General features: G+C 70.7%; 41 protein-coding genes and 3 tRNA genes. 12 read left to right on the top strand and 32 right to left on the bottom strand.

Going from position 1 to position 44,526, the window contains the following annotated elements; translation table 11 throughout:
• Nucleotides 1-348, bottom strand: a 348-nt coding sequence (locus PKA16_RS09735; RefSeq protein WP_324402743.1) for a hypothetical protein, incomplete at its 3' end; no start/stop codon positions are given.
• 404 nt (nt 349-752) lie between these two features.
• Nucleotides 753-2,582, bottom strand: coding sequence for a glutamine--tRNA ligase/YqeY domain fusion protein (locus PKA16_RS09730; protein ID WP_324402741.1), 1,830 nt, complete (start codon nt 2,580-2,582; stop codon nt 753-755).
• Between the two features lie 197 nt (nt 2,583-2,779).
• Between PKA16_RS09730 and PKA16_RS09725 the strand changes: the two genes are divergently transcribed.
• The 3 genes from PKA16_RS09725 to PKA16_RS09715 all read left to right on the top strand — a co-directional run bounded on the left by PKA16_RS09725 (nt 2,780) and on the right by PKA16_RS09715 (nt 5,126).
• On the top strand, nt 2,780-3,115 hold the full coding sequence (locus PKA16_RS09725) for a hypothetical protein (protein ID WP_324402739.1): 336 nt from the start codon (nt 2,780-2,782) through the stop codon (nt 3,113-3,115).
• A 59-nt stretch (nt 3,116-3,174) separates the two neighbouring features.
• Entirely contained in the window at nt 3,175-4,263 is a 1,089-nt protein-coding gene (gene aroC, locus PKA16_RS09720) for a chorismate synthase (protein ID WP_324402737.1), read from the top strand.
• A 185-nt stretch (nt 4,264-4,448) separates the two neighbouring features.
• Complete coding sequence (locus tag PKA16_RS09715; RefSeq protein WP_324402735.1) at nt 4,449-5,126, top strand: HAMP domain-containing sensor histidine kinase; 678 nt, start codon at nt 4,449-4,451, stop codon at nt 5,124-5,126.
• Here PKA16_RS09715 and PKA16_RS09710 read toward each other — a convergent pair.
• From PKA16_RS09710 to PKA16_RS09610, 21 genes are all read right to left on the bottom strand, one after another.
• A complete protein-coding gene (locus PKA16_RS09710) occupies nt 5,065-5,655 on the bottom strand; it encodes a response regulator transcription factor (RefSeq protein WP_324402733.1) in 591 nt (196 codons plus the stop codon). The two genes, PKA16_RS09715 and PKA16_RS09710, sit on opposite strands and share 62 nt — an antisense overlap.
• Nucleotides 5,656-5,782: 127 nt before the next feature.
• Complete coding sequence (locus PKA16_RS09705; RefSeq protein ID WP_324402731.1) at nt 5,783-7,108, bottom strand: tryptophan--tRNA ligase; 1,326 nt, start codon at nt 7,106-7,108, stop codon at nt 5,783-5,785.
• Complete coding sequence (locus PKA16_RS09700) at nt 7,105-7,773, bottom strand: site-2 protease family protein (RefSeq protein ID WP_324402730.1); 669 nt, start codon at nt 7,771-7,773, stop codon at nt 7,105-7,107. Before PKA16_RS09700 ends, PKA16_RS09705 begins: the two co-directional genes overlap by 4 nt.
• Nucleotides 7,774-7,909: 136 nt before the next feature.
• A complete protein-coding gene (locus tag PKA16_RS09695; protein ID WP_324402728.1) occupies nt 7,910-8,533 on the bottom strand; it encodes an L-threonylcarbamoyladenylate synthase in 624 nt (207 codons plus the stop codon).
• A 48-nt stretch (nt 8,534-8,581) separates the two neighbouring features.
• Nucleotides 8,582-9,454, bottom strand: coding sequence for a 3',5'-nucleoside bisphosphate phosphatase (locus PKA16_RS09690; RefSeq protein ID WP_324402726.1), 873 nt, complete (start codon nt 9,452-9,454; stop codon nt 8,582-8,584).
• A 353-nt stretch (nt 9,455-9,807) separates the two neighbouring features.
• Nucleotides 9,808-10,101: an RNA-binding protein gene (locus tag PKA16_RS09685; protein WP_324402724.1), complete on the bottom strand. Its 294-nt coding sequence runs from the start codon at nt 10,099-10,101 to the stop codon at nt 9,808-9,810.
• A 32-nt stretch (nt 10,102-10,133) separates the two neighbouring features.
• Entirely contained in the window at nt 10,134-10,400 is a 267-nt protein-coding gene (gene infA, locus PKA16_RS09680) for a translation initiation factor IF-1 (protein WP_324402722.1), read from the bottom strand.
• Between the two features lie 354 nt (nt 10,401-10,754).
• On the bottom strand, nt 10,755-12,152 hold the full coding sequence (locus PKA16_RS09675) for an amidase (RefSeq protein WP_324402720.1): 1,398 nt from the start codon (nt 12,150-12,152) through the stop codon (nt 10,755-10,757).
• Between the two features lie 306 nt (nt 12,153-12,458).
• Complete coding sequence (locus tag PKA16_RS09670) at nt 12,459-13,946, bottom strand: ABC transporter substrate-binding protein (RefSeq protein WP_324402718.1); 1,488 nt, start codon at nt 13,944-13,946, stop codon at nt 12,459-12,461.
• Nucleotides 13,947-13,992: 46 nt separating this feature from the next.
• Complete coding sequence (locus tag PKA16_RS09665; RefSeq protein WP_324402716.1) at nt 13,993-14,790, bottom strand: ATP-binding cassette domain-containing protein; 798 nt, start codon at nt 14,788-14,790, stop codon at nt 13,993-13,995.
• Nucleotides 14,787-15,803: an ABC transporter ATP-binding protein gene (locus PKA16_RS09660; RefSeq protein WP_324402714.1), complete on the bottom strand. Its 1,017-nt coding sequence runs from the start codon at nt 15,801-15,803 to the stop codon at nt 14,787-14,789. The genes PKA16_RS09665 and PKA16_RS09660 overlap by 4 nt, the downstream gene beginning before the upstream one ends.
• A 4-nt stretch (nt 15,804-15,807) precedes the next feature.
• Nucleotides 15,808-16,683 carry an ABC transporter permease gene (locus PKA16_RS09655; protein WP_324402712.1) on the bottom strand — a complete coding sequence of 292 codons (876 nt, stop codon included), beginning with the start codon at nt 16,681-16,683 and terminating at the stop codon, nt 15,808-15,810.
• Nucleotides 16,684-16,811: 128 nt separating this feature from the next.
• Nucleotides 16,812-17,780, bottom strand: a complete 969-nt coding sequence (locus PKA16_RS09650) for an ABC transporter permease (RefSeq protein WP_324402710.1) — start codon at nt 17,778-17,780, stop codon at nt 16,812-16,814.
• Nucleotides 17,781-17,848: 68 nt separating this feature from the next.
• Nucleotides 17,849-18,502 carry an aminoacyl-tRNA hydrolase gene (pth, locus tag PKA16_RS09645; RefSeq protein WP_324402708.1) on the bottom strand — a complete coding sequence of 218 codons (654 nt, stop codon included), beginning with the start codon at nt 18,500-18,502 and terminating at the stop codon, nt 17,849-17,851.
• Nucleotides 18,499-18,741 (bottom strand): hypothetical protein, encoded by a 243-nt coding sequence (locus PKA16_RS09640; protein ID WP_324402706.1) that lies wholly within the window; start codon nt 18,739-18,741, stop codon nt 18,499-18,501. The genes pth and PKA16_RS09640 overlap by 4 nt, the downstream gene beginning before the upstream one ends.
• A 236-nt stretch (nt 18,742-18,977) precedes the next feature.
• A complete protein-coding gene (locus PKA16_RS09635; protein ID WP_324402704.1) occupies nt 18,978-19,631 on the bottom strand; it encodes a 50S ribosomal protein L25/general stress protein Ctc in 654 nt (217 codons plus the stop codon).
• Between the two features lie 97 nt (nt 19,632-19,728).
• Nucleotides 19,729-20,715, bottom strand: coding sequence for a ribose-phosphate pyrophosphokinase (locus PKA16_RS09630; protein WP_324402702.1), 987 nt, complete (start codon nt 20,713-20,715; stop codon nt 19,729-19,731).
• 66 nt (nt 20,716-20,781) lie between these two features.
• Nucleotides 20,782-20,858 (bottom strand) — tRNA-Gln (locus PKA16_RS09625).
• A 38-nt stretch (nt 20,859-20,896) separates the two neighbouring features.
• Complete coding sequence (gene ispE / locus PKA16_RS09620) at nt 20,897-21,757, bottom strand: 4-(cytidine 5'-diphospho)-2-C-methyl-D-erythritol kinase (protein WP_324402700.1); 861 nt, start codon at nt 21,755-21,757, stop codon at nt 20,897-20,899.
• 3 nt (nt 21,758-21,760) lie between these two features.
• Nucleotides 21,761-22,285 (bottom strand): lipoprotein insertase outer membrane protein LolB, encoded by a 525-nt coding sequence (locus PKA16_RS09615; protein ID WP_324402698.1) that lies wholly within the window; start codon nt 22,283-22,285, stop codon nt 21,761-21,763.
• A complete protein-coding gene (locus PKA16_RS09610; RefSeq protein ID WP_324402696.1) occupies nt 22,282-24,075 on the bottom strand; it encodes a tetratricopeptide repeat protein in 1,794 nt (597 codons plus the stop codon). Before PKA16_RS09610 ends, PKA16_RS09615 begins: the two co-directional genes overlap by 4 nt.
• Nucleotides 24,076-24,114: 39 nt before the next feature.
• Here PKA16_RS09610 and mutM point away from each other — a divergent pair, with 39 nt between their 5' ends.
• From mutM to mutY, 3 genes are read left to right on the top strand one after another with little or no spacing between them, the layout of a single operon-like run.
• Complete coding sequence (mutM, locus tag PKA16_RS09605; RefSeq protein WP_324402694.1) at nt 24,115-24,930, top strand: bifunctional DNA-formamidopyrimidine glycosylase/DNA-(apurinic or apyrimidinic site) lyase; 816 nt, start codon at nt 24,115-24,117, stop codon at nt 24,928-24,930.
• Nucleotides 24,931-24,983: 53 nt separating this feature from the next.
• Complete coding sequence (locus tag PKA16_RS09600; protein WP_324402692.1) at nt 24,984-26,963, top strand: dynamin family protein; 1,980 nt, start codon at nt 24,984-24,986, stop codon at nt 26,961-26,963.
• Nucleotides 26,960-28,015 carry an A/G-specific adenine glycosylase gene (mutY, locus tag PKA16_RS09595; protein ID WP_324402690.1) on the top strand — a complete coding sequence of 352 codons (1,056 nt, stop codon included), beginning with the start codon at nt 26,960-26,962 and terminating at the stop codon, nt 28,013-28,015. The genes PKA16_RS09600 and mutY overlap by 4 nt, the downstream gene beginning before the upstream one ends.
• Before the next feature lie 57 nt (nt 28,016-28,072).
• Here mutY and rapZ read toward each other — a convergent pair whose 3' ends face one another.
• From rapZ to PKA16_RS09580, 3 genes are all read right to left on the bottom strand, one after another.
• Nucleotides 28,073-28,942 (bottom strand): RNase adapter RapZ, encoded by an 870-nt coding sequence (gene rapZ / locus PKA16_RS09590; protein WP_324402688.1) that lies wholly within the window; start codon nt 28,940-28,942, stop codon nt 28,073-28,075.
• Entirely contained in the window at nt 28,939-30,642 is a 1,704-nt protein-coding gene (gene recN, locus PKA16_RS09585) for a DNA repair protein RecN (RefSeq protein WP_324402686.1), read from the bottom strand. Before recN ends, rapZ begins: the two co-directional genes overlap by 4 nt.
• A gap of 127 nt (nt 30,643-30,769) precedes the next feature.
• Entirely contained in the window at nt 30,770-31,666 is an 897-nt protein-coding gene (locus tag PKA16_RS09580) for an NAD kinase (RefSeq protein ID WP_324402684.1), read from the bottom strand.
• 65 nt (nt 31,667-31,731) lie between these two features.
• Here PKA16_RS09580 and hrcA point away from each other — a divergent pair, with 65 nt between their 5' ends.
• The 6 genes from hrcA (at nt 31,732) to PKA16_RS09550 (ending at nt 36,415) form a co-directional block, all read left to right on the top strand.
• On the top strand, nt 31,732-32,736 hold the full coding sequence (gene hrcA / locus PKA16_RS09575; protein WP_324402682.1) for a heat-inducible transcriptional repressor HrcA: 1,005 nt from the start codon (nt 31,732-31,734) through the stop codon (nt 32,734-32,736).
• A 31-nt stretch (nt 32,737-32,767) separates the two neighbouring features.
• A tRNA-Ile gene (locus tag PKA16_RS09570) sits at nt 32,768-32,843 on the top strand.
• 29 nt (nt 32,844-32,872) lie between these two features.
• A tRNA-Arg gene (locus tag PKA16_RS09565) sits at nt 32,873-32,949 on the top strand.
• A gap of 63 nt (nt 32,950-33,012) precedes the next feature.
• On the top strand, nt 33,013-33,642 hold the full coding sequence (locus PKA16_RS09560) for a riboflavin synthase (RefSeq protein ID WP_324402680.1): 630 nt from the start codon (nt 33,013-33,015) through the stop codon (nt 33,640-33,642).
• Between the two features lie 25 nt (nt 33,643-33,667).
• Entirely contained in the window at nt 33,668-35,056 is a 1,389-nt protein-coding gene (locus PKA16_RS09555; protein WP_324402678.1) for a phosphomannomutase/phosphoglucomutase, read from the top strand.
• A gap of 33 nt (nt 35,057-35,089) precedes the next feature.
• Nucleotides 35,090-36,415, top strand: a complete 1,326-nt coding sequence (locus tag PKA16_RS09550; RefSeq protein ID WP_324402676.1) for a 3-deoxy-D-manno-octulosonic acid transferase — start codon at nt 35,090-35,092, stop codon at nt 36,413-36,415.
• 13 nt (nt 36,416-36,428) lie between these two features.
• Here the strand turns inward: PKA16_RS09550 and PKA16_RS09545 are convergent, their stop codons facing one another.
• From PKA16_RS09545 to PKA16_RS09520, 6 genes are read right to left on the bottom strand one after another with little or no spacing between them, the layout of a single operon-like run.
• Entirely contained in the window at nt 36,429-37,775 is a 1,347-nt protein-coding gene (locus PKA16_RS09545) for a TolC family outer membrane protein (RefSeq protein ID WP_324402674.1), read from the bottom strand.
• Nucleotides 37,775-38,116, bottom strand: a complete 342-nt coding sequence (locus PKA16_RS09540) for a rhodanese-like domain-containing protein (protein ID WP_324402672.1) — start codon at nt 38,114-38,116, stop codon at nt 37,775-37,777. Before PKA16_RS09540 ends, PKA16_RS09545 begins: the two co-directional genes overlap by 1 nt.
• Nucleotides 38,117-38,155: 39 nt before the next feature.
• A complete protein-coding gene (locus tag PKA16_RS09535) occupies nt 38,156-38,830 on the bottom strand; it encodes a protein-L-isoaspartate O-methyltransferase (protein ID WP_324402670.1) in 675 nt (224 codons plus the stop codon).
• Between the two features lie 38 nt (nt 38,831-38,868).
• Nucleotides 38,869-42,234 carry an efflux RND transporter permease subunit gene (locus PKA16_RS09530; RefSeq protein WP_324402668.1) on the bottom strand — a complete coding sequence of 1,122 codons (3,366 nt, stop codon included), beginning with the start codon at nt 42,232-42,234 and terminating at the stop codon, nt 38,869-38,871.
• Nucleotides 42,235-42,275: 41 nt separating this feature from the next.
• Nucleotides 42,276-43,415 carry an efflux RND transporter periplasmic adaptor subunit gene (locus PKA16_RS09525; RefSeq protein WP_324402666.1) on the bottom strand — a complete coding sequence of 380 codons (1,140 nt, stop codon included), beginning with the start codon at nt 43,413-43,415 and terminating at the stop codon, nt 42,276-42,278.
• Nucleotides 43,416-43,473: 58 nt separating this feature from the next.
• Nucleotides 43,474-44,130, bottom strand: coding sequence for a TetR/AcrR family transcriptional regulator (locus PKA16_RS09520; protein ID WP_324402664.1), 657 nt, complete (start codon nt 44,128-44,130; stop codon nt 43,474-43,476).
• Between the last annotated feature and the right edge of the window lie 396 nt (nt 44,131-44,526).

Below are 44,526 nucleotides of genomic sequence, written 5' to 3'. Positions count from 1 at the left end.
TGTGGGCGTGGAGCGCCGGGCGGGTTTCGCAGACGCACTGGTGGCACCGCGCTTGCTGATGATGACGTGGAGCGCAATCAGCAGACTGCCCAGGCCCAGTGCGAAGAAACCGGGCATGCGCAACTGGGCCTGAAGCACCTGGGAAAAGGGCCCGAATTTCAGCAGGCCGGGGGCCAACAGGAATGCAAGGCCCGTCACGAAGACGGCCAATCCGATCGACAGGGCGGATTCCCTGGGTTTGTGTCGCGACATGTCTGACAGATAAGAGCGTGCCGAGATCAGTGTCCAAGCGCCACTTGGCGCCCAACCCGGTGGATCGACCTCAATGACTTCCTCCTGGACGTGCACAGCTCATTTGCAGGGCCGAGTCAAAATGTTTCTGAATATCAATAATGATACTTTTGTATCGACCCCCTGGCCTTTTCCATCCCCCGGTGCATTCGGATGGCTGACTGACGATCCAGCGGCTGGTTGAGTGACCGTCCGAGGATGGCGCCACGCCATGGCTGGCGCGGAAGCAGTCATCCGGATGCAGGATGGTCGTGACGGGTGTGCGCGCTCGATCGGGTCGCGGCAAGCCGAACCCCGCGAGCGTCCATGGCGTCTGGCCGACCCCATCCGGGGCTCTGGCCTCAGGGTGAACTGGCGCGACAGTGCGCCTTCATGCGCTCCAGGCGGCCGCTTTCGATGGTGCCCAGGAGGCGAGCGTGGTCAGGAGCGCGCTGAAGATCGCCTGGCTTTCGTCGGCACCGTCACTTCGACCACGAATCCCGCAAGCCCGTCACCCGGTTGAACACCAGCTTCGTGCCCGACGCGTGGTCCTTCCGATCGGCGACGAAGAAGCCATGGCGCTCGAACTGGAAGCGGTCTTCCGGTCGCGCGCTGGCGAGCGTGGGCTCGACGATGGCCTGGACCGTGGCCAGCGACTTCGGGTTGAGCACGCTGAGGAAGTCGCGCCCGCCGGCGTCGGGCTGCTCCTCGGTGAACAGGCGGTCGTAGAGGCGCACCTCGGCCGGCAGGCCGTCGCTGGCGCCGACCCAGGTGATGACGCCCTTGACCTTGACGCGGTCGGCGCCCGGGGTGCCGGATTTGGTGTCGGGCACGAGGCGGGCATGCACGGCCTGGACCTGGCCGGCGGCGTCCGTGTCGGCACCCAGGCACTCGATGACGTAGCCGTACTTGAGCCGCACCTGGTTGTCCGGGAACAGCCGGAAGAAGCCCTTGGGCGGCGTTTGCTCGTAGTCGCTGCGCTCGATCCAGACTTCGCGCCCGAGCATGAAGCGACGCTGGCCGAACTCGGGGTGGTGCGGGTGCATGGGGGCTTCGCAGGGCTCCAGGTGCCCCTCGCTGCCGAACACCTCGGCCCAGTTGTCGATCACCAGGCGGACCGGGTCCAGCACCGCCATGGCGCGCGGCGCGACCGGATCCAGCGTCTCGCGCAGGGCGGCGTCGAGGGCGGCGTAGTCGGTCCAGGCGTTGCTGACCTTGGTGACGCCGCTGCGCTCGGCAAACAGGCGCAGGGCCTCGGGCGTGTAGCCGCGCCGGCGCAGGCCGGCCAGGGTCGGCATGCGTGGGTCGTCCCAGCCGGCCACGTGGCCTTCCTCGACCAACTGGCGCAGCTTGCGCTTGCTGGTGATGACGTGGCCGACGTTCAGGCGCGCGAACTCGTACTGGCGCGGGGGCGGCGCGCTCAGCAGGCCGCCCTCGATCAGGCGCTCCAACACCCAGTCATAGAACGGGCGCTGGTCCTCGAACTCCAGCGTGCAGATGCTGTGCGTGATGCGCTCCAGCGCGTCCTCGACCGGGTGCGCGTAGGTGTACATGGGGTAGATGCACCACTTGTCGCCGGTGTTGTGATGCGTGGCGTGGCGGATGCGGTAGATGGCCGGGTCCCGCATGTTGATGTTGGGGCTGGCCATGTCGATCCTGGCGCGCAGCACCATGGCACCGTCCGCGTGCTTGCCATCGCGCATTTCGCGAAAGCGCGTCAGGTTCTCGGCCGGGCTGCGGTCGCGAAAGGGGCTGTTGGTGCCGGGCGTGGTGAAGTCGCCCCGGGTGGCGCGGATCTGTTCGGGGCTCTGTTCGTCGACGTAGGCGTGGCCGGCCTCGATCAGGTATTCGGCCGCGCGGTACATGAAATCGAAATAGTCGCTGGCGAAATATTCGTGCGGCTGCGGCACGCCGGGCTGGCGCGGGTCATCGGCGCATTCGTGGCTCCAGCCCAGCCAGCGCACCATCTCGCGGATCGAGTCGACGTACTCCTGCTCCTCCTTCTCGGGGTTGGTGTCGTCGAAGCGCAGGTGGCAGACGCCGCCGTACTCCCGGGCCAGGCTGAAGTTGAGCCAGATGCTCTTGGCGTGGCCGATGTGCAGGTAGCCGTTGGGTTCGGGCGGGAAGCGCGTGCGGATGGGCGCCGGGTCGGGCGTACCGGCGGCATGATGCGGACCATCGCCGGGGCTGCCGCCCCAGCGCCGGTTGGCGTAGGTGCCGGCCTGCAGGTCGTGCTCGATCGCCTGGCGGATGAAGTGGCTGGATGCCGCGGGTTCGGCGCCGGCGGCGGCGCGTGGTGCTGGTGAGGACATGCGCGGATTCTAGGAGGCCGGGGTCGACAGCAGCGGAGCGGGCGCGGCCGCCCGGGTCACGTGCGCAGGTCCGTCATGTGACGCCTGCTTACAAGTTTCACCGTGCAGCCGTGGTCTGTATCGCGGGCTGGATCGTTAAATGAGAACATGCGCGGTGATGAGACGTTCTGCCGCACCATCAGGCAAAGGAGCAATCGATGAGAACCATGGCACGCATCGTGCTCGTTGGCGCCGCGGCGCTGGGCATGCTGGGGATCGCCGGCACCGCGCAGGCGCGCAGCGACGTGTACTGGTCGGTCGGCGTCGGCGCGCCGGGCGTGGCGGTCGGGGTCGGCAACGTGCCGACGTATGGCTACGCTCCGCCGGTCTACGTGCAGCCGGCACCGGTGTACGTGGCGCCGCGACCGGTCTACGTGGCACCGGCTGGCTACTATGCCCCGCCCGTGATCTACGGCCCGCCGCCAGGGTATTACGCGCCGCGCGGGCACTACCGTCGACATCACAGGGCGCGGCGTCATCATCAGTGGCGGTGACGGCGCCGGCCTGCCTGTGATTGCGCCTCGGGGCAGGCGCTCTGGAATAATTGGCCGCCATGAGCGGCAATACCCTCGGCAAGCTGTTTGCCGTCACCAATTTCGGCGAATCGCATGGACCGGCCATCGGCTGCGTGATCGATGGCTGCCCGCCGGGCATGACGCTGTCGGAGACCGACATCCAGCCCGAACTGGACCGGCGGCGGCCCGGCACCAGCAAGTTCGTGACCCAGCGTCGCGAACCCGATCAGGTCGAAATCCTGTCCGGCGTCCATGAGGGCCGCACCACCGGCACGCCGATCTGCCTGCTGATCCGCAACCAGGACCAGCGCAGCAAGGACTATGGCGAGATCGCCGAACGTTTTCGTCCCGGCCACGCCGACTACACCTACTGGCGCAAGTACGGGCTGCGCGATCCGCGCGGCGGCGGGCGTTCGTCGGCGCGGCTCACGGCGCCGACGGTGGCGGCCGGCGCGGTGGCGCGCAAGTGGCTGCGCGAGCGCCACGGCACGACGGTGCGCGGCTGCATGACGCAGATCGGCGATTTGGCACTCGGCTTCGAGAGCTGGGAGCATGTCGATCGCAATCCCTTCTTCGCGCCGCTGGCCGACGTTTCCGCGCTCGAGGACTACATGCTGGCGTTGCGCAAGTCGGGTGACTCCTGCGGCGCGCGGCTGCGCGTGACGGCGCGGAACGTGCCGGTGGGCCTGGGCGAGCCGATCTATGACCGGCTGGACGCCGACATCGCGCACGCGCTGATGGGGCTGAACGCGGTCAAGGGCGTGGAGATCGGTGACGGCTTTGCCAGCGTGGCGCAACGCGGCAGCCAGCACGGCGATTCGCTGCGGGCGGATCCGCTGGGCAGCTTTGCCAGCAACCACGACGGCGGCGTGCTGGGCGGCATCAGCACCGGGCAGGACCTGGAAGTGCAGATCGCGATCAAGCCCACCAGCTCGATCCTGGTGCCGCGCCAGACCATCACCACCACTGGCGAGCCGGTGGAGCTGATCACCAAAGGGCGGCACGATCCCTGCGTCGGCATTCGCGCCACGCCCATTGCCGAGGCGCTGCTCGCCCTGGTGCTGATGGACCACGCGCTGCGCCAGCGCGCGCAGTGCGGCGACGTGGCGACGCCGCCGGGGTTTTGAGCCGGGGCGCGCTGGTGAACGGGCTTGCGGGTCACGTGACCATGGAGGCGAGCAGGCCTGGAACGGCTCCGGATGGCGGCCTGCCGGATGCGACGGGCGCGCATGCGCAGGCGTCCGGCCAGCCGCTGCGGCCAGCCGCCGCCGGGCGGGAGGGCGGCGCTGAGCGGCCGCCGCGCGCGTCGCCCATGGCCGAGTTGGTGCACGACCTGAGGCAGCCGATCGAGGCGCTGGCCATCTATGCCGAACTGCTGATGCTGGAGCCTGGGCGTGCCGCCGAATTGGCGCCACGCATGCTGCGCGCGGTGCACTCGGCGCGGGCGCTGCTGGCGGCGCCGTGGCCGGCAGCGCCCGGGGCTGGAATCGAGCGCGTGACGCTGCAGCCGGTGCCGGTTCATGAACTGCTGGCGGAACTGCATGAGCAGTATCGGGCGCAGGCGCAGCGGCGCGGGCTGGCGCTGCGCCTGCGTGCCCCCGTGTGGATGCTGGATTCGGATGCGCTGCTGCTGCGGCGCATTCTGGGCAATCTGCTGGCGAATGCGATCCGGCACACGCGGCATGGCGGGGTGCTGCTGGCGGCGCGTCCGCGGGGCGCGGGTCTGGCGCTGGAAGTCTGGGATACGGGCGAGGGGATCGACGCGTCGCAGCTCGCGCGCGTGTTCGAACCGGGGGTTCAGTTGGACAGACCCGGCCGTGCGGGGATGGGAGGCCTGGGCCTGGCGATTGCCCAGCGCCTGTCCGACTCGCTGGGCTACCGGATCGAGGTGCGTTCGCAGCTGGGTCGCGGCAGCGTGTTTCGCGTGCTCACGGATTCATCAGCAGGCCATGCTTGCGCGCGTAGTGCAGGGCCTGGGTCCGGCTCTTGACGCCCAGGCGTCGGAACAGGCGCCACAGGTGCACCTTGACGGTGTGCTCGCTGATCTCCAGGCGTTCGGCGATCTCGCGGTTGGACAGGCCCTGGTCCAGCATCACCAGCAACTGCTTCTGGCGCTTGGACAGCTTGGGCTGCTCCAGCGGCTCGTCGTCGTCGTCCACGTCGAGGATGCGGCGCAGGGCGTCGCTGATGACGGCGGCGTCGACCGATTTCTCGACGTAGACGTCGGCGCCTGCCTCGCGGCACCATTCCTCGGCCTCGCTTGCCGGCGTGGCCGAGATCACCATCAACGGCACGTCGGGGTATTGGGTCGCCAGGCGACGCACGCCGGTCAGGCCTCCGGCATCCGGCAGCTTCAGGTCCAGGCAGAACAGCTTGGGGGCGCCATGCAGCGCGATGGCGGCGTCCAGTTCGGACAACTGGCCCAGCTCGGCGATTTCGGCGCCGGGCCGGATGCGCCGCAGCAGCATGGCGATCGCGTCCCGCATGAGCGGGTGATCCTCGATCACATAGATAGCCAATTCGATCTCCCCGATTTCAAAGTGTTACAACTTATTGTGTAGCGAATCGGCGGGGAGTTTCAGCTCAATGCGGTCGGCGGCCTCCTGAACAAAGAGAAATGGGGGACAAAGTCACAACTGGAAACAATCAGGCTGTGGCGGCCGCCTGACGCAATTGCTCGAGTGCGCGCTCGACCGCCGGCCAATCGGCCTGCGCGGGCGCGGCAAGACAGGCCCGGAGGGCGTCGAGGGCTGCGGCGCCCTCGGTCTGCAGGCGCTTGATGGCCTCGCCCGCATCGCGTGGCGAGGCGAAGCCGGTGCTTTGCAACAGCACCGCGCCGCTGGCGTCGGCCAGCTTGAAATAGAACAGGCCGTCGGGCTCGCGGTACTGCTTGAAGCTGGGCAGGGCCATCTTGCGGGCGCCTGCGGGCTGGGTGACGGCCTGCTGCGGCGCTGCCTGCAGGGCACGCAGGCCCACCGCCTCGCGCAGCGTGCGCAGGAACGGTGTGGCGATGGCACGCGCCTTGCGCGCCCCGGCCCGCAGGATGGCCTCGACCTCCTCCGGGTGCGCCATCAGGTGCTCGTAGCGCGCGCGCATCGGGCCGATCTCGTGCTCGATGCGCTCGAACAGCTGCTGCTTGGCGTCGCCCCAGGCGATGCCGTCGGCAAAGGCCCGGGCAAAGGCGGCCGCCTCGGCGTCGTCGGCAAAGGCGCGGAAGATGGCGTAGAGCGCGGAGCCCTCGGTGTCCTTCGGTTCGCCCGGCGCGCGCGAGTCGGTGACGATGCTCATGATCTGCTTGCGCAACTGCTCGCGCGGGCCGAACAGGGCAATCGTGTTGTCGTAGCTCTTGCTCATCTTGCGCCCGTCCAGGCCGGGCAGCAGGGCCACGTTGTCGTCGATCAGGGCCGCCGGCTGCACCAGGTGCTCGCCGTACAGGTGGTTGTAGCTGGCGGCGATGTCGCGCGCCATCTCGATGTGCTGCACCTGGTCGCGCCCCACGGGCACCTGGTGGGCGCGGAACATCAGGATGTCGGCGGCCATCAGCACCGGGTACATGAACAGGCCCGCCGTGACGCCGTCATCGGGCTCGGCGCCGGCCGCCTGGTTCTTGTCCAGCATCGCCTTGTAGGCGTGGGCGCGGTTGAGCAGGCCCTTGCCGGTGACGCAGGTGAGCAGCCAGGTGAGCTCGGGGATCTCGGGAATGTCGGACTGGCGGTAGAAGGTGACGTGCTCGGGGTCCAGGCCGGCGGCGAGCCAGCTGGCGGCGATCTCGAGCGTGCTGCGCTGGATGCGCGCCGGCTCGTCGCACTTGATCAGCGCGTGGTAGTCGGCCAGGAAGTAGAAGCTCTGCACCCCGGGCTCGTGGCTGGCGCGCACGGCGGCGCGGATCGAGCCGACGTAGTTGCCCAGGTGCGGGGTGCCGGTGGTGGTGATGCCGGTCAGGACGCGGCGGGGGGAGGCGGTGGCAGTCATGAAAGCAGGAGTTTGAGCGGAGTCAGCACGAGGTCGATCAGGCCCAGCGTGAGCTGCATCAGCGGCCGCATCCAGACGTTGGTGATGACGTTGGTGACGACCAGCGCCATCACGATGAAGAAGCCCCAGGGCTCGATGCGGCTGACGGCCTCGGCCTGCCGGTGCGGCAGCAGCCCGACCAGCACGCGGCCGCCATCGAGTGGCGGCAGCGGGAACAGGTTGAACACGGCCAGCACGACGTTCCACAGCACGCCGCCTCGGCACATCTCGAGGAAGAAGCGCTCGGTCACGCCCAGGCCGAGCAGCAGGTAGAGCAGTGCGCCCCAGCCCAGCGCCATCGCGAGGTTGGCCGCGGGGCCGGCGGCGGCCACCCAGATCATGTCGCGCTTGGGGTTGCGCAGCTTGCCGAAGTTGACCGGCACCGGCTTGGCGTAGCCGAACACGAAAGCGCCCGAGGTGGCGAAGTACAGGAACAGCGGCATCGCGATGGTGCCGATGGGGTCGATGTGCTTGAGCGGATTGAGCGTGACGCGGCCCAGGAAGGCCGCCGTGCTGTCGCCGAAATGCCGCGCCACGTAGCCGTGTGCCGCTTCGTGCAGCGTGATCGCCAGCAACACCGGCAGGGCGTAGATGGCGATGGTCTGGATGATGTTGTTGATGTCCACGGCGCGGATTGTGTCAGAGCGTCAGGGAGCCGATGGCGGAATCGGCGGGCAGTGGGCCAGCTGGGCTCGGGCCATTCGTCATCGGGTCGCGCAGCGCGACGGGGTCATGGCCCCGTGCAGCGGCGCCGTCATCACGTCACAGTCCCAGGCGCGCCGGGTCGCCGCGGCCGCGGCGCAGCAGTTCGGGTTGGCCGTGGCTGAGATCGATCACGGTGGTGGGCACGCCGGGGCAGGCACCGGCGTCGATCACGCCGGCGACCTGGTGCTCCAGCGCCTCGCGGATCTCCTGCGCGTCGTTCAGCGGTTCGGTTTCGCCCGGCAGGATCAGGGTGGTGGCCAGCAAGGGCGCGCCGTGGATGTCGATCAGCGCCTGCACCACCGGGTGCGCGGCGACGCGCAGGCCGATCGTCTTGCGTTGCGGATGGCTCAGGCGCCGCGGTACCTCCTTGCTGGCCTCGAGGATGAAGGTGAAGGGGCCGGGCGTGCCGAGCTTGAGCAGGCGGAACTGCGCGTTGTCGACGCGCGCGTAATTGGCCAGCTCGCGCAGGTCGCGGCAGATCAGCGACAGGAGCTGCTTGTCGTCGAGCTGGCGGATGCGGCGCAGTGCATCGGCGGCGGCCTTGTCGTCCAGCTGGCAGACCAGGGCATAGCAGGAGTCGGTTGGCACGGCGAGCACGCCGCTGCGTTGCAGCAGCTCGGCCGCCTGGCGCAGCAGGCGCGGTTGCGGGTTTTCGGGGTGAACGCTGAAGAGTTGGGCCATGCCGGATCGGGGCGCGCCGGCGCCGCAGGCGCGGGAAAAGGGGGGATGCTACACCGCCGCTTCTGCCGTGTGGATGCGGTCGGCCAGCGCTGTCCAGACGGGTGTCAGGTCGGCTGGCAGGGGCGCCATCCGACCCAGATCGACGTGGCTTTCGCCCGGGCTGTGGAAGTCGCTGCCGCGCGAGGCCAGCAGCTCGAACTCGCGCGCCATGTCGGCGTAGCGCGCCGCTTCCTGCGCGGTGTGGCTGCCGGTCACCACTTCGACGCCACGCCCGCCGTGCTGGCGGAATTCGGAGAACAGCGCGTATTCCTCGGTGGCGCTGAAGGTGTAGCGTGCCGGATGGGCGATGACGGCGATGCCGCCGGCCTCGGTGATCCAGCGCACGGCGTCGCCCAGGCGCGCCCAGCGGTGCGGCACGAAGCCGGGCTTGCCCTCGACCAGGTATTTGCGAAACACCTCGGCCGTGTCGCGGCAGACGCCGGTCTCGACCAGGAAGCGGGCGAAATGCGTGCGCGAGATCAGCGCCGGGTTGCCGACGTACTTGAGCGCGCCTTCATAGGCGCCGGCAATGCCGATCGCCTCAAGCTGCGCCGCCATCTCGCGTGCCCGCGGGCCACGTCCGTCGCGCGTCTCGGCCAGCCCCTCGACCAGGCGTGCGTCGGTGTGATCGAAGCCCAGGCCGACGATGTGCACCGTGGTGTCGGCAAAGGTGACCGAGACCTCGACGCCGGTCAGGTAGTCCAGCCCCTGGGCACGGGCCGCCGCCAGCGCGCGCTGCTGGCCGCCCACTTCATCGTGGTCGGTCAGGGCCCACAGATCGACGCCGCCAGCCTTGGCGCGCGCGGCCAGTTCCTCGGGCGTCAGGGTGCCGTCGGAGACGACGGAATGGCAGTGCAGGTCGGGGTTGTGGTAAGTGGTCACTGCGCAATTCTACGAAGCAGCCGCACTTTCACGCTCGCGTGCGCGAATGCCCCGGCGTCGCGCGCAGCCCGGCGTTCGGCGTTTTCCTGGTGTCGTGTTCCACGCTGGCGGGTTCTTCTCGCGAGTGGCCAGGGGTCAGGCGCGGCACGAGGGCACAGGCATGGTGGGCCCATGTCAAGGCGACGCATCAGGACCGATGGCTCCCGGCGGTTCGCCCTGCGGGGAGCCAGGAAAAGGCCAGCACCGGCGTCGCAGTTCTTGCCACGGCCCCCAGGCATGGCCTCCGAACGGGGCGCCTTGCCGCAAACCTTCTTCTGGCCTCTACAAGTGCCTGACCGCGTGAAACGCTGCCATCAGTAGCGTCGATTGCCGCCGCGGAAGCCGCCGCCGCCGCGCGACTCCATGGGGCGGGCGATGTTGAAGGTCAGGGCGCGGCCTTCAAGCGACTTGCCGTTCAGGCCCTGGATGGCTGCCTGCGCTCCCGCCGGCGAGCCCATCTCGACGAAGCCGAACCCCTTCGAGCGGCCCGAATCGCGGTCCATCACGACCTTGGCCGAGGTGACGTGGCCAAAGGCCCCGAATTCCTGTTGCAGGGCGTCGTCACGAACCGAATAGGCGAGGTTGCCGACGTAGAGTCTGTTGTCCATGAAGGTGTATTTCCAGGTCTTTCCGGGCGGATTCAGCGCCGGGCGTGCCGCGCGGGCGTGGGGCCGCTGCGCGTGCGCGGTTCGAGGTGGCGGAACGTGATGCGGCCCTTGTTCAGATCGTAGGGCGACATCTCGAGCGAGACGCGGTCGCCGGCGAGCACGCGAATGCGGTGCTTGCGCATCTTGCCACCGGTGTAGCAGATCAGGCTGTGGCCGTTGTCGAGGGTGACGCGAAAACGCGAGTCGGGCAGCACTTCGTCGACCTTGCCCTGCATTTCAATGAGTTCTTCCTTGCTCAAGAGATTCCTTTCCTGGTGTCCTGGCCCGATCGGTGACACGGCCAGGCGGGTGATGGGCTCGGCGCCGGTTCCGCGCCTTGCTTGCGCATCTGGCGTGGCGGAGGCGCCGCGTGGTTCCACGCGGGAAACCGAAAGGGTCCGTGTGAGATTGGGGTGAAACGGACCCGCGGTGGTGCTCGCCAGAAGGAGGGTGACAGCGGGCCTCGAAGGCCGGCGAACGCGCGAACTGGAACCGCGCAATGGGCGATCAAGCGCCGCGTCAAGCACGAACCGCGGCAACGAGCACGCCGCAGTTAACCTAATAATTATAACCGATACGCCACATCTCGCGTGCCCAGCGCGGGGTGTGCCAGGTCAGGGCGTCGGCCAGGGTTTCTGCGGCCCGCGCAGTTGCTCGAAGGCCCGGGCCAGCTTCAGCACGCCGAGGTCGTCGAAGCGGCGGCCGGCGATCTGCAGGCCGATCGGCAGGCCGTCGGCGCTGTAGCCGCAGTTGACCGAGGCGGCGGGCTGCTCACTCATGTTGTAGGGGACGGTGAACGCGATGTGCTCGAGCGGGCGCAGCGGGTCATTGGTCGGCGACGGTGCCTCGGCGGCCGCGGGCAGGTTGGGCGCCACCGGCGAGATCACGTAGTCGAAGGGGGCGCAGGCGGCGACGGTGGCCACGCGCGTGGCGTGGGTCTGGGCATAGGCCTGGAATACGTCGGTGCCACTGAAACCGGCCGCGCTTTCCGCCCACTCGCGGATGTAGGGCAGGAGCTTCTCCAGCCGCGCCGGCGGCAGCGCCCGGACGTCGAGGTACGAGCGCATGCGCCAGAAGTGGTCCAGGCCATCGAGCATCGCGCGCGTCAGGAACGGCGCCATCGGCGTGATCCGGGCGCCCGCCTGCTCGAGCAGGCGGGCGGCGGCCGCGGCCGCGGCCTGGATCTGCGGGTCGACCGGCAGGCCGCAGCCCGCGTCCAGCAGCAGGCCGATGCGCTGGCCGCGCAGGTACCGGGGCGGCGTGGCGGCGACGCTGGCCCAGTCCAGCACCTGCGGCGGCAGGCTCATGCTGTCGCGCGCATCGGGCTGGCTCAGCACCTGCATCATGAGGGCGGCGTCTGCCGCGCTGCGCGTCAGGGGACCGGCGCAGCGGCCCATGTAGGGCGGATCGATCGGCACGCGGCCGAGGCTGGGCTTGAGCGTGACGATGCCGCACCAGGCGGCCGGCAGGCGCAGCGAGCCGCCGATGTCGGTGCCCACGTGCAGCGGGCCGTAGCCGGCGGCGGCGGCGGCGCCGGCCCCGGCGCTGGAGCCGCCCGGGGTGCGCGTGAGGTCCCAGGGGTTGCGCGCCAGGCGGTGGAAGCTCGACAGGCCCGAGCTCAGCATGCCCCAGTCGGGCATCGTGGTCTTGGCCAGCAGCACCAGGCCGGCTTCCCTCAGCCGCGCCGCGGGCGGTGCGTCCTGCGCGGCGATGGGGGCGAGCGAGGCGGCCGTGCCGCCGGGCATGGGGTCGCCGGTGGTCGCGATGTTTTCCTTCAGCGTGCCGGGCACGCCGTCGAGTGCGCCGCAGGTCGCGCCGCGCTGCCAGCGCGCTTCGCTCGCGCGCGCCTGCGCCAGCGCGGCTTCGGGGCGATACAGCCAGGTGGCCTGCAGGCGCGGCTCCCAGCGCTCGATGTGGGCGATGACGGCGCGGCAGACCTCGAGTGGCGAGAAGGCGCGGCGCGCATAGCCGGCCAGGAGCTCGTGCGCGCTCAGTTCGTGCAGGGCAGTCATGGATGGAACGGAAAAGGCTGCTGCCATACCGGCTGGGGCGCCGGTCGCCTGCGCGGTGGGTTCATGTCCCTCGGTCAATCATGATGGCAGGCGCCAACCGGGACGCATGAAACGACACGGTTCCGATAGCTGCGGAGCGGGCCAGTCGCGGCCACCCGTGGCCGTGGTCTCCCTGGCGGCAGGGTGCGTCCCCCTTGGGGGCCGAGGCCGGCGGATTCAGGCCTGCCGGCGTAGGCCTGGACCGGCCGAAGAGCCGCTGCCTCTGGCGGCGAGCACGTGGAGCACTGCGACACAGGGGGTGTCACTTCAGTTCCAGGAGATCGCGCCCAGGTCGTTGACGAAGATCGGCATGTCCTGCCACAGGCCGTGCACGCCCTTTTTTGCGACCGTGAGCCACTGCGGCTGGTAGAGCCAGGCCAGCACCGCGTCATCGGCCAGCATGCGCTGCGCTTCGCCCAGCAACTGGTTGCGCTCGGCTTCGGTGGCGCTGTTGCGGATGCGCTCGTAGAGCGCGTCGAACTTCGGGCTGTCGTAGCCCCAGTAGTAATTGGGGTTGGTGAAGTTGCCGAGGTCGAAGGGCTCGACGTGGCTGACGATGGTGAGGTCGTAGTTGTGCGCGCCGCCGTACACGTTGGCCAGCCACTGCGCCCACTCGACGTTTTGCACCTTCGCCGTGATGCCGATCTTGGCCAGTTCGGAGACGATCACCTCGCCGCCCTGGCGTGCGTAGGGCGGCGGCGGGAGCACCAGGGACAGCTCCAGCGGCGTCGTGATGCCGGCCTCCCGGAACAGGGCCCTGGCGCGCTCGGGGTCGTAGGGGTTGATGCCGGTGGTGTCGATGTAGCCAGGCGCGCCGGGCACGTAGTGGCTGCCGATGGGCACGCCGAAGCCGTCGGCGGCGCCGGCAATGACGGCCTTGCGGTCGATCGCCTGGCTGATGGCGCGGCGCACGCGCACGTCGTCGAGCGGCTTCTTCCGGTTGTTGATGGCGAGCACGGTCTTGGCGCGCGAGCCGCCGACCATGAGCTGCAGCCGGCGGTTCGCCCGGAACTGCGCGGCGCCGCGCGGCGTCACGCGCGGGAAGGCATCGATGTCGCCGGACAGCATGGCGGCGATCTGCGCGGCCGGGTCGCTGATGAAGCGGAAGGTGGCGCGCTTGATGCGGATCGCGTTGGGATTGCGGTAGCCGGGCCAGGCCTTGAGCGTGATCGACGAGCCCTTGGCCCAGTTGTCCAGCAGGTAGGGGCCGGTGCCCACAGGCTGGGTGTTGTTGCCGGCGGCGCTGCCGGGCTCGACGATGATGGCGGTGGCCTGGCCCATGTAGAAGAGAAAGTCGGGATCCGGCTCCTTGTTGATGATGACCACCGTGTGCTCGTCCATGGCGCTCACGCTTTCCATCGCGGCGAAGGTGCGCTTGTCCTTGTTGGTGCTCTTTTCGCCAGCGGCGCGCTCGAAGCTGAATTTCACGGCCTCGGCGTTGCACGGCGCGCCATTGCTGAACTTCACGCCCTGGCGCAGGAAGAAGGTGACGGTGCGCAGGTCGGGCGAGACCTCCCAGCGCTCGGCCAGCAGCGGCGTGACGCTGCCGTCGGCGTTGATCCGGGTCAGCGTCTCGAAGATGTTGTACTGGACCACCTCGGCGATGGCCGAGGCGGCGCCCGCCGTCGGGTCGAGTCCGGGCGGCTCGAGCGTCATGCCCAGCACCAGGTTCGTCTTGCCCGCCTGGGCCAGGGCCGGCAGGTGGGCAGCGGCGGCCAGCGCGGGCAGGCCGAGGGCGAAGTCGCGGCGTTTCATCACGGGGCTCTCCTGGTCAAGGGCAGGGCGCATGGTAGCGCAGGCTTCAGGCTGGCACCGAAGCCAGCAGGGAGCGCGTGTAGGCATGGCTCGGCTCGCGCAGCACCTGGCGCACCGGGCCGTGCTCGACGACGCGCCCGCCCTGCATCACGGCGACGTCCTGGCACAGGTGGGCGACCACCGACAGGTCGTGGCTGATGAACAGGAAGGTGACGCCGTGCTGGTCGCGCAGGTCGGCCATCAGGTTGAGCACCTGGGCCTGCACCGAAACGTCGAGCGCGCTCACGGCCTCGTCCGCGACGATCAGGCGCGGACGCGTGATCAGGGCGCGCGCGATGGCGATGCGCTGGCGCTGCCCGCCGGAGAACTCGTGCGGGTACTGGTCCAGGGCGTCGGCGCGCAGGCCGACGGCTTCCAGCATGGCGGCCGCACGCTCGCGCTGCTCGGCGCGGCGCGCGCCCTCCAGCGCGGCTGCCGGCTCGGCCACGGTGCGCCACACCGGACGTCGCGGATCCAGCGAACCGTAGGGATCCTGGAACACCATCTGCAGCTCGCGCCGGGCCGTGCGCAGCTCCCGTGGGGTCAGCGCGTGCAGGTCGCGGCCCTGCAGCAGCACCTGGCCGCTGCTGGGGCGCTCCAGCGCCATCACCAGCCGCGCCAGCGTGCTCTTGCCGGAGCCCGATTCGCCCACGATGCCCAGGCTGCGGCCGGCACGCACCGCCAGCGACACGCCCTTGAGCGCGTGCACCGTGGCCGGAGGGCGCAGCAGCGATTCGCGCGGCAGGGTGTAATGCTGCTCGAGCGCGCGCGTCTCGAGCAGGAGATCGCTGGCACCGGGGTTCATGCCGTGTCCTCGTCGGCGAGGCCCGCCGCGCGCAGCACGACCTGCGCGCGGCGGCACCAGAAGCGGTGCCGGGCGTCCAGGTCTACTCGCGGCGGGGTGTCGGTGAAGCAGGGGTCCTCGGTGAACGGGCAACGCCCGGCAAAGGGACAGCCGGGCGGCAGATGGAACAGGTCGGGCACGGTGCCGGGGATGGTGGGCAGGCGGTCGCCGCGGTGCGCCACCAGACGCTGCGCGAGGCTGGGGCGCGCCGCCAGCAGGCCACGCGTGTAGGGGTGGGCGGGATGGTGAAAGACCGAGGCGGCCGGCCCGCTTTCGACCACGGCGCCACCGTACATGACCAGCATCTGGCGGGCGTTCTGCGCGATCAGGCCCAGGTCGTGCGAGATCAGCACGAGCGCCATGCCGCGTTCGGCCACCAGCTCGCGGATTAGCGCCAGGATCTGCTGCTGCACCGTCACGTCGAGGGCGGTGGTCGGTTCGTCGGCGATCAGCACGTCGGGCTCGCAGGCCAGCGCCATGGCGATCATCAGGCGCTGGCGCTGGCCACCGGAGAACTGGTGCGGAAAGCTGTCGACGCGCCGCGCCGGCTCGGGGATGCCGACGCGCGCCATCAGCGCGATGGCCTTCTCGCGCGCGGCCTGCGCGCCCAGGCCGCGGTGTAGCCGCAGCGGCTCGGCGATCTGGGCGCCGACGCGGTGCACCGGGTTGAGCGCGGTCATCGGCTCCTGGAAGATGATGGCGATGCGGTTGCCACGCAGCCGGCGCCAGCCGCGATCGGCCAGGCCCACCAGCTCCTGGCCGTCCAGGCGCAGGCTGCCGCTGACGCGTGCGCCCTCGGGCTGCAGCCCGATCAGGGCCAGTGCCGTGAGCGACTTGCCGCAGCCCGATTCGCCGATCAGGCCCAGCGTGTCCCCGCGCTCCAGCGTGAAGCTGACGTCCCGCACGGCGGTGGCGGTGCCGCGCTGCGTGTGCAGGTCGACGCGCAGGTGCCGGGCCTCGAGCAGTGCAGCCATGCGCTCAGCTTCCCCGTGCCAGGCGCGGATCGAGCACGTCGCGCAGGCCGTCGCCCAGCAGGTTCAGGCCCAGCACCGTGAGCACGATGGCCAGGCCCGGCCAGACCGCCAGCAGCGGCGCGTCGAACATCAGGGTCTGGGCCTCGGCCAGCATGCGGCCCCAGCTGGGCTGCGGCGGCTGCGTGCCCAGGCCCAGGTAGGACAGCGCGGCCTCGGCCAGGATGGCGACGGCGAAGCGGATCGTGGCCTGCACCGTCAGCACGGCCGCGATGTTGGGCAGCACGTGCTCGAAGGTTATGCGCGTGGCACCCTTGCCGCAGGCGCGCGCGGCCAGTACGTAGTCGCGGCTCCAGACGGCGTTGGCGGCGGCGCGCGTGATGCGTGCGAAACCGGGGATGTTGTAGAGGCCGATGGCAATGATGGCGTTGACGATGCCCGGCCCGTAGACCGCCGTCAGCATGATGGCCGAGAGGATGGCCGGGAACGCGAAGCCGAAGTCCGATACGCGCATGATCAGCTCTTCCACCCAGCCGCGCCTGGCCGAGGCCAGCAGGCCGAGCGACGTGCCCGCCAGCAGGCCGATGCCGACCGCGATCACGCCGACCAGGATCGAGGCGCGTGCGCCCACCAGCAGCAGCGAGACGATGTCGCGCCCGAAGGCGTCGGTGCCGAGCCAGTGCACAGCGCCCGGCGCCAGGAGCTTGTCGTCCATGCGCACGTCGTAGACCGAGAACGGGGTCCAGACGTAGGACAGGGCCGCCGCCAGCGCCAGCACCAACGCCAGCACGGCGCCGATCACGAAGCCCGGATGGCGCCGCGCACGCGCCCAGAAGCCGGGTGCGCTGCGGCTGGTGTCCTGGGATGAGATGGCTTCAGGCATCAGAACACGGCAGCGCGATCACTTCCAGAGGCCGCGGAACAGGTCATGCGGGGCACCCGTGGCCGGGGTCTCCCTGGCCACAGGGTGCGTCCTCCTCAGGGGGAAGGAGCGCAGCGACACAGGGGGAGTCATACTTCGCTGGCCTTCACGCGCGGGTCGATGAGCGCGTAGAGCACGTCGACGACGAAGTTGACGATCACCACCATGGCGGCCAGCAGCATGACGCAGTTGCGCACCACGATCAGGTCGCGGTTGGCGATGCTCTGGAAGATCAGGCGCCCCAGGCCCGGCAGGTAGAACACGCTTTCCACCACGATGGTGCCGGCCAGCAACTCGGCGAACTGCAGGCCCATCACGGTGATGACCGGGATCATGGCGTTGCGCAGCACGTGGCCCCACAGGGTGGCGCGCCGGCTCAGGCCCTTGGCGCGCGCGGTGCGCACGAAGTCCTCGCGCAGCACTTCCAGCACGGCCGAGCGCGCGAAGCGCGCCAGGATCGCGGCCTGCACCACCGCCAGCGCCAGGGTCGGCAGGATCAGCGCCTTCAGGCCCTCCCACAGGCCGGCCCAGAGCCCATCGTCGAAATACCAGCCGTCGAAGCCGCCGGCCGCCAGCCAGCCCAGCTTGACCGAAAACAGCAGGATCAGCAGGATGGCGAACCAGAAGTTGGGCACCGCGATGCCGAGCTGGGCGATCGCCATCAGCCCGGTGTCGCCGATGCGGTTGTGCTGCGAGGCGGCGTAGACGCCCACCGCCAGCGCCAGCAGCGTGGTCAGCAGCATGGCCAGCACGGCCAGTGGCACCGTCAGCTGCAGGCGCTCGCCGATCAGCTCGGACACCGAGGTGCCGTAGACGTAGGACAGGCCCATGTCGCCGCGCGCCAGGCCGGCGACCCACTGGCCGTAGCGCTGCAGCGCCGGCTGGTCCAGCCCCAGCTCCAGCGTCTTGGCGGCCACGGCAGCCGGGTCGGCGTCCGCGCCCATCAGCACCTGGGCCGCGTTGCCGGGCAGGACCTCGAGCACCGCGAACACGATCATGCTGGTGGCCGCGAGGGTGACCAGCAGCGTGAGGCAGCGCTTGACGAGGAAGTAGCTCATCGTGCGGCGCGATTATCGACAAGCCCGTGCGTGGCGATCGCGTGGCGGCTGTGCCGGGCCGGCGCGGCTCAGGCGGCCGGCGGCTTTGCCGGGCCGTCGCCAGCAGTCGGCGCATCGACCGCAGCCGGACGCGGCGGCTTGGGGCGCGGCGGCCGCGTGGTGTGGATGCGCTGCGTGGCCGCGTCCATGTCGCCTGCCAGCAGCAGGTCGAGCGCGCCCATCGAGCGCTCGATCGCCTGGTCGATGGCGATGTGCTCGTCCAGCGGCGGGCGCCGCAGCACCCAGCCCACGACCTCGCCGCGCCCGCCAGGGTGGCCGATGCCCAGGCGCAGGCGCCAGTAGTCGGGGCTGCCCAGGCGCGCGTGGATGTCGCGCAGGCCGTTGTGACCGGCATGGCCACCGCCGTGCTTGAGCTTCACCTGGCCGGGCGGCAGGTCGAGTTCGTCGTGCGCCACCAGGATCTCCTGCGGCGCGATCTTGTAGAAGCGCGCCAGCGCCGCCACCGACTGGCCCGAGAGATTCATGAAGGTCTGCGGCTTGAGCAGCCAGACCGGGCCGCTCGTGAGGTTGACCCGCGCCATCAACGCGCGGTAGCCACGCTCCAGCGCCCAGCTCGCGCCCAGCTTGCGCGCCGCCTCGTCGACCCACCAGAAGCCGGCGTTGTGGCGCGTGGCCTCGTATTCGGGGCCCGGATTGCCCAGGCCCACCAGCAGCTTGATCATCCTGGAAACCGCAGTTGACCGCTTGCGGGCGTCTCGAAACCCGCATGGATGTTGATTTCCCCGCCTTCGTGGGCGTTCGCCTGCCGGGTGAGCGGGCCATGCACCCGCCAGCACCACGCTGGCCGCGCCATGCGGCGTTGTTCGTCCTTGCGCACAGGCGTGCGCGGCGCTCTCACGCCTTGTCTGGCGCGCCCAGCGCAGCACTGACGGGTGCATCCAACTGCGGTTTCCAGGATCATGGGCACCGATTATGGGCGCGTGGCACGCGGCGGCGGTACCATCCAGGAAAACGGCCCGCCAGTGGGCGGGCCGTTCGGGGCAGAGCCGCGGCCGGGGTAGCCGCGCGCCTCAAGCCGCGTTGTGCTCGAGGCGAGGACAGATGACGCCGGTTGGCTTCGGCCACACGAATGACGGCCTGGTCATCGAAGCGCAGCGAAGTCGCTTGTCATCTTGTCACGCCGAGCGCGAGTGCGGATCACTTCTTGGCCGCGTCGGCCGCGGGTGCCGCCGGAGTCGCGCCGGCAGCGGGCGCGGTCTCGCCTTCGGCCGCTTCCGCTTCCTCGGCCGCCGGGATCACGACCGAGACCAGCACCGTGTCCTCCGCCGTATGGCCGCGCAGCACCGCCTCGACGCCTTGGGGCAGGGTGATCTCGGCCAGCGTGATGGTGCTGCCCTTCTCCAGCCCGGACAGGTCGACCGGGATCGATTCGGGCAGATCCGCCGGCAGGCAGCTCACTTCCAGTTCGGTCAGGATGTGGTTGACCAGGCACTTGTCGATCTTGACGGCGGTGGACTCTTCCTCGCCGCTGTAGTGCAGGGGCACCTTCATGGTGATCTTCTGCCGGGCCGAGACGCGCTGGAAGTCGACGTGCAGCACCTGCTGGCGGTACGGGTGGACTTGCACGTCGCGCAGCAGCACCTGGCTGGCCTGGCCGCCCAGTTCCATCGTCAGCACGCTGGAGTGGAAGGCCTCCTTCTTCAGCGCCTGCCACAGGGCGTTGTGGTCCAGCTCGATGAGCTGGGGCGCGGCGGCTCCGCCATAGACGATGCCGGGCGCCTTGCCGGCGTTGCGCAGACGGCGGCTCGCACCCGTACCCTGCTTGCTGCGCTCGAAAGCGACGAATCTCATGATGAACTCCTGATGGGGCCGACCGCGACCAGTGCGTCCCCGTTTTGAAAAAGACCCGGCCGGCCCACATGCGGGCAGCCGGGCCGGCTTGCGTTCCTCAGAACAGGCCCTCCTGTTCGCGGAACAGACTCATGACCGACTGGCCGTTGGCGATGCGCTGGATCGTTTGTGCGATCAGCGGCGCGACGGACAGCTGGCGGATCTTGCTGCACTGCTGCGCGCGCGGGCCGAGCGGGATGGTGTTGGTGACCACCACTTCGTCCAGCGCCGTGCCCTGCTCGATGCGGTCGATGGCGGGGCCGGAGAAGATCGGGTGCGTGCAGTAGGCGTAGACCTTCAGCGCGCCGCGCTCCTTGAGCACCTCGGCCGCCTTCACCAGGGTGCCGGCGGTGTCGATGATGTCGTCCATGATCACGCAGTTGCGCCCCTCGATGTCGCCGATGACGTGCATCACCTCGCTCACGTTGGCCTTGGGGCGACGCTTGTCGATGATCGCCAGGTCGCAGCCGAGCTGCTTGGCCAGCGCGCGCGCGCGCACCACGCCGCCGACGTCGGGGCTGACCACCAGCAGGTCCTCGTAGTCCTTCTGCCGCAGGTCGGCGAGCAGCACCGGCGAGGCGTAGATGTTGTCGACCGGGAAGTCGAAGAAGCCCTGGATCTGGTCGGCGTGCAAGTCCATGGTGAGCACGCTGTCGACGCCCACGGCCTCGAGCATGTTGGCCACCACCTTGGCCGAGATCGGCACGCGGGTGGAGCGCGGGCGCCGGTCCTGGCGCGCATAGCCGAAGTAGGGGATGACGGCGTTGACGCGCTCGACCGACGCGCGCTTGAGCGCGTCGACCATGATCAGCAGCTCCATCAGGTTCTCGTTGGTGGGCGCGCAGGTGGGCTGCACCACGAAGATGTCGCGCGCGCGCACGTTCTGCTTGATCTCGACCGTGACCTCGCCGTCGGAGAAGCGTCCGACGTCGGCCGCGCCCAGGCTGATGCCCAGGTTGCTCGCGATCTCGGCGGCCAGCGCCGGATTCGCGTTGCCGGTGAACAGCAGGAAGTCGGGTGAGTGTTGCGGCGAGTGCGGGTGCATGCGGTTTCCGACGGATCAACGACAGATCGAGTGCGGGCCTCGGGCTACCCGCCCGGGATGGGGTCTTGGCAGGGGAGGAAGGATTCGAACCCTCGCATGCCGGAATCAAAATCCGGTGCCTTAACCAACTTGGCTACTCCCCTCCACCGACCGCTGGCGCAAAGCGTGCACCAGCCGCCGGTCATTCGCCACTGGCAGCCCAGCCGACCAGCGGATGAGCCTCCAGATTGCCGCAGCTTCGCATCGACCAGCCCGGTGGCAGCGCCAGAGCGCCGTCCTTCACGCCAGCCGCTGCGTCCGGGACCCGTGCGAACACCGCACTCCCGGCTCCCGTCATCCGGCCCGCGAGGCCCTGCCGCGCCAGCAGCGCGAGCCCCTGGGCGACCTGCGGACAAAGCCGCTCGGCAACCGGTTGCAGGTCGTTGCGGCCAAAGCCAAACGGGTCTGCAGCAAAGCCGGAAATTGTAGCAGGGTCTGAATCGCGTTTCAGCGCCGGGTCGGCAAAAATCTCAGCCGTCGCCAGGCCGGCCGGTGGCTTGAGCACGACGAAGCGGGCATGCGGCAGCGCGAGCGGCTCGAGCTGCTCGCCCACGCCCTGCACCCAGGCATTGCCGCCGAACAGGAAGAACGGCACATCGGCGCCGAGCCCGAGGCCAATGGCCGCCAGGCGCGCGCGCGGCAGATCGAGCCGCCACAGGCGGTTGAGCGCGAGCAGCGTGGTCGCGGCATCCGACGAGCCGCCGCCCAGGCCGGCCTGCATCGGCACCTGCTTGTCGAGGCCGATGTGCACGCCCAGCGCGCAGCCGGTGGCCTGTTGCAGCGCGTGCGCGGCGCGCGTCGCCAGGTCGTCGGCGGGCAGCGGCGCGCCCAGGTCCTCCCGGCTGATGCGGCCGTCATCGCGACGCTCGAAGTGCAGAGTGTCGCACCAGTCGATCAACATGAAGGCCGATTGCAGCAGGTGGTAGCCGTCGGGGCGGCGCCCGGTCACGTGCAGGAACAGGTTGAGCTTGGCCGGCGCCGGAACGTCGAGCAGGGCGCGCATGATTCACGGTGCGTCGAGGATGACGCGCAATTCGGCGCCGGGCGGTGGCGTGACGCGCCAGGCGCGCAGCCGGCCGCTGGCGCGCTGGCTCAGGTCCACCTGCCAGCCATCGACCGCCTCGGGCACGCCGCGCAGCCAGGCGAACAGCGCGCGCACCGGCAGGGCGGTGCCGGTGGCCGCGCCGGCCAGGGCATCGAGGGACTCGTAGTCGTGCTGCTGCCCGCCCTGGGACAGCACGGCCGTGCCGGGGCTCCAGCGCAACGCGGCCAGGGTGCTGCCCAGCGGGGTGTACAGGTCGAGCCGTCCGGCCTGTGGATCGCCCTCGAGTTCGAAGCCGGCGTGCAACTGCTGCGGCGGCTCGCTCTCCACCGTCAGGCCGAGTCGCCCGCTCCAGCGCCCCGATTGCAGGGCCGCCGCCTCGGTGCTGGCGCGCGGGCTGGCGCAAGCGCCGACCAGCAGCAGGATCGTGGTGACCAGGGCCCAGGACAGCGCGCGTCGCGCGACGCCGGCCCAGCGCGGCGGCGTCACGGCTGGACCCGCAGGCGCTGCAGGGTGCGTTGCAGCGAGGCGTTGTCCGGGTCCAGCCGCAGGCCTTCGCGCCAGACCTGGCGCGCCGCCTCCTGCTCGCCCAGGGCCCAGAGGACTTCGCCCAGGTGCGCCGCGATCTCGGCGTCCGGGCGCTTGCGAAAGGCCGCTTCCAGCAGCATGCGTGCCTTGCGTGGCTGGCCGAGGCGGAACTCGACCCAGCCCAGGCTGTCCTGGATGTAGGCGTCGTTCGGGTCGAGGCGCGCGGCCTTCTCGATCAGGCTCCTGGCCTCGGCCAGGCGCTGGTTGCGATCGGCCAGCGCATAGCCCAGCGCGTTGTAGGCATGGGCGGAATCGGGCTTGAGCGCGATCACGCGGCGCAACAGGCGCTCCATTTCGGCCAGCCGGTTCAGTCGCTCCGCCGACATCGCGGCGTCGTAGAGCAGGCCGTCATCGTCCGGGCTGTCGCGCAGGGCGCCCTGCAGCAGGCGATAGGATTCGGCCGCGTCGCCATGCTCGCGCAGCAGTTGCGCTTCGGCCAGCAGCTTGACGCGGGCGTCGCCCTCGTCCTGCTCGGGCGCCGCTCGGATCGCCTGGCGCGCTTGCGCGATCTGGCCCTTGCGTGCCAGCAGGTCGGCGCGCTGGATCTGGGCGGCCAGCACCTGGTCGGGCGCGTCGACCGCGGACAGCCAGCGTTCGGCCTGGTCCAGGTCGCCGCCACGCTCGGCAATGCGCGCCAGCGCCAGGCGTGCCTGGCTTGGGCCCGTGCTCGGATCGCGACCGGCGCCGGCGGCGCCCCGCATCAGCGCGAGATAGCGTTGCAGCGAGCGTTCGGCCTGGTCGTCCTCGCGCTGCTCGGCCTGCAGCAGGCCGAGTGTCAGCCAGCCGTCGGCCTCGTCCGGACGACGCGTGATGAGCTCGGTCAACTGGGTGCGCGCGTCATCCAGGCGCCCGAGCGTGACCAGCGCGCGCACATACGCCAGTTGCAAATCGGGACGGGCATCCGGACGCGCGAGGTGGCGCTGGATCAGTGCCTCGGCGCGGGCTTCATCGGCACCGGCCAGGAGTTGCAGCGCCAGCAGCGCCGGCCACTGCGAGGCGGCGTCGGCATCGGCGCCCAGGGTGGCGGCGGCCAGTGCGCCGGCACGGTCCCCGGTCTGCAGGCGCATGCGTCCGATGGTGGTCCAGGCGGCGGGCGCCAGCGCCGGGTCCTTGACGGCTTCGGCCAGTCCCAGTTCGATGGCGTGGGCCGCCTCGCTCTTGTCGGGTGCGCGCTGGTAGAGCGCGGGCAGGGCGATGATGAACGGCTCGCGCTCGTCCGCGGCCAGGGTGTCGAGCACGGCGCGCAGGGCATCGGCGGTCTCCCCGGCGCGCCCGAGCGCAAGCAGCACCTGCAGTTCGTAGCGCCTGGCTTCGGCCGAATCCGGGACCGCCAGGCGCCAGGCTCGCACGGCTTCCAGGGCCGCCGGGCCGGAGCGCGACTGGATCGCCATGTCCACCGCGCGCTTGTACAGCGCGGGCTCGCCGGTGCGGCGCGCCGCATCGAGCATGTAGGCCGAGGCGTGCGAGGTGTCGCCCTCGCTGAAGGAGAATTCTCCCAGCAGCAACTCGTACATCAGGCGGGCATCGAGACGCGACTGCGGCGGCGTGGCGGCGGCAGAGGCTTCGACGGGGGCCGCCACCGGCGCGCTCGCGGCGGCGACCGCGGCGCTCTCATGCGGCATCTGCACGCAGCCCGGCAGGCTGGCCCAGGCCACGGCCGTGCCGGCCAGGATGCGGAGAATTCGCTGCATCAAACCATAATAATCGAAGCCCGGAATCCGATTCCTCCCATGCCAGAGCTCCCCGAAGTCGAAGTGACGCGGCGCAGTTTTGCCGCGCGCATTGCCGACGCGCGCATCCGCGCGCTGCGTCTGGGCAAGCCGCTGCGCTGGCCACTGGGCGTGGCGCCCGAAACCCTGGTCGGGCGCACGGTGCGGGACGTCGGGCGACGCGGCAAGTACCTGCTGATGACGCTGGACGAGGGCGTGCTGCTGCTGCACCTGGGGATGTCGGGGCGGCTGGTGTTCGGCACCGATCTGCCGCCTGCGGGTCCGCACGATCACATGGATCTCGTCACCACGCGGGGGGTGCTGCGGCTGCACGATCCGCGCCGCTTCGGCGCCGTGGTCTGGGCGCCGGCGCTGGATGCGGCGCCGGCGGCCAGATTGCTGGGCGGGCTGGGCGCGGAGCCGCTGGAGGACGCCTTCGAGCCGCGCAGCTTCCACGCGGCGTTGCGGCAGCGCCACGCGTCGATCAAGCAGGTGCTGCTCGCGGGCGACGTGGTGGTGGGCGTGGGCAACATCTATGCCTCGGAGGCGCTGTTCGAGGCGCGCATCCGGCCGACGGTGCGTGCCGATCGCCTGTCGCTGGCGCGCGCGACGCGGCTGCACGACGCGATTCGTGCCGTGCTCGGGCGCGCGCTGGTGCTGGGCGGCAGCACGCTGCGCGACTTCGCCGATGCCACGGGCGGCACCGGCCATTTCCAGCTCGAGGCGGCGGTCTACGGGCGCGCCGGGCAGCCTTGCCCGGCCTGCGCAGCACCCATTCGCGTGTTGCGCCAGGGTCAGCGCTCGACCTATTACTGCCCCGTGTGCCAGCGTTCATGATTTTTGAACGGGTTGGGTGGTAACAAAACGTTGTAAACGGTTAAGATGCCGCCATGAACGCGACGGATCTGCCGATCACCGGTTTCAGCCAGCGGCTGGACCAGCACAGCGCCTGGCGTCGCGGCGCAGCCGAGCGCCTGAAGGCGCTGGGCGAATGGCTGCAGGAGCAGCAGCTGCTGGACGCCACGGCGCAGGAACGCATCCACGCGCTGGGCGAGCAGCTGCTGGCCGACAAGGTCATGGTGGCCTTCGTCGCCGAGTTCTCGCGCGGCAAGTCGGAGCTCATCAACGCCGTGTTCTTTGCCGGCTACGGGCGGCGCATCATGCCGGCCAGCGCCGGGCGCACCACCATGTGCCCGACTGAACTGGGCTGGGAGCCGGCGCTGCCGCCGTGCCTGCGCCTGCTGCCAATCGAGTCGCGGCTGCAGCCGCAGGCGCTGATGGAGTGGCGCCTGGCGCCCGAGCAGTGGCGGCGCGTGGACCTGGACGTGAACGACGCGGACCAGCTCGCCAGCGCGATGGAGATGGTGTCCGAGGTCCGGCGTGTGTCCGTGCAGGAGGCACGCATGCTCGGCTTCTGGCATGACGAGCGCCCCGAGGACAACCCGCCGCGCGGCGCCGACGGCCTGGTCGAGGTGCCGCGCTGGCGCCACGCGTTGATCAACATGGCGCATCCCCTGCTTCGGCAGGGCTTGGTGGTGCTCGATACGCCGGGGTTGAACGCAATCGGTGCCGAGCCCGAGCTCACCGTCAACCTGATCGCGCAGGCACAGGCCGTGGTGTTCGTGCTGGGCGCCGACACCGGAGTCACGCGCTCGGACCTGGCGATCTGGCGCGAACACCTGGCGCCGGCGCACGGCGCGGCCGGGACCCAGCTGGTGGTGCTCAACAAGATCGACACACTGTGGGACGAACTCAGCCAGCCGCGCCAGATCGAGGCCCAGATCCAGCGCCAGCGCACGGATACCGCGCGCACGCTGGAGGTGGGCGAGAACCAGGTGCTGGCGCTGTCGGCGCAGAAGGGCCTGCTGGCCAAGGTGCGCGGTGACGCGGCGCTGCTGCGCGCCAGTGGCCTGGCGGAGTTCGAGCGCGAGCTGGGTGGACGGGTGCTGGGCGCGCGCCACCGGGTGCTCGAGGCCGCGCTGCAGCACGGCGTGCAGCGGCTGCAGGCGGATGCGACCCGCGTGCTGGGGGTGCAGCGCCGGGCGCTGGTCGACCAGCTGCTCGAGCTCAAGGGGCTGCGCGGCAAGAACCACGCCATGATCCGCCACATGCGGCGTCGCGTGGAACAGGAGAAGCAGGCGTTCGATCGTGGCTCGGCGAGCGTGCTGGCGGTGCGTTCGGTGCACGTCAAGCTGCTGCGCGAAGTGTTCAGCCTGCTGAGCGGGCGTTCGATCAAGCGCGAACTGGCGGACCTGAGCGCGGCCCTGGGCGAGTCGGGCCTGAAACTGGGCGCACGCAAGGTCTATGCCCAGGGCTTTGATGGGTTGCGCAGCGTGGTGGACCGCGTGCGCGCGCGCATGGACGAGATCCAGGCCATGCTGGACACCTCCTTTGCCAGGCTCAATACCGAGCATGGCTTTGCGCTGCAGGTGCCAGCCGCTCCGGACCTGGAGCAACTCGAGCGCGACCTCGCCACCGTCGAACGCAGCCATGTGCAGTACCTGGGCATGGGCAACATGATGCAACTGGTGCGCCCGGAATTCTGCGAGCGGCTGACGCGTGCCCTGTACAGCCGCGTGCGCGCCATCTTCGAAACCGCGCTGGGCGAGATCGAGCTCTGGAACAAGTCGATCTCGGGCCAGCTCGACGTCGAGCTGCGCGAGCGCCGACGCGCGTTCACGCGTCGCATCGAGGCGATCCAGCGCGTCCAGGATGCCGCCGGCGACCTGGGTGCGCGCCTGCAGGAGCTGGAAGCGCAGGTGCGCGAGCTGGGCACGACCGAGGATCGACTCGCGCTGCTCGCATCCCGGGTGATGGCGCCCGAGGCCCAGCCGACCGAGGCGCTGGCGCTGGAAGCCGAGCCGGGGTGACCGGTCCAGCCGAGGATTTTTCGGCACGCATCATTCGCTGGTGGCGGGTCCGGGGACGGCGTGACCTGCCCTGGCAGGGCACGCGCGATCCGTACCGGGTCTGGCTGTCGGAGATCATGCTGCAGCAGACCCAGGTGGCGACCGTGCAGGCGTACTACGCACGCTTCCTGCAGCGCTTTCCCGACGTGGGTGCGCTGGCCCGGGCATCCGAGGACGAGGTGCTGGCGCTGTGGAGCGGGCTGGGCTACTACACGCGTGCACGCAACCTGCATCGCTGCGCGCGCGAGGTGGTGGCGTGTCACGGCGGACGCTTTCCGGCGCTTGCCGCCGAACTGGAGCAGTTGCCCGGCATCGGCCGCTCGACGGCTGCGGCGATCGCCGCCTTCTGCCACGGCGAACGCCAGGCCATCCTGGACGGCAACGTGCGGCGCGTGCTGGCGCGCGTGTTCGCCATCGGGGATGACCTGGGCCGCGCTCCATCGCTGCGTGCGCTGTGGCAGCGGGCCGAGGACCTGCTGCCGCGTGCGCGGCTGCGGCAGGCGATGCCGGCCTATACCCAGGGCCTGATGGACCTGGGCGCGACCATCTGCCTGCCGCGCCAACCGGCCTGCGCGCGCTGCCCGCTCGCCGACATCTGCCGTGCGCGCGCCGAGGGTCACCCGGAGCGCTATCCGCGACGCCAGCCGCGGCCGGCGCGTCCGCAGGTTCCCTTGTGGCTGCTGTGCGCGCGCGACCCTGCCGGCCGCGTCTGGCTGACCCAGCGTCCGGCGCGTGGCATCTGGGCGCGCCTGCATTGCCTGCCGGTGTTTGCCGAACGCGCCGCGCTGCTGCGGGGGGTTCCCGAGGCGGACCGCGCGAATGTGGTCGAGCACGCGGTGCTCCAGCACGCGTTGACGCATCGCCAACTCGAGCTCCACGTGCTGGGCGTGCGCCTCGCTTGCGCGACCGAGCTGGATGCGACGGGCGCGTGGCACGCCGCCAGCCATTGGCCCGCGCTGGCGCTGCCGGCGCCGGTGCGGCGCTTGCTGGGCGGAGCCGACGGCCCTTCCTGATGCCGGCCGCGGCCGCCGCGATGGGTCAGCGGTCGTGCCGGGCTGCAGCGTGCGCGCTCATCTGGCCGGCAGTTCCAGCTCGCGATGCCGCTTGAGCGCATGCCAGTCGGCGCCGAAGCGCTCGGCCAGCCGCTCGACCAGGTAGACCGAGCGGTGCTGGCCGCCGGTGCAGCCGATCGCCACCGTGACATAGCTGCGGTGGTCGCGCACGAGGGCCGGCAGCCAGGTGCGCAGGAAGTCGCTGATCTGCTCGAGCATGAGCCCGACCTCGGCCGATTGCTCGAGGAACCGGGCCACCGGCGCGTCGCGACCGGTGAGTGGGCGCAGCGCCGGCTCATAGTGCGGGTTGGGCAGCATGCGCACGTCGAACACGTAGTCCGCATCCAGCGTGATGCCGCGCTTGAAGGCAAAGGATTCGAACACCAGCAGCAGCCCGGACGAGGGCGCGGCGATCAGTGCCTTCACATAGTCGAGCAACTGCGCCGGACGCAGCTGGCTGGTGTCGATCACGTGCGAGCGCTCGCGCAGGTCGGCCAGCAGCTCGCGTTCGCGTCCGATTGCCTGCAACAGGGCCTGCTGCGCGCCCGGATCCTCCGAACGTGACAGGGGATGGCGCCGCCGGGTCTCCGAGAAGCGGCGCACCAGGGCCTGGTCGCTGGCATCCAGGAACACCAGCCGCAGGTCGATGCCGCCGTCTCTCAGTCCGTGCAGCAGCAGGGGCATCTGGGGCAGGGCCCGGCTGTTGCGCACGTCGATCGCGACCGCCAGCTTGCGCGCGCCGGCGTGGTCCTCCAGCATGACGAAAGGCTTGAGCAGCTCGGGCGGCAGGTTGTCGACGCAGTAATAGCCGGCATCTTCCAGGGCGTGCAGGGCGACCGACTTGCCGGAGCCGGACATGCCGGTGATGACGACCAGTTCGATGGTCATGCGCGGGCCCTGGAGCGTTTCGCCGGCGGCGCGGCTTGCGACGGCGGTGCCAGCAGTTCGCGGGCGTGCGCCAGCGTGGTCGTCGTGACCTGGGTGCCGCCGAGCATGCGCGCGATCTCCTCGGTGCGCTCGGCGTCGGTGATCGGCGCCACGCTGCTGAGCGGATGCGCATCGTCGCCCTGGGTCTTGCTGACGCGCAGGTGGTGGTCGGCGCGGGCTGCAACCTGCGGCAGGTGGGTCACGCACAGCACCTGGCGATCGCGCCCGAGCCGGTGCAGCAGCGCGCCGACCGTGGCCGCGACGGCGCCTCCGACTCCAGCGTCGACTTCGTCGAACACCAGGGTGGCCGCCGGCCCCAGGGTGCTGGTGGTGACGGCAATCGCGAGCGCAAGGCGTGACAGCTCGCCGCCCGAGGCGACGCGTTCGATGGGACGCGGGGTGGCGCCGGCGTGCGCGGCCACGCAGAAGCTGGTGCTCTCCAGCCCGTGGGCGGCCGGTTCGCGCGTGGGCTCGAGGCGCACCTCGAACACGCCGCCGGCCATGCCCAGTTGCTGCATGGCGTCCGTTACCGCGGTCGCCAGCCGCGGCGCGGCCGCCTGGCGCTGGCTGGAGGCCTGGTGCGCCAGGCGTTCATAGGCGGCCCGCGCCTGGCCGGCGGCAGCCTCGAGCCGACCCAGATCGGCCGCCGATTCCAGGCGCGCCAGCTCGGCGCGCCAGTCGGCCAGGAGCGCCGGCAGTTCCTCGGGCGTGCGCCGGTAGCGGCGCGCCAGGCCGAGCCACTGGCCGATGCGTGCGTCGAGCGCCGCGAGCTGCTCGGGCTCCGGGCCGGCACGGCGCTGGTAGGCGTGCAGGCTGCGCGCCACGTCCTGCGCCTGCGCCTCGCAGGCCTGCAGCAGCTCGAGCAGGGCAGCGAACTCGGGTTCGAGCTGCTGGCGCGCACGCAGCGCTTCCTGCGCGCGCGCCAGCGCCGCCAGCGCGCCGTCCTCGCCCTCGCCACCGTCCAGCGCCTCGCCGGCGGCGAGGGCGGCGTCGATCAGGTCCTGTGCGTTCGACAGGCGCCCGTGCTGCTGGTTGAGCTCCTCCCATTCGCCCGTGCGCGGCGCGAGCTGGTCGAGTTCGCCGATCTGCCACAGCAGGCGTTCGCGCTCGCGTGCCAGGCCGTCCTGCGCCGCCTGGGCCTGCTGCCAGGCCGCCAGCGCGCGCTGCCAGTCCTGCCAGGCGGCCTCCAGCCCCGCCGCCGCGACGCCGGCGTAGGCATCGAGCAGCGCGCGCACGGCGGTCGGCCGCGTCAGGCTTTGCCAGGCGTGCTGGCCGTGGATGTCGACGAGTTGCTCGCCCAGCTCACGCAACTGCGTCACCGTGGCTGGCGCGCCATTGATCCAGGCGCGGCTCTTGCCGCTGGCGTCGATGCTGCGGCGCAGCAGCAGGCCGTCCTCCGTCGCTGCGTCGAAGCCGTGCGTCTCCAGCCAGGGTCCGACGCCGGCCGGCAGGTCGAATTCGGCGGCGATCTCGCAGCGCGGTCGGCCCTCGCGCACCCACAGCGCATCGCCGCGCCCGCCCAGTACCAGCTGCAGCGCGTCCACGAGGATGGACTTGCCGGCGCCGGTCTCGCCGGTCAGCACGGTGAAGCCGTCGCCCAGCTCGAGGTCGAGCTCGGAGACGATGACGAAGTCGCGCAGACCGAGGTGACGCAAGCCCATGGGTTCAACCCGGAGCCGGCCGATGCGTGGCGCGCTCACCCAGGAGGCGAGCGCGACCCAAGCAGCCGAGATCGATGTTCACGTGGATTCCGAGACGTTCGGGAGCGGTCAACTGCCAGTTCCGGGTTCAGCCGCCGCCGCGGGTCCAGTGCAGCTTTTCGCGCAGGGTGTCGAAATAGCTCCAGCCGCGCGGATGCAGAAAGCGCACCTGGTGCTCGGAGCGGCGCACCACGATGCGGTCGCCGTGACGCAGCGAGGCCAGCGACTGCATGTCGAAGCTGGCGTTGGCGTCGCGCCCGGCCACGATCTCGATCGCGATCTCGCCCGGGTCGGCCAGCACGATCGGCCGGTTCGACAGGGTGTGTGGCGAGATCGGCACCAGTGCCCAGCCCGGCAGCTGGGGGTGCAGCAGCGGGCCGCCGGCGGAAAGCGAGTACGCGGTCGAGCCGGTCGGCGTGGCGACGATGATGCCATCGGCGCGGTAGTTGGCGACGAAGTGGCCGTCGACCTCGACGCGCAGTTCGACCATGCCCGAGGCCGCGCCCCGGTTGACCACCACGTCGTTCATGGCCACCGCCTCGTACACGCAGGCGCCGTCGCGGCAGACGCGGCCCAGCAGCAGGGCGCGCAGGTCTTCCTCGAACGCGCCGGCTAGCATCGCCGGCAGGACGCTCGGATAGTCGTCCAGCGCGATGTCGGTGATGAAGCCCAGGCGACCCTGGTTGATGCCGATCAGCGGCGTGCCGTGGCGTGCCAGCTGGCGGCCGACCCCCAGCATCGTGCCGTCGCCGCCCACCACCACGCACAGCTCGCAGCGCGCGCCGATGCCGTCGATGTCGGCCACCTCGAACTGGCTCAGTTCGGTGAGCTCGGCCGTGCGCCGCTCCAGCGTGACACTGCAGCCGTACTGCTGCAGGAAGGCGCCGATGCCGGCCATCAGCTCGCGCGCCGAGTCCGCGATCGGGCCGGTGACCGGGTCCTGGTATTTCCCGACCAGGGCGACACGCGTGAACTTCGGGCTCATGGGCAAATTACATCATAATGGTTCGGCCCTCCGAAGCGCACGCGGGGCCGCGCAGGTTCGAATTCATGCTGGACGACCGTTCCCGACGCTTGCTCAAGACGCTGATCGAGCGCTACATCGCCGACGGCCAACCGGTCGGCTCGCGCACGCTGTCGCGCGCCTCCGGGCTGGACCTGTCGCCGGCCACCATCCGCAACGTGATGTCGGACCTGGAGGAGCTGGGCCTGATCGTCTCGCCCCACACCTCGGCCGGCCGCGTGCCGACGGCGCGTGGCTATCGCCTGTTCGTCGACACCATGCTGACGGCGCACCAGGCCGAGTTCCAGGCTCCCGAACTGGTCGCCGAACAGCCGCAGAAGGTGATCGCGAACGCCGCCCAGCTGCTGTCCAACCTGTCGCAGTTCGTCGGCGTGGTGCTGGCGCCGCGGCGCACCTCGGTGTTCCGCCACATCGAGTTCCTGCGGCTGTCCGAGCGCCGGCTGCTGCTGATCATCGTCGCGCCCGACGGCGACGTGCAGAACCGCGTGCTGTTCACCGAGACCGACTACACGCCGTCCGAGCTGGTCGAGGCGTCCAACTACCTGAACGCCAATTTTTCCGGGATGGCGATCGAGCAGGTGCGTGCGCGCCTGGCGCAGGAAGTCGATCGCCTGCGCGGCGAGATTGCCACGCTGATGCAGGCGGCGGTGCAGATGGGCTCGCAGGCCATCACCGAGGCGCAGGGCGAGGTCGTGATCTCGGGCGAACGCAACCTGCTCGCGGTGACCGACTTTTCCAGCGACATGAACCAGCTGCGCCGGGCCTTCGACCTGTTCGAGCAGAAGGCGCAGCTGATGCGGTTGCTCGACGTGTCGATGCAGGCCGAGGGCGTGCGCATCTTCATTGGCGGCGAGAGCCAGTCGGTGCCGCTGGAGGAGCTGTCCGTGGTGAGCGCGCCCTACGAGGTCGACGGCCAGGTGGTCGGCACGCTTGGCGTGATCGGCCCCACCCGCATGCCCTACGAACGCATGATCCAGATCGTCGACATCACCTCGCGCCTGGTGAGCAACGCCCTCAGCCAGGGGCGCTGAGCATCGCGCTCCCACTAGAATCGCACGCGCCGGGGCGTTAGCTCAGTGGTTAGAGCAGGGGACTCATAATCCCTTGGTCGCTGGTTCGAATCCAGCACGCCCTACCAGAATTCCAAGGTATAATTTGCGGCTTCGCGCGGCTGTAGCTCAGTTGGATAGAGTACTTGGCTACGAACCAAGGGGTCGTGGGTTCGAATCCTGCCAGCCGCGCCACCCATTCGAGAAGGCCTCGCAAATGAATGTTTGCGAGGCCTTTTCACTGGAGGATCGGTATCCATGTTCACGGGCATCATCACCGCCGTCGGCCGCATCACCGAGGTGCGCGCGCTCGGCGCCAGCAGCGCGCACGGCCGCCAGCTCGTCATCGAGGCGCCGGCCGGCTACCTGGACGACGTGGCGCTCGGCGACAGCATCGCCATCAACGGCGCCTGCATGACCGCAACGGCGATCGACGCCGCGGCCGGCCGCTTCACGATCGACATCTCGGCCGAGTCGCTGGCGCGCACTGCCGGGCTGGACCGGCCCGGGCCGGTGAACCTGGAGAAGGCCCTGCGCGCCGGCGATCGCCTGGGTGGGCACATCGTCTCGGGCCACGTCGACGGCACGGGCGAGGTGACGCACTTTGCCCCGGTCGGCGAGAGCTGGCTGCTGCGCGTGCGGGCGCCGCGCGAGCTGGCGCGCTACCTGGCGTACAAGGGCTCGGTGACGGTCAACGGCGTCAGCCTCACCGTCAACAGCGTTGAGGACGAGGCAGCAGGCTGCGCGTTCGGCATCAACCTGATTCCGCACACGGTGCAGCACACGGCGCTGCACGCGCTGGCGCCGGGCCAGCGGGTGAACCTGGAGATCGACCTGATCGCGCGCTACGTCGAGCGCATGTTGGCTGGCACGCCCGGCGCCGCCTGAGGGGCGCTCCCTACAATCGCGCCTCATGCAAGTCGACCCCGCCATCTTCAAGGCCTATGACATCCGCGGCACCACGCCGACGACGCTGAACGAGGCGGTGGCCGAAGCCCTGGGCCTGGCCTTCGGCAGCCAGGCGCTGGCGCTGGGCGAACGCACCGTGGCGGTCGGCCGCGACGGACGGCTCTCGGGCCCGGCACTGGCCGCGGCCCTGATGCGCGGCCTGGTGGCGGCCGGCGTGGAGGTGATCGACATCGGCATGGCGACCACGCCGATGCTCTACTTTGCCGCCAGCACCCTGTGCGCCAGCGGCATCCAGGTCACGGGCAGCCACAACCCGCGCGACGACAACGGCTTCAAGATGGTGCTGGCCGGGCGCGCCATCTTCGGCGACGACATCCAGGGCCTGCGCCGGCGCATGGAGCAGGAGGACTGGCAGCGCCGCGCCGACGGCTCCTTGCGCAGCCACGACGTGCTGCCGGCGTACCGCTCGCGCATTGCCGGCGACATCCGGCTGGCGCGCCCGATGAAGATCGTCGTCGATGCCGGCAACGGCGTCGCCGGGGCTTCGGCGCCTGGGGTGTTTCGAGCCATCGGCTGCGAGGTCGTGGAGCTGTTCACCGAAGTCGACGGCAGTTTCCCGAACCACCACCCGGACCCGAGCAAGCCGGAGAACCTGCGTGACGTGATCGCCGCGCTGCAGCGCACGGGTGCCGAGCTCGGCCTGGCCTTCGACGGCGATGGCGATCGCCTCGGCATCGTGACGCGGGACGGCCAGACCATCTTCCCGGACCGCCAGCTGATGCTGTTCGCGCAGGACGTGCTGGCGCGCGTGCCGGGCGCCACCATCGTCTACGACGTCAAGTGCACGCAGCAACTGGCGCCGGCGATCCGTGCCGCCGGCGGCGTGCCGCAGATGTACCGCACTGGTCACTCCCTCATCAAGGCGCGCATGAAGGAGATCGGCGCGCCGCTGGGCGGCGAGATGAGCGGCCACATCTTCTTCCAGGAGCGCTGGTACGGCTTCGACGACGGCACCTATGCCGGCTGCCGCCTGCTGGAGATCCTGAGCCGCCACGCCGACTCGAACGCGGTGCTGCACGCCTTGCCGCAAAGCTGTGCCACGCCCGAGCTGAACGTGGCCTGCGCCGAGGGCGAGCCGCATCGCCTGGCGGCCGAGCTGCAGGCGCTGGCGCCGACGGTGCTGGGCGCGGACGCGGAGATCTCGACCATCGACGGCCTGCGCGTGGACTGGGCCGACGGCTTCGGCCTGATCCGGGCCAGCAACACGACGCCGGTGCTGGTGCTGCGCTTCGAGGGCCAGACGCCGCAGGCGCTGGCGCGCATCGAGGCCGGGATGCTGGCGCTGCTGCGGCGCGTGAAGCCCGATGCCCAGGTCGGCGGTGCGGCGCACTGAAGGCAGCCGATCCGGCCCGGGCCTGGCGCGGCCATGATCCACGCGCTCTACGACCTCGTCGCTTGGGCCGCGCAGCCGCTGCTGCGGCGCAAGCTGCGCCGGCGCGGGCGCGCCGAGCCGGGCTACCTGCAGGCAGTCGAGGAGCGCTTCGGGCGCTACGGCGACGCGCCGCCGCGGCCGCAGCCGGCTCCGGGCGCGCCGCTGGTGTGGATTCACGCGGTGTCGCTGGGCGAGACGCGCGCGGCGGCGATCCTGCTGCGCGAGCTGCGCGCGCAGTGGCCGGGCATGCGCCTGCTGCTGACGCACGGCACGGCAACCGGCCGCGCCGAGGGTGCGCGCCTGCTGCAGCCGGGCGACGCCCAGGTCTGGCAGCCCTGGGACACGCGCGGCGCCACGCGCGCCTTCGTCACGCGCTACCGGCCGGACCTGGGTGTGCTGATGGAAACCGAGATCTGGCCCAACCTGGTGCGGGCCTGCCGGCGCGCCGGCGTGCCGCTGGTGCTGGCGAACGCGCGCCTGTCCGAAAAATCGCTGCGCGGCGCCCGGCGTGCCGCCTGGCTGCTGCGCCCGGCCTACGCCGGCCTGAGCGCGGCCTACGCGCAGGGCGAGGCCGATGCCGAGCGCCTGCGAGCCGCCGGGGCACCGGTGGCCGGCGTGCTGGGCAACCTCAAGTACGACGCCGAGGCGCCGGCGGCGCTGCTGGAGCGCGGCCGCCACTGGCGCGCCCAGGCCACGCAGCCGGTCGTGATGCTGGCCAGTTCGCGCGAGGGCGAGGAGGCCGAGTTCCTGCGCCAGCTCAAGGCGGGTGCCTGGGTGGCGGCGAACGGCGCGGCGGCCGCGCCGCCGCAGTGGCTGCTGGTGCCACGCCACCCGCAGCGCTTCGACGAGGTCGCGGCCCTGGTGGCGCAGCAGGGCCTGGACCTGAGCCGGCGCAGCATCTGGGGCGAGGGCGCCGAGGGCCGTCCGCAAGCGGCCGCCGTGTGGCTCGGCGACAGCCTGGGCGAGATGCCGGCCTACTACGCGCTCGCCGACGTGGCCCTGCTGGGTGGCAGCTTCGAGCCGCTGGGCGGGCAGAACCTGATCGAGGCCGCGGCCTGCGGCTGTCCGGTGGTGATGGGACCGCACACCTTCAACTTCGCCGAGGCCGCCGAGCACGCGCTGGCCGCTGGCGCGGCGCTGCGCGTCGCCAATCTGGCCGAGGGCCTGGCGGTGGCCGCGGCGCTGGCGCGCGATGAGGCGCGGCGCGCGCGCATGGCGGCGGCGGGACAGGCGTTCGCGCGCCAGCACCAGGGCGCGGCGCGGCGCACGGTGGAGGCCTTGCGCGACTGGGTGGACGCTGCGGCGGCGCCCGGACGCTGACGGCTGCCGGCGCTCAGCGCGCCAGCAACTGGTTGATCGGCACCAGGTCGTCGGCCGACAGCGTGCCGGCGGCCTGCTTCAGGCGCAGCGTTCCGACCAGCACGTCGTAGCGCGCACGCGCCAGGTCGCGCTGGGTCTGGTAGAGCTGGCTCTGCGCGTTCAGCACGTCGATGTTGATGCGCACGCCCACCTGGTAGCCGAGCTGGTTGGCCTGCAGCGCCGTCAGGCTGGAGTGCTCGGCGGCTTCCAGTGCCTTGACCTGGCTGCGCCCGGATTCGACGCCGAAGAAGGCGGCGCGCGTGGCCTGCGCCACCGAGCGCTCGAGCGTGTCGAGATCGGCGCGCGCCTGCTCCTCCAGTGCCACGGTCTCCTTGACGCGGTTCTCGATCGCGAAGCCGGCGAACAGCGGCCAGTTCATGACCACGCCGATGCTGGCGTTGGTGGTGCGCGCGCTGGCGCGCGGCGCCACGGCCAGGCCGGGGTTGCCGTCCGGGTAGCGCGTCTGGCCGACGCTGGCCTGCAGGTCCACCGTGGGCTGGTGGCCGGCGCGCGCCTTCTCGGTCTCCAGGCGCGCGATGTCCAGTGCCATGCGTGCCTGCGTCACGCCCGGATGCTCGTCCGTGGCCTGTGCCACCCAGGCTTCGACCTGGTCCGGCTGCGGCGCCGGCAGTTCGATCGGCTGTGCCAGCGGCAGCGGATCGGTGCCGCCGCGGCCCACCAGCTGGTCGAGCGCCAGCTTGCGCACGCGCAGCTCATTCTCGCTGGCGATCTCCTGGGCGGTGGCGAGGTCGAAGCGTGCCTGCGCCTCGCGACTGTCGGTGATGGTGGCGTTGCCGACCTCGAAATTGCGCTGGGCCGCGGCGAGCTGCTCGCTCACGGCGGTCTTGAGCGCGCGCACCGAGGCCAGCGCGTCCTCGGCCGCGAGCACGTCGAAGTAGGCCTGGGCAAGGCGCACGATCAGGTCCTGCTCGGCTCCGCGCAGCTTGACCTGGGCGGCGTCGGCTGCCAGCTGGCCCTGGTCCCGGGCGATGCGGTTGGCCGGACGATACAGCGGCTGGGAACCGACGAGCGCGGCGTTCAGGCTGTTGAACGGGCGGCTGCTGGTGGTGCCGAGCACGCTGGTCTGGGTCCAGTTGTGCTGGCCGCCGGCCTGCAGGCCGAGTTGCGGCAGCAGTCCGGCCTGGGCCTGGTCGGCGCGCGCCTGGGCCGCCTGCGCCTGGGCCAGCGCGGACTGGTAGGCGGAATCGTAGCCATGCGCGGCCTGGTAGAGCTCGAGCAGCGACTGCGCGCGCGCGCCGGTGGCGGCGAGCAGGGCCAGGGCGAGAGTCAGCGCAAGCGTGCGCGGGTGAGGCAGGGGCATCAGTAACGGGGAAGCGAGGGGTCGAGCTGCAGCGCCCAGGCGTCGATGCCGCCCGCCACGTTGGCCAGGCGGTCGAAGCCGCGCTGCTCGAGGAACAGGGCCACCTGCATGCTGCGCCCGCCGTGATGGCACAGCACGGCGATCGGGCGGCCGCGGTCGAGCTCGGGCAGGCGCGCCGGGACCGTGTGCATCGGCCACTGCAGCAGCTCGGTGCCGCCGGCCTGCACGCTGGCGACGCGGCATTCGGCCGGCTCGCGCACGTCCAGCAGCAGCGGTGTCGTGGCCTGCGTGACGCGCGCGACCCACTGGGGTAGGTCGCGCGGCTGGATCTGTTCGATCATGGATTGTTGCAGGCGCGTTCGAGTGCGGTCGGCCAGGGTTCAGAAGCGGAAGCGCTCGGGCTCCGGGAAGCCGCGCAGGCGCGGCGCATTGGTGTCCCAGGGCTGGGTCACGACCAGGCCCTTGCCGGCGTGGTGCACCAGGGTGGCGCGCATCATCGGTTCGTCCCCGACGATGGCCATCAGGCGACCGTCGGGCTTGAGCAGGGCGAGCAGGCGCTCGGGCAGCTGGGCCACCGAGCCCGACAGAAGGATCACGTCGAACGGGCCGTGCGCCGAGAGGTCGGTGCTGGAGCCGTCGGCGCAGCGCACCTCCACGTTCATGGCGCCGGCACGCTGCAGGTTGGCCTGCGCGGTCTGCGCCAGCTCGTTGTCGATGTCCAGCGTCAGCACGCGCTGCGCGCGGTGGCCCAGCAGGGCCGCCATGAAGCCCGAGCCGGTGCCGATCTCGAGCACCTTCTCGTGCTTGGCCACCTGCAGGTCCTGCAGCATGCGCGCCTCCACGCGTGGCGCCAGCATGACCTGGCCCAGGGCAATCGCCTCCTCGCCAGGTTTGAGCGGGATCTCCAGGTCGGCAAAGGCGAGCGCCCGGTGCGCGGGCGGCACGAAGTCCTCGCGCCGCACCACCGCCAGCAGGTCCAGCACGTGCGCATCCAGCACGTCCCAGGGACGGATCTGCTGCTCGATCATGTTGAAGCGCGCTTGTTCGAGGTTCATGTCACAGGCTCCACAACCGGTTTCAGGTCAACCAAGGATTATCGGTCACGCGGCGGACTGTCCGGCGGCGTTTTCAGCAGGTGGCGCCGCAGCCAGCCGGCCAGGTCGTCCAGGTAGCAGTAGACCACCGGCACGACCACCAGGGTCAGCAGCGACGACGTGATGACGCCGCCGATCACCGCCTGGCCCATCGGGGCGCGCTGCTCGGCGCCCTCGGAGGCGGCGAAGGCCAGCGGCACCATGCCGAACACCATGGCCAGCGTGGTCATCAGGATCGGGCGCAGCCGCACCCGGGCGGCGGCCAGCAGCGCCTGCTCGCGCGGCAGCGCCTCGGTCAGGCCGCCTTCGCTCACGCGGCCCTCGCGCGCGCGGATGGCGAAGTCCACCAGCAGGATGGCGTTCTTGGTCACCAGGCCCATCAACATGACGACGCCGATGATGGAGAACATCGACATGGCCGAACCGAACAGCAGCAGTGCCAGCACCACGCCGATCAGCGTCAGCGGCAGCGAGGTCATCAGCGCCATTGGCTGCACGAAGCTCTTGAACTGGCTGGCCAGGATCATGTAGATGAAGATGATCGCCATCGCCAGCGCCTGCAGCGCATAGGCGAACGACTCCTGCATGTTCTTGGTGGCGCCGCCGAAGCTGTAGCTGTAGCCGGGCGGGAAGTGCACCTGTTCGAGCTGGCCGCGGATGTCGCTGGACACCTCGCCGGTGGCGCGGCCCCAGGTGTTGGCGCTGATCTGGATCTCGCGCAGCATGCCGCGGCGGTTGATCTGGTTGGTGCCGGTCGATTCGGTCAGCTCGGCGACCTGCGCCAGGCGCACGATGCGCGGCGTGCCGTCGGCGTTCAGCCCCGCCACCAGCGGCAGGCGCTCCAGGTCCTGCACGGTGGCGCGGGCATCGGGCGCCAGGCGCACGACGACGTCATAGGTCTCGTCGTCCGGCGCGCGCCAGTTGCCCACCGTGGTGCCAGCCACCAGGGTGCGCAGCGGCGCGGCGATCTGCGCCGCCGACAGGCCGAATTCGGATGCCAGGCGTGGCTTGACGCGCACCTCCAGCGTCGGCTTGTCGGGCTTGCTGCTGGAGTCCAGGTCGACCAGGCCGGGGATGCCCTGCAGGCGCGTCATCAGCGGCCGCGCCAGGCGCTCGAGCTCGGCCTGGTCGGGACCCTGCAGCGAGAACTCGATCTGCTTCTGGCCTCCCACGGGCTCGAGCAGGCCGGCCTGGGTGACGGTGATGCCGGGCACGGCGCGCAGGCGCTCGCGCAGTTCGGCCGACAGTTCCTCGGCGTTGCGCGTGCGCTGGCGGCGATCGCTCAGGCGGAGGTAGAAGTTGGCGTTGGTCTTGCCCTGCGCCTGGCCGGTGTTGATGGTGGCCAGGGTGTAGCGCACCTCCGGGTAGCCGCGGATGATTTCGTCGACCACGCGCACCTTGGCCTCGGTGGCTTCCAGCGACGAGCCCTGCGGTGTGTAGAAGGCGACGTTGGTCTCGGAGAAGTCGGCCTTGGGCACGAATTCGGTGCCCAGCAGCGGCACCATCAGCACGCTGGCGACGAAGATCGCGAGCGCCGCCAGCAGCGTCAGGAGCTTGTGGCCGAGCGCCCAGGCCAGCAGGCGCTGGTAGCCCTCGGCCAACTGGTCGGTGGCGTGGTCGAACCAGCCGGTGACGCGGCCGATCGTGCGCTCGTACAGCGTGGCCGGCGCGCCCTCCGCGCCGCGAGCGTGCATCGCCGGGTCGTGCCAGACCGAGGACAGCATCGGGTCCAGCGTGAAGGCGACGAACATCGAGATCAGTACCGCCGCCACGATGGTGATGCCAAACTCATGGAAGAACTTGCCGATGATGCCCTGCATGAAGCCGATCGGCAGGAACACGGCGACGATCGACAGCGTGGTCGCCAGCACCGCCAGGCCGATCTCGCGCGTGCCCTCGTGCGCCGCGGTGTAGGCGTCCTTGCCCATCTGGGCGTGGCGCACGATGTTCTCGCGTACCACGATGGCGTCGTCGATGAGCAGGCCGACGCACAGCGACAGCGCCATCAGCGTCACCATGTTGATGGTGAAGCCGAACAGCTGCATGAAGAAGAAGGTGCCGATGATCGAGATCGGCAGCGTCAGGCCGGTGATGACGGTGGAGCGCCAGGAGTTCAGGAACAGGAACACGATCAGCACGGTGAGCAGGGCGCCCTCGACCAGGGTCTGGCGCACGTTCTTCACGGCCACGCGGATCGGCCGCGAGGTGTCGTAGATCGGCACCAGGCGCACGCCGGCGGGCAGTTCGGCGGCCATGGCCTGGGCCGCCTGCTCCAGGCCGTCGACCACCTCGATGGTGTTCTCATCCTGCGCCTTCTGCACCGTCAGCAGCAAGGTGCGCTGGCCGTTGTAGAGCGCCAGCGTCTCCAGCTCCTCGGCGCTGTCGCGCACGCGCGCCACCTGGTCGAGCAGGATCGGGGCGTCGCCGCGCCGGCCGACGATGATGCGGCCGAAGTCCTCGGGCCGCTCGATGCGGCCATCGAGCTGGACCACGAGTTCACGCGTGGCGGTCTGCAGCGTGCCCAGGGGCGAATCCTGGTTGTCGCTCTGCACGGCGGCCATGACCTGGGCCGGCGTGACGGCGAGCGCCTGCAGCGCCTGCGGATCGAGCTCGATGTGGATTTCGCGCTTGGAGGCGCCGACCAGGTTGACGCGGCCGACGCCGCGCACGTTTTCCAGGCGCTTCTTGAGCACCTGGTCGGCCCAGTTGGTGAGCTCCACCGGAGAAATGACACCCCCACGCTGCGCCGCTGCGCGTGGTGCGCTGCCCCCCGAGGGGGCGCTTACACCTTGGGGCGGTCCGGCGGTGCTGGAAAGTTGGCCCCCACGCTCCCCCGCTGCGCGTGGTGCGCTGCCCCCCGAGGGGGCGCTCACACCTTGGGGCGGCCCGGCGGTGCTCGGGGGCGCCGCATCTTCGTCCCCGGGCGCGACGGGCAGCACGGCGAGCGACCAGATCGGCCGGTCCGCCGGGTCGAAGCGCAGCACGCGCGGCTCCTTCACTTCCTCGCGCAGCAGCGGGCGCACCTGGCCGATCTTCTCGCGCACGTCGTCGGCGGCCTTGCGGCCGTTGATGTGCAGCTGGAACTCGATGATCACCACCGACAGGCCCTCGTAGCTGCGCGAATACAGGGCGTTGATGCCGGCGATCGAGTTGACCGCTTCCTCGATCGGCTTGGTCACCTCGCTCTCGACGATGGCCGGGGCCGCGCCGGGGTATTCGGTGGTCACCACCACCACCGGGAAGTCGACGTTGGGGAACTGGTCGACCTGCAGGCGCTGCAGCGAGAACAGGCCGAGCACGACGAAGGCCAGCATCACCATGCTGGCGAACACCGGGTTGCGCAGGCTGACCTGGGTGAACCACATGGCGGGCAGGCGTCAGGCGCGCGCGGCAGCGGCGGGCGGCGTCATGGAATCGTCTTGTCCGCCAGCCGCACCCGGGTGCCGGGCTGCAGCGCGCCGGCGGCGGCGCGCAGCACCTGGCTACCCGGGGCGATGCCCTGCACCGCCACCCAGGTTTCGCCGTCCTGCACGGCGCGCGCGCCGGTCTGCACCGGCTGGTGCGCGACCTGCCGTTCGCGGCCGCTGCCCACCACCACCTGCACGTAGGGCGCGGGCTTGTCGGTGCGTACCGCGGAAAGCGGCAGCGCCAGCGCGCGCTCGCTGCCGGTTTCCAGCTCGCCCTGGGCAAACAGGCCCTGGCGCAGGCCGGCCTGGGGTTCGACCGCGAGGTAGACCAGCACGCTGCGGCTGCCCGGCTGGGCGCTCGGGTTGATGCGCACGACGGTGGCCTGCACCGGTCCGGAGGCGCCTTCGACCGTCAACCGGGCGCGCTGGCCAAGGCGCAGCGCCAGCGAATCGGCGGCGCTCACGGTGGCCTCGAGCTCGAGCTGGCGCGGGTCGACGATCTCGACGATGCGTGCCTCGGGCGCCACGCGTTCGCCCGGCTGCGCCAGGCGCTGGGCGATCTGGCCATCGATCGGCGCCTTCAGCACGGTGTCGGCGACCGACTTGCGCGCGACCTCGGCGCCGGCCTGGGCCGCGCGCACGTTGGCGCGTGCCGCCGCCAGGTTGGCGGCCGAGGTGTCGAGCGCGGTTTGCGAGATGAAGCCCTGGTCCACCAGGGCGCGATTGTTGGCGTACTGGCGCTGGGCGATGTCCATCTGGGCCTGCGCGGCCTCGACCTGGCGCTCCGCCTGGCGCAGGCGTTCGGCGTATTCCAGCGGCTCGATGCGCGCGATCACCTGGCCGGCCTGCACGCTGTCACCCGCGCGCAGCGTCAGGCCCTGCAGTTCGCCCGGCACGCGCGCCTTCACCATTGCCGTGTGCACAGCCTGCAGCGGACCGGAGATCGGGATGCCGAAGGTGAGCTCGCGCGGCTGCAACTCGATCATGTCGAGCGGCCCCAGCTCGAGCGCCGGCGCGGCGCTGGGCGCGGCCTGCGCCTGCTGCGCCGCCTGGCGGCTCTGGACGCGGTGCCAGGCCAGGGCCACGCCGGCCAGCACGGCCAGCAACACCAGCACCCAGGCGAGCGTGCGGCGCGTCATGGGCCGGTCCCTGGCGCGTGGCGGCGCAGCATCGGCGTGCCGGATTCTCGCGACTGCGTCATGACACGGCGTCCGGGCGCAGGCCGCGGATCAGCAGGTCGGCATGCAGGTCGATCAGCGCCAGCGGTCGGTCTTCCTCGATCTGCGGGCAGCAATGCCCCAGCGCCTGCTGCCAGGTCACCATCTGCAGCAATGGGGCGACCACCAGATGGACCAGGCGCGCCACGTTGACCGGTCGAAACTCGCCGCGCTCGATGCCGCGCTGCACGAGGCGGCGCAGCAGCTCGTGCGCGGGCGCGATGACTGCGTCCTGGTAGTGGCGCGCCAGCTCGGGGAAATGGGCCGATTCGCTCATCAGCAGGGCGCTCAGGCCTGCTGCCGGCGTGCTGCCATAGACCTGCCACCAGCGGCGCAGGAAGGAACGCAGCAGGTCGGCGCTGGAACCCTGGAAGTCGGCCAGCTCACGCAGCGCCTCGGCCAGGTGGCGACCGGCGTTCTCGTGCACCACGGCCTGGAACAGCGCCTCCTTGCTCTGGAAGTACAGAAACAGCGTGCCCTTGGAGACGCCGGCGCGTGCCGCCACTTCCTCGACCCGGGTCGCCGCGTAGCCCTTTTCCACGAACAGCGCCAGCGCGGCCGCCAGCAGCTCGCCCGGCCGCGCTTCCTTGCGACGGGTGCGGCGGCGTGCCGGGGAAAGCGTGGCTGGCGTCTGCATTTACTGACCAAAGGGTTAGTAATTCTAGAGGCTTGCGCGCGTCGCTGTCAACGCACCGCGCGATGCCGGCTGCGGTGCACGCGCACGCCCCCTGGCGGCCGGGGAGCCGAGGGACGGGGTCGATCCTCGTGCCCGGGGCGCGCGCATCGGCGCGCCGGGCGTCATGCGGACGGGCGTTCGGGCGACCCGCGGCCAGCCTGCGCCCGTGCGGGCGTAGCAGGAAGTTGCGTCGTGTTTCAGGCAGGCCTGTGGGGGCGCCCTTCCGGCGCCTCCCGCGCCGGGACCGGTGCAACCACGCGATGCCTCGCTGACGCCCAGGCGACAGCGAATGGGCAGCCTGACGCGCTTGTATGTTTCAGACCAGACCAGCGCGGTAGAGTCTGACCGCCGATGAGG

The sequence above is a fragment of the Ottowia sp. genome (assembly GCF_035325765.1).
GTDB lineage: Bacteria > Pseudomonadota > Gammaproteobacteria > Burkholderiales > Burkholderiaceae_C > Ottowia.
This window is presented reverse-complemented; position numbering and strand designations above follow the sequence as displayed.

Bases quoted from the DNA above. Each gene is read 5' to 3' on its own strand.
- PKA16_RS09685 (WP_324402724.1), bottom strand. From the start codon at position 10,101: ATGGACAACAGACTCTACGTCGGCAACCTCGCCTATTCGGTTCGTGAC.
- PKA16_RS09660 (WP_324402714.1), bottom strand. From the start codon at position 15,803: ATGGCTGCACTGCTCGAGGCCCGGCACCTGCGCGTCGACCTGCACACG.
- PKA16_RS09665 (WP_324402716.1), bottom strand. From the start codon at position 14,790: ATGAACCCCGGTGCCAGCGATCTCCTGCTCGAGACGCGCGCGCTCGAG.
- PKA16_RS09545 (WP_324402674.1), bottom strand. From the start codon at position 37,775: ATGCCCCTGCCTCACCCGCGCACGCTTGCGCTGACTCTCGCCCTGGCC.
- PKA16_RS09695 (WP_324402728.1), bottom strand. From the start codon at position 8,533: ATGGCCCAACTCTTCAGCGTTCACCCCGAAAACCCGCAACCGCGCCTG.
- PKA16_RS09715 (WP_324402735.1), top strand. From the start codon at position 4,449: ATGGCCGAGTTGGTGCACGACCTGAGGCAGCCGATCGAGGCGCTGGCC.
- PKA16_RS09525 (WP_324402666.1), bottom strand. From the start codon at position 43,415: ATGACGCGCCGCACGCTCGCCTGGGTGCTGGTGTTGCTGGCCGTGCTG.
- mutM (WP_324402694.1), top strand. From the start codon at position 24,115: ATGCCAGAGCTCCCCGAAGTCGAAGTGACGCGGCGCAGTTTTGCCGCG.
- pth (WP_324402708.1), bottom strand. From the start codon at position 18,502: ATGATCAAGCTGCTGGTGGGCCTGGGCAATCCGGGCCCCGAATACGAG.
- PKA16_RS09600 (WP_324402692.1), top strand. From the start codon at position 24,984: ATGAACGCGACGGATCTGCCGATCACCGGTTTCAGCCAGCGGCTGGAC.
- PKA16_RS09675 (WP_324402720.1), bottom strand. From the start codon at position 12,152: ATGACTGCCCTGCACGAACTGAGCGCGCACGAGCTCCTGGCCGGCTAT.
- recN (WP_324402686.1), bottom strand. From the start codon at position 30,642: ATGGGCTTGCGTCACCTCGGTCTGCGCGACTTCGTCATCGTCTCCGAG.
- ispE (WP_324402700.1), bottom strand. From the start codon at position 21,757: ATGCGCGCCCTGCTCGACGTTCCGGCGCCGGCCAAGCTCAACCTGTTC.
- PKA16_RS09520 (WP_324402664.1), bottom strand. From the start codon at position 44,130: ATGCAGACGCCAGCCACGCTTTCCCCGGCACGCCGCCGCACCCGTCGC.
- PKA16_RS09725 (WP_324402739.1), top strand. From the start codon at position 2,780: ATGAGAACCATGGCACGCATCGTGCTCGTTGGCGCCGCGGCGCTGGGC.
- hrcA (WP_324402682.1), top strand. From the start codon at position 31,732: ATGCTGGACGACCGTTCCCGACGCTTGCTCAAGACGCTGATCGAGCGC.
- PKA16_RS09550 (WP_324402676.1), top strand. From the start codon at position 35,090: ATGATCCACGCGCTCTACGACCTCGTCGCTTGGGCCGCGCAGCCGCTG.
- PKA16_RS09670 (WP_324402718.1), bottom strand. From the start codon at position 13,946: ATGAAACGCCGCGACTTCGCCCTCGGCCTGCCCGCGCTGGCCGCCGCT.
- PKA16_RS09640 (WP_324402706.1), bottom strand. From the start codon at position 18,741: ATGATCCTGGAAACCGCAGTTGGATGCACCCGTCAGTGCTGCGCTGGG.
- PKA16_RS09535 (WP_324402670.1), bottom strand. From the start codon at position 38,830: ATGAACCTCGAACAAGCGCGCTTCAACATGATCGAGCAGCAGATCCGT.
- PKA16_RS09580 (WP_324402684.1), bottom strand. From the start codon at position 31,666: ATGAGCCCGAAGTTCACGCGTGTCGCCCTGGTCGGGAAATACCAGGAC.
- PKA16_RS09610 (WP_324402696.1), bottom strand. From the start codon at position 24,075: ATGCAGCGAATTCTCCGCATCCTGGCCGGCACGGCCGTGGCCTGGGCC.
- PKA16_RS09650 (WP_324402710.1), bottom strand. From the start codon at position 17,780: ATGAGCTACTTCCTCGTCAAGCGCTGCCTCACGCTGCTGGTCACCCTC.
- PKA16_RS09705 (WP_324402731.1), bottom strand. From the start codon at position 7,108: ATGACTGCCACCGCCTCCCCCCGCCGCGTCCTGACCGGCATCACCACC.
- PKA16_RS09655 (WP_324402712.1), bottom strand. From the start codon at position 16,683: ATGCCTGAAGCCATCTCATCCCAGGACACCAGCCGCAGCGCACCCGGC.
- aroC (WP_324402737.1), top strand. From the start codon at position 3,175: ATGAGCGGCAATACCCTCGGCAAGCTGTTTGCCGTCACCAATTTCGGC.
- PKA16_RS09635 (WP_324402704.1), bottom strand. From the start codon at position 19,631: ATGAGATTCGTCGCTTTCGAGCGCAGCAAGCAGGGTACGGGTGCGAGC.
- PKA16_RS09555 (WP_324402678.1), top strand. From the start codon at position 33,668: ATGCAAGTCGACCCCGCCATCTTCAAGGCCTATGACATCCGCGGCACC.
- PKA16_RS09730 (WP_324402741.1), bottom strand. From the start codon at position 2,582: ATGTCCTCACCAGCACCACGCGCCGCCGCCGGCGCCGAACCCGCGGCA.
- PKA16_RS09630 (WP_324402702.1), bottom strand. From the start codon at position 20,715: ATGCACCCGCACTCGCCGCAACACTCACCCGACTTCCTGCTGTTCACC.
- PKA16_RS09530 (WP_324402668.1), bottom strand. From the start codon at position 42,234: ATGTGGTTCACCCAGGTCAGCCTGCGCAACCCGGTGTTCGCCAGCATG.
- PKA16_RS09540 (WP_324402672.1), bottom strand. From the start codon at position 38,116: ATGATCGAACAGATCCAGCCGCGCGACCTACCCCAGTGGGTCGCGCGC.
- PKA16_RS09560 (WP_324402680.1), top strand. From the start codon at position 33,013: ATGTTCACGGGCATCATCACCGCCGTCGGCCGCATCACCGAGGTGCGC.
- rapZ (WP_324402688.1), bottom strand. From the start codon at position 28,942: ATGACCATCGAACTGGTCGTCATCACCGGCATGTCCGGCTCCGGCAAG.